Annotated in this window: 55 protein-coding genes (2 of these 55 only partly in view); 29 read left to right on the top strand and 26 right to left on the bottom strand. The window is 65.6% G+C overall.

Annotation, left to right across the window (positions count from 1 at the left end):
* From BLQ71_RS03365 to der, 3 genes are all read left to right on the top strand, one after another.
* A protein-coding gene (locus BLQ71_RS03365; RefSeq protein WP_043143260.1) for a tetratricopeptide repeat protein crosses the window boundary here: on the top strand, positions 1-209 show its end. 448 nt of this gene lie to the left of the window's left edge; 209 of the gene's 657 nt are visible here — the last part of the coding sequence; its start codon lies beyond the left edge, outside the window; the stop codon is at positions 207-209.
* Positions 210-274: 65 nt separating this feature from the next.
* Positions 275-1,609: a PQQ-like beta-propeller repeat protein gene (locus BLQ71_RS03370; protein WP_074620994.1), complete on the top strand. Its 1,335-nt coding sequence runs from the start codon at positions 275-277 to the stop codon at positions 1,607-1,609.
* 132 nt (positions 1,610-1,741) lie between these two features.
* Complete coding sequence (gene der / locus BLQ71_RS03375; protein ID WP_074620718.1) at positions 1,742-3,214, top strand: ribosome biogenesis GTPase Der; 1,473 nt, start codon at positions 1,742-1,744, stop codon at positions 3,212-3,214.
* A 316-nt stretch (positions 3,215-3,530) separates the two neighbouring features.
* On the opposite strand, the gene lfb1 is transcribed toward der, so the two are convergent.
* The 4 genes from lfb1 to BLQ71_RS03395 all read right to left on the bottom strand — a co-directional run bounded on the left by lfb1 (position 3,531) and on the right by BLQ71_RS03395 (position 6,740).
* Positions 3,531-3,902: an LIC10280 family protein gene (lfb1, locus tag BLQ71_RS25900; protein ID WP_229754814.1), complete on the bottom strand. Its 372-nt coding sequence runs from the start codon at positions 3,900-3,902 to the stop codon at positions 3,531-3,533.
* An 80-nt stretch (positions 3,903-3,982) separates the two neighbouring features.
* The gene (locus tag BLQ71_RS03385) at positions 3,983-4,684 is read right to left on the bottom strand and encodes a TspO-related membrane protein (protein ID WP_074620719.1); all 702 of its coding nucleotides are present in this window, start codon (positions 4,682-4,684) and stop codon (positions 3,983-3,985) included.
* A 31-nt stretch (positions 4,685-4,715) separates the two neighbouring features.
* Positions 4,716-6,008 carry a serine--tRNA ligase gene (gene serS, locus BLQ71_RS03390; RefSeq protein WP_074620720.1) on the bottom strand — a complete coding sequence of 431 codons (1,293 nt, stop codon included), beginning with the start codon at positions 6,006-6,008 and terminating at the stop codon, positions 4,716-4,718.
* A gap of 84 nt (positions 6,009-6,092) precedes the next feature.
* A complete protein-coding gene (locus tag BLQ71_RS03395; RefSeq protein WP_074620721.1) occupies positions 6,093-6,740 on the bottom strand; it encodes a trypsin-like serine peptidase in 648 nt (215 codons plus the stop codon).
* A 258-nt stretch (positions 6,741-6,998) separates the two neighbouring features.
* Here BLQ71_RS03395 and yajC point away from each other — a divergent pair, with 258 nt between their 5' ends.
* From yajC to BLQ71_RS03450, 11 genes are all read left to right on the top strand, one after another.
* Positions 6,999-7,286, top strand: coding sequence for a preprotein translocase subunit YajC (gene yajC / locus BLQ71_RS03400; protein ID WP_043143267.1), 288 nt, complete (start codon positions 6,999-7,001; stop codon positions 7,284-7,286).
* A gap of 6 nt (positions 7,287-7,292) precedes the next feature.
* The gene (gene secD, locus BLQ71_RS03405; protein WP_043143269.1) at positions 7,293-8,957 is read left to right on the top strand and encodes a protein translocase subunit SecD; all 1,665 of its coding nucleotides are present in this window, start codon (positions 7,293-7,295) and stop codon (positions 8,955-8,957) included.
* 1 nt (position 8,958) lies between these two features.
* Positions 8,959-9,927, top strand: a complete 969-nt coding sequence (secF, locus tag BLQ71_RS03410; protein WP_043143270.1) for a protein translocase subunit SecF — start codon at positions 8,959-8,961, stop codon at positions 9,925-9,927.
* Entirely contained in the window at positions 9,920-10,669 is a 750-nt protein-coding gene (locus BLQ71_RS03415) for a sulfite exporter TauE/SafE family protein (RefSeq protein WP_043143272.1), read from the top strand. The genes secF and BLQ71_RS03415 overlap by 8 nt, the downstream gene beginning before the upstream one ends.
* Positions 10,670-10,678: 9 nt before the next feature.
* Positions 10,679-11,032: an Mth938-like domain-containing protein gene (locus tag BLQ71_RS03420; RefSeq protein WP_043143273.1), complete on the top strand. Its 354-nt coding sequence runs from the start codon at positions 10,679-10,681 to the stop codon at positions 11,030-11,032.
* A 177-nt stretch (positions 11,033-11,209) separates the two neighbouring features.
* Positions 11,210-11,824 carry a heme ABC exporter ATP-binding protein CcmA gene (gene ccmA, locus BLQ71_RS03425; RefSeq protein ID WP_074620722.1) on the top strand — a complete coding sequence of 205 codons (615 nt, stop codon included), beginning with the start codon at positions 11,210-11,212 and terminating at the stop codon, positions 11,822-11,824.
* Positions 11,821-12,477: a heme exporter protein CcmB gene (gene ccmB / locus BLQ71_RS03430; protein WP_074620723.1), complete on the top strand. Its 657-nt coding sequence runs from the start codon at positions 11,821-11,823 to the stop codon at positions 12,475-12,477. The genes ccmA and ccmB overlap by 4 nt, the downstream gene beginning before the upstream one ends.
* A 71-nt stretch (positions 12,478-12,548) precedes the next feature.
* Complete coding sequence (ccmC, locus tag BLQ71_RS03435) at positions 12,549-13,298, top strand: heme ABC transporter permease CcmC (RefSeq protein WP_043143279.1); 750 nt, start codon at positions 12,549-12,551, stop codon at positions 13,296-13,298.
* On the top strand, positions 13,295-13,453 hold the full coding sequence (gene ccmD / locus BLQ71_RS03440) for a heme exporter protein CcmD (protein WP_172429616.1): 159 nt from the start codon (positions 13,295-13,297) through the stop codon (positions 13,451-13,453). Before ccmC ends, ccmD begins: the two co-directional genes overlap by 4 nt.
* Positions 13,446-13,985: a DsbE family thiol:disulfide interchange protein gene (locus BLQ71_RS03445; protein ID WP_043143280.1), complete on the top strand. Its 540-nt coding sequence runs from the start codon at positions 13,446-13,448 to the stop codon at positions 13,983-13,985. Before ccmD ends, BLQ71_RS03445 begins: the two co-directional genes overlap by 8 nt.
* 97 nt (positions 13,986-14,082) lie before the next feature.
* Positions 14,083-14,925, top strand: coding sequence for a cytochrome c (locus BLQ71_RS03450; protein WP_074620724.1), 843 nt, complete (start codon positions 14,083-14,085; stop codon positions 14,923-14,925).
* Between the two features lie 35 nt (positions 14,926-14,960).
* Here BLQ71_RS03450 and BLQ71_RS26275 read toward each other — a convergent pair whose 3' ends face one another.
* The 9 genes from BLQ71_RS26275 to acnA all read right to left on the bottom strand — a co-directional run bounded on the left by BLQ71_RS26275 (position 14,961) and on the right by acnA (position 25,862).
* Positions 14,961-15,101 carry a hypothetical protein gene (locus BLQ71_RS26275; protein ID WP_157923283.1) on the bottom strand — a complete coding sequence of 47 codons (141 nt, stop codon included), beginning with the start codon at positions 15,099-15,101 and terminating at the stop codon, positions 14,961-14,963.
* Between the two features lie 311 nt (positions 15,102-15,412).
* Entirely contained in the window at positions 15,413-16,357 is a 945-nt protein-coding gene (locus BLQ71_RS03455; protein WP_074620725.1) for a Hint domain-containing protein, read from the bottom strand.
* A gap of 726 nt (positions 16,358-17,083) precedes the next feature.
* Positions 17,084-18,034, bottom strand: coding sequence for a Hint domain-containing protein (locus BLQ71_RS03460; RefSeq protein WP_074620726.1), 951 nt, complete (start codon positions 18,032-18,034; stop codon positions 17,084-17,086).
* Between the two features lie 72 nt (positions 18,035-18,106).
* The gene (locus BLQ71_RS03465) at positions 18,107-19,081 is read right to left on the bottom strand and encodes a Hint domain-containing protein (RefSeq protein ID WP_074620727.1); all 975 of its coding nucleotides are present in this window, start codon (positions 19,079-19,081) and stop codon (positions 18,107-18,109) included.
* A 213-nt stretch (positions 19,082-19,294) separates the two neighbouring features.
* The gene (locus BLQ71_RS03470) at positions 19,295-20,176 is read right to left on the bottom strand and encodes a Hint domain-containing protein (RefSeq protein ID WP_074620728.1); all 882 of its coding nucleotides are present in this window, start codon (positions 20,174-20,176) and stop codon (positions 19,295-19,297) included.
* A gap of 125 nt (positions 20,177-20,301) precedes the next feature.
* Entirely contained in the window at positions 20,302-20,637 is a 336-nt protein-coding gene (locus tag BLQ71_RS03475; RefSeq protein WP_074620729.1) for a TM2 domain-containing protein, read from the bottom strand.
* Between the two features lie 130 nt (positions 20,638-20,767).
* Positions 20,768-21,673, bottom strand: coding sequence for a Hint domain-containing protein (locus BLQ71_RS03480; RefSeq protein WP_074620730.1), 906 nt, complete (start codon positions 21,671-21,673; stop codon positions 20,768-20,770).
* Positions 21,674-21,791: 118 nt separating this feature from the next.
* Positions 21,792-22,751: a Hint domain-containing protein gene (locus BLQ71_RS03485; RefSeq protein WP_074620731.1), complete on the bottom strand. Its 960-nt coding sequence runs from the start codon at positions 22,749-22,751 to the stop codon at positions 21,792-21,794.
* A gap of 351 nt (positions 22,752-23,102) precedes the next feature.
* A complete protein-coding gene (acnA, locus tag BLQ71_RS03490; RefSeq protein WP_074620732.1) occupies positions 23,103-25,862 on the bottom strand; it encodes an aconitate hydratase AcnA in 2,760 nt (919 codons plus the stop codon).
* Positions 25,863-26,181: 319 nt separating this feature from the next.
* Here acnA and BLQ71_RS03495 point away from each other — a divergent pair, with 319 nt between their 5' ends.
* Complete coding sequence (locus tag BLQ71_RS03495; RefSeq protein WP_043143285.1) at positions 26,182-26,877, top strand: DUF1223 domain-containing protein; 696 nt, start codon at positions 26,182-26,184, stop codon at positions 26,875-26,877.
* On the opposite strand, the gene BLQ71_RS03500 is transcribed toward BLQ71_RS03495, so the two are convergent.
* From BLQ71_RS03500 to purB, 5 genes are all read right to left on the bottom strand, one after another.
* Positions 26,847-27,815: a lysophospholipid acyltransferase family protein gene (locus BLQ71_RS03500; protein ID WP_083342137.1), complete on the bottom strand. Its 969-nt coding sequence runs from the start codon at positions 27,813-27,815 to the stop codon at positions 26,847-26,849. The two genes, BLQ71_RS03495 and BLQ71_RS03500, sit on opposite strands and share 31 nt — an antisense overlap.
* 68 nt (positions 27,816-27,883) lie before the next feature.
* Positions 27,884-28,936 carry a flagellar motor switch protein FliG gene (locus BLQ71_RS03505; protein WP_043143730.1) on the bottom strand — a complete coding sequence of 351 codons (1,053 nt, stop codon included), beginning with the start codon at positions 28,934-28,936 and terminating at the stop codon, positions 27,884-27,886.
* 241 nt (positions 28,937-29,177) lie between these two features.
* Positions 29,178-29,336, bottom strand: a complete 159-nt coding sequence (locus BLQ71_RS26280) for a hypothetical protein (protein ID WP_157903776.1) — start codon at positions 29,334-29,336, stop codon at positions 29,178-29,180.
* A 120-nt stretch (positions 29,337-29,456) separates the two neighbouring features.
* A complete protein-coding gene (locus BLQ71_RS03510) occupies positions 29,457-29,945 on the bottom strand; it encodes a DUF4396 domain-containing protein (protein ID WP_069208522.1) in 489 nt (162 codons plus the stop codon).
* A 5-nt stretch (positions 29,946-29,950) separates the two neighbouring features.
* A complete protein-coding gene (gene purB, locus BLQ71_RS03515) occupies positions 29,951-31,261 on the bottom strand; it encodes an adenylosuccinate lyase (protein WP_074620733.1) in 1,311 nt (436 codons plus the stop codon).
* 166 nt (positions 31,262-31,427) lie between these two features.
* Between purB and BLQ71_RS03520 the strand changes: the two genes are divergently transcribed.
* A complete protein-coding gene (locus BLQ71_RS03520) occupies positions 31,428-31,865 on the top strand; it encodes a DUF6314 family protein (RefSeq protein ID WP_074620734.1) in 438 nt (145 codons plus the stop codon).
* Positions 31,866-32,010: 145 nt separating this feature from the next.
* Positions 32,011-33,312, top strand: coding sequence for a DUF3422 family protein (locus BLQ71_RS03525; RefSeq protein WP_074620735.1), 1,302 nt, complete (start codon positions 32,011-32,013; stop codon positions 33,310-33,312).
* A gap of 197 nt (positions 33,313-33,509) precedes the next feature.
* Here the strand turns inward: BLQ71_RS03525 and BLQ71_RS03530 are convergent, their stop codons facing one another.
* The 5 genes from BLQ71_RS03530 to BLQ71_RS03550 form a co-directional block, all read right to left on the bottom strand.
* Positions 33,510-34,559 carry a YeeE/YedE family protein gene (locus BLQ71_RS03530; protein WP_043143291.1) on the bottom strand — a complete coding sequence of 350 codons (1,050 nt, stop codon included), beginning with the start codon at positions 34,557-34,559 and terminating at the stop codon, positions 33,510-33,512.
* A gap of 207 nt (positions 34,560-34,766) precedes the next feature.
* Positions 34,767-35,297 carry a DUF1697 domain-containing protein gene (locus tag BLQ71_RS03535; RefSeq protein WP_074620736.1) on the bottom strand — a complete coding sequence of 177 codons (531 nt, stop codon included), beginning with the start codon at positions 35,295-35,297 and terminating at the stop codon, positions 34,767-34,769.
* 58 nt (positions 35,298-35,355) lie between these two features.
* Positions 35,356-36,345, bottom strand: coding sequence for an ABC transporter permease (locus tag BLQ71_RS03540; RefSeq protein WP_069208518.1), 990 nt, complete (start codon positions 36,343-36,345; stop codon positions 35,356-35,358).
* A complete protein-coding gene (locus BLQ71_RS03545) occupies positions 36,338-37,345 on the bottom strand; it encodes an ABC transporter permease (RefSeq protein ID WP_043143296.1) in 1,008 nt (335 codons plus the stop codon). Before BLQ71_RS03545 ends, BLQ71_RS03540 begins: the two co-directional genes overlap by 8 nt.
* A gap of 104 nt (positions 37,346-37,449) precedes the next feature.
* Positions 37,450-39,147 carry a peptide ABC transporter substrate-binding protein gene (locus BLQ71_RS03550; protein ID WP_069208517.1) on the bottom strand — a complete coding sequence of 566 codons (1,698 nt, stop codon included), beginning with the start codon at positions 39,145-39,147 and terminating at the stop codon, positions 37,450-37,452.
* A gap of 252 nt (positions 39,148-39,399) precedes the next feature.
* On the opposite strand from BLQ71_RS03550, the gene BLQ71_RS03555 reads away from it, so the two are divergent.
* From BLQ71_RS03555 to BLQ71_RS03580, 6 genes are all read left to right on the top strand, one after another.
* On the top strand, positions 39,400-41,244 hold the full coding sequence (locus BLQ71_RS03555; RefSeq protein WP_069208516.1) for an ABC transporter ATP-binding protein: 1,845 nt from the start codon (positions 39,400-39,402) through the stop codon (positions 41,242-41,244).
* A 131-nt stretch (positions 41,245-41,375) separates the two neighbouring features.
* Positions 41,376-41,573, top strand: coding sequence for a hypothetical protein (locus tag BLQ71_RS03560; RefSeq protein ID WP_043143302.1), 198 nt, complete (start codon positions 41,376-41,378; stop codon positions 41,571-41,573).
* Positions 41,574-41,809: 236 nt separating this feature from the next.
* A complete protein-coding gene (argE, locus tag BLQ71_RS03565; RefSeq protein WP_074620737.1) occupies positions 41,810-42,970 on the top strand; it encodes an acetylornithine deacetylase in 1,161 nt (386 codons plus the stop codon).
* Positions 42,971-43,133: 163 nt separating this feature from the next.
* Positions 43,134-44,477, top strand: a complete 1,344-nt coding sequence (locus BLQ71_RS03570) for an NAD(P)/FAD-dependent oxidoreductase (protein ID WP_074620738.1) — start codon at positions 43,134-43,136, stop codon at positions 44,475-44,477.
* A 53-nt stretch (positions 44,478-44,530) separates the two neighbouring features.
* The gene (locus BLQ71_RS03575) at positions 44,531-45,697 is read left to right on the top strand and encodes a M20 aminoacylase family protein (RefSeq protein WP_074620739.1); all 1,167 of its coding nucleotides are present in this window, start codon (positions 44,531-44,533) and stop codon (positions 45,695-45,697) included.
* A gap of 142 nt (positions 45,698-45,839) precedes the next feature.
* Positions 45,840-47,006 (top strand): M20 aminoacylase family protein, encoded by a 1,167-nt coding sequence (locus tag BLQ71_RS03580; RefSeq protein WP_043143310.1) that lies wholly within the window; start codon positions 45,840-45,842, stop codon positions 47,004-47,006.
* A 191-nt stretch (positions 47,007-47,197) separates the two neighbouring features.
* Here BLQ71_RS03580 and BLQ71_RS03585 read toward each other — a convergent pair whose 3' ends face one another.
* Both BLQ71_RS03585 and rsgA read right to left on the bottom strand, forming a co-directional pair.
* Positions 47,198-48,193, bottom strand: a complete 996-nt coding sequence (locus BLQ71_RS03585; RefSeq protein WP_175459220.1) for a nuclear transport factor 2 family protein — start codon at positions 48,191-48,193, stop codon at positions 47,198-47,200.
* A 307-nt stretch (positions 48,194-48,500) separates the two neighbouring features.
* The gene (rsgA, locus tag BLQ71_RS03590; protein ID WP_074620740.1) at positions 48,501-49,538 is read right to left on the bottom strand and encodes a ribosome small subunit-dependent GTPase A; all 1,038 of its coding nucleotides are present in this window, start codon (positions 49,536-49,538) and stop codon (positions 48,501-48,503) included.
* Between the two features lie 259 nt (positions 49,539-49,797).
* Between rsgA and BLQ71_RS03595 the strand changes: the two genes are divergently transcribed.
* From BLQ71_RS03595 to mltG, 4 genes are all read left to right on the top strand, one after another.
* A complete protein-coding gene (locus tag BLQ71_RS03595; protein WP_074620998.1) occupies positions 49,798-50,577 on the top strand; it encodes a glycosyl transferase in 780 nt (259 codons plus the stop codon).
* 55 nt (positions 50,578-50,632) lie between these two features.
* The gene (gene map / locus BLQ71_RS03600) at positions 50,633-51,376 is read left to right on the top strand and encodes a type I methionyl aminopeptidase (RefSeq protein WP_074620741.1); all 744 of its coding nucleotides are present in this window, start codon (positions 50,633-50,635) and stop codon (positions 51,374-51,376) included.
* A 219-nt stretch (positions 51,377-51,595) separates the two neighbouring features.
* A complete protein-coding gene (gene fabF / locus BLQ71_RS03605) occupies positions 51,596-52,858 on the top strand; it encodes a beta-ketoacyl-ACP synthase II (RefSeq protein WP_069208509.1) in 1,263 nt (420 codons plus the stop codon).
* A gap of 6 nt (positions 52,859-52,864) precedes the next feature.
* Entirely contained in the window at positions 52,865-54,022 is a 1,158-nt protein-coding gene (gene mltG, locus BLQ71_RS03610) for an endolytic transglycosylase MltG (protein WP_074620742.1), read from the top strand.
* A 325-nt stretch (positions 54,023-54,347) separates the two neighbouring features.
* On the opposite strand, the gene BLQ71_RS03615 is transcribed toward mltG, so the two are convergent.
* A complete protein-coding gene (locus tag BLQ71_RS03615; RefSeq protein WP_074620999.1) occupies positions 54,348-54,692 on the bottom strand; it encodes an MmcQ/YjbR family DNA-binding protein in 345 nt (114 codons plus the stop codon).
* A 157-nt stretch (positions 54,693-54,849) separates the two neighbouring features.
* Between BLQ71_RS03615 and BLQ71_RS03620 the strand changes: the two genes are divergently transcribed.
* Both BLQ71_RS03620 and cysS read left to right on the top strand, forming a co-directional pair.
* Entirely contained in the window at positions 54,850-55,230 is a 381-nt protein-coding gene (locus tag BLQ71_RS03620; protein WP_043143320.1) for a VOC family protein, read from the top strand.
* A 279-nt stretch (positions 55,231-55,509) separates the two neighbouring features.
* A protein-coding gene (gene cysS / locus BLQ71_RS03625) for a cysteine--tRNA ligase (RefSeq protein WP_074620743.1) crosses the window boundary here: on the top strand, positions 55,510-56,546 show its 5' portion. 394 nt of this gene lie beyond the right edge of the window; only the first 1,037 of its 1,431 coding nucleotides appear in the window; the start codon lies at positions 55,510-55,512; its stop codon lies beyond the right edge, outside the window.

The raw sequence follows: 56,546 nt of genomic DNA on the forward strand, positions 1-56,546 counted from the left end.
CGGGCTTCGAGGCGCTGGCCGTGCCGGGGCAACCGCTGCGCCTGCTGGCCGAAGAGCAACTGGCCCTGATCGAGATCGAAACCGGCGAGCGTGACGCCGCGATTGCACGGCTGGAACGCCTGGCAGAAGATGCCGAGGCGACGCAGGGCTTGCAGCGCCGGGCCGGGCAACTGATTGTGGCACTGGGCGGCGACGCGCCCGGAAACTGAGCCCGCGCAGGCGGGGCGCACGGCGGGGGGCAGGGCCCCGGGTAGTGACGAAAAGGGGCATGGTGATGCTGCGCAAGACCTCTCTGCTGATTTCGCTGGCCGCGCTGGCGCTGACGGCCTGTGCCAAGAGCGAGCAGATCCTTCCGGGGGAACGTCTGAACGTCCGGGATGTGCTGACAGGCGGTTACGATGACGGCGCCGCCCCGGCATCGACCGGCCCGCAGGCCCGCGCCTTTTCCACACCTGCCAGCGTGACCAACACCGACTGGGCGCAAAGCCCCGTGTCGCCGATGGTCCGGGTCACCAACCCGGCCCTGGGACAGGTTCTGAAGCCGCTGTTTTCGGTCGGGATCGGCGCGGGCGACGGGCGCAAGACGCGGCTGAATGCCGATCCGATCGTCGCGGGCGGTCGCATCTTCACGATGGACGCCAACCACCAGGTCCGGGCGACCGCGACCTCGGGTCAGCAACTGTGGTCCGCGACCCTTGTCCCGCAGCGCGACAAGGCGCCCGAAGGACAGGGCGGCGGGCTGGCCTACGGCGAGGGCAAGCTGTTCGTCTCGTCCGGTTTCGGCATGCTGACCGCGCTGGACCCGGCCACGGGGCGCAAGCTCTGGGAGCAGGACCTCAAGAACACCGCCACCGGCGCGCCCAGCTATCGCGACGGGCTGGTCTACGTCGTCTCGGGTGACAGCACCGCATGGGCGATCGAAAGCGACGATGGCCGCGTCCGCTGGCAGTTCGACGGCACCAAGGATTTCAACAACATCGCCGGAGCGCCCGCCCCCGCGATTGACGACAAGTACGTTGTCTTTGCCTTCGGATCGGGTGCCGTGTCTGCGGCTTTCCGGCAGGGCGGGCTGCAGGTCTGGAACGCCGAGCTGCTGGGCCGCCGGACCGGCGTCACCATCGCCGGCATCAACGATATCACCGGGGATCCGGTGATCGCGGGCGACCGCGTCTTTGCCGGCAACCACTCGGGGCGCGCGGTGGCGTTGTCGGTCTACAACGGAGAGCGCATCTGGACTGCCAAGAACGGTGCTCTGGGTCCGATGTGGCCCGCCGGCGATTCGGTGTTCTTCGTCTCGGATCTCAACCAGCTTGTGCGGCTGGACGCGGGCACGGGCCAGGAAATCTGGAGCCGTGACCTGCCGGGCTATCGCCCGACGCGCAACCCGAACCGCCGCCGCGACGGCGCCTATGCCAACCACGGACCGGTGCTGGCGGGGGGGCGCCTGATCGTGGCCAGTTCGGATGGCAAGATCAGGGCCTTCAACCCGGTCGACGGCAAGTTGTTGCAGGAAATCGCGATCCCCGGTGGCGCCACGACGCGCCCCGTGGTGGCGGGCGGCACGCTGTACGTCGTGTCCCGCAAGGGCGTTCTGCACGCCTACCGCTAGGATCCCGCCGTCCGATCCCTACGCCAGCGGACCGGGCACAATGGCCCCCGGTGTGAACCGGGGCGCCGGGATGCCCCTTTCCCCCTGCTTTGAAATGCGTTAAGCGGCGCCCTTGATCCTTGGAGCCGGGCCATGAGTTTCTCTCTTGCCATCGTCGGCCGCCCAAACGTGGGCAAGTCGACCCTGTTCAACCGTCTCGTCGGGCGGCGCCTGGCGCTGGTCGACGACCAGCCGGGCGTGACCCGTGACCTGCGCGAAGGCGAGGCCAAACTGGGCGACCTGCGGTTTACTGTCGTCGACACTGCCGGGCTTGAGAACGAGACCGACGAGTCTCTGCCCGCCCGGATGCGGCGGCTGACCGAACGGGCCGTGGACGAGGCGGACATCTGCCTGTTCCTGATCGACGCGCGCGCCGGCATCCTGCCCGATGACGAGGTGTTTGCAGAGATCCTGCGCAAGCGGGCGAAACACGTCATCCTTGCAGCCAACAAGGCCGAGGGATCCGCGGCGGATGCGGGCGTGATCGAGGCCTATTCGCTGGGCCTGGACGAGCCGATCCGCCTGTCGGCCGAGCATGGCGAGGGCATGAACGAGCTTTATGCCGCCCTTCTGCCCCTGTCCGAAGGGTTCGAGGCGCGGGCCGCCGCAGAAGCGCCGGAAGTCGAGGTCACGCTGAGCGAGGAAGAGGCCGAGGCGGGCGAGGGCGACATGCGCCTGCCGACGCGGGACAAGCCCCTTCAGATCGCCGTGGTCGGGCGCCCGAACGCGGGCAAGTCGACGCTGGTGAACGCGATCCTGGGCGAGGAACGGTTGCTGACCGGGCCTGAGGCAGGGATCACGCGCGACGCGATCTCGGTCCAGATGGACTGGGGCGGCGTGCCGATGCGGATTTTTGACACGGCAGGGATGCGGCGCCGGGCCAAGGTCCAGGACAAGCTGGAAAAGCTGTCGGTCTCGGATGGCATCCGGGCGGTGAAATTCGCAGAGGTGGTCGTGGTGCTGCTGGATGCGGCCATCCCCTTCGAGACCCAGGACCTGAAGATTGCCGACCTTGCCGAGCGCGAGGGGCGGGCCGTGGTCGTGGCGGTCAACAAGTGGGACGTTGAGAACGAGAAACAGGACAAGCTGAAATGGCTGCGCGAGCAGTTCGAGCATGTCCTGCCGCAGCTGCGCGGCGCGCCGCTGGTGACAATTTCCGCCCGGACGGGCAAGGGGCTGGACCGGCTGCAGGCCGCGATCATGCAGGCCTATGATGTCTGGAACCGCCGCGTGCCCACGGCGCAGCTGAACCGCTGGCTGGAAGGCATGGTGAGCCGCCATCCGCCCCCCGCGCCGCAGGGCCGCCGCATCAAGCTGCGCTACATGACCCAGGCCAAGACCCGGCCGCCGGGGTTTGTCGTGATGTGTTCGCATCCCGACAAGCTGCCCGAGAGCTATTCGCGCTACCTTGTGAACGGGCTGCGCGAGGATTTCGACATGCCGGGCACGCCGATCCGCCTGACCATGCGCGGGCAGGGCGACCGCAACCCTTACAAGGGGCGCAAGAAGAAGAACGCGGGCGCGCTGAAGAAGCACCTGGGCAAGCTGCAGTCGAAGAAGGACTGAGGCGGGGGCGCCGGAACGGGACTGTTTGCGGCTTGCGCCGCAAAGGCGCCCGCCCGCCGACCCCTTGGACAGGCTGCGCCTGTTTTTTGCTTCATGAGTCACCAGGGAACACGCATCGCCTGCGCCCCTGAGCCCTCCCTCGCTTTTTGAGGGCCTGAGCCAGCCGTCCCCGAGTCGCAAGGGCAAGCCGCGCAAAGCGCGGGGCTGCGCCCCCTTGCGACTCGGCGTCGTCCGACTCTGATCGGCCTCAAGCGAGTGAGGGCTCCGGGGAACAGGCTGGGGCGAGGGACGATTCTGGTGGGGGCGGTGCCGGGGGCTAGCGGAGCGGTTCGAGGCGGTCGAGCGCGAGGCCGTCGGCCCAGGTGCCGTGCAGGGCGCCGTCGGGCATCAGGACATAGACCACCGGGTTGCTGTCGCCCTGCCAGTCAACCGTCAGGATACGGCCCTCCAGCCGTCCGGTGCCACGAAAGACCTGGCCGGCGATGGTCCAGGCCAGTTGGTACTGGGCGCCGTTGGCCGTCATCTCCAGTGTGCCGGTATAGGCGGAGCCATCCGGGTTGCGGCCCGCGACGCGGTAGGCGCCGGTGATGTCGGCCCCCGCTTCGAGGTGCAGGCTTTCCTGGGCGGTGAGCGGTCCGGGGAGAAACGGCAGCGAGAGAAGGCAGGCGGAGAGAAGCAGGGCACGCATTGTGGAAACCTCTTGAAACGAATGCGCGGAGCCTAGGCCCGGGGCGGCCCCCTGTCCAGAACGGAGAGGCCCGCCGCGGTCTACTCGGTGTCGGTGCCGCGCACGCCGAGGATGGCGATCATGCCCACCAGGGCCAGCCCGGTCACGGCGGCGTTGAAGGGTTGGCCATTGGCCACCACCACGCCGACCAGGGCCCAGATCACCGTCATGCCGTATTCCGGTGCCCGGTGCAGTCGGTACTGGATGGTCACCGAGAGCGCCATGCAGACCGAGAGCGACAGCAGCGCCGCCGGGGTGGGCGGCATCCAGCCGTAGCCGCCGATCACCACGCCGGTGCCGACGCAGGCCGCCGCCGAAAGCCAGCCGGCATAGACCGCCACCGGACCCTGTTGCAGCCAACGGTCCGTGTCGCCCGCCCGCCAGAGCGCAACCAGCGCGGTGCCCAGCATGACCCAGATCAGCAGGGTGGCCAGCACCGGGGACCATTGCGCCACCGGCAACCAGATCGCCCCCACCGCGAGGCTGGCGAAAAGCGGCGGGCGCATCGGCGCCCAATCCACGTCATCGCTGCGCCGCAACAGGCCAAAGCCCGTGCCGACCACCAGCCAGGCATAGATCAACCCCCAGATCGCAAAGGCATAGCCCGCCGGCTGAACCGGGGGATCTTCCAGGACGACGGGGAATTGCGACGGCTCATATCCGTTGAACCCGGGCACCAGCCAGGGCGCGGCCGCGAAACAGAGCGCGGCCAGGAAACAGAGAAGGGCCCAGAGGCGGGTCAAGAGACCGCCTCCGGACAGGGGGGCGTCCGGCTCATGCCAGCGTACCCTCGGCAGTCAGCCGGGTCTTGCCCCCCAGGTAGGGATGCAGCGCCTCGGGCAGGTCGACCGAGCCGTCCGCCTGTTGGCCGTTTTCCAGCACCGCGATCAGGCAGCGCCCCACCGCGAGGCCCGAGCCGTTCAGCGTGTGCAGGAACTCCGGCTTGCCGCCGGCAGAGGGGCGGAAACGGGCGTTCATGCGCCGGGCCTGGAAATCCCCGCAGGTCGAGACCGAGCTGATCTCGCGGTAGGTGTCCTGACCCGGCAGCCAGACCTCGATGTCATGGGTTTTCTGCGCGCCGAACCCCATGTCTCCGGTGCAGAGCACAACCGTGCGATAGGGCAGGCCCAGCTTTTCCAGGATGCCTTCGGCGCAGGCCGTCATGCGGTCGTGTTCCTCCAGCGACTTGTCCGGATGGGTGACCGAAACCATCTCGACCTTCTCGAACTGGTGCTGGCGCAACATGCCCGAGGTGTCCTTGCCCGCCGAGCCGGCCTCGGAGCGGAAGCACTGCGAATGCGCCGTGTAGCGGCGGGGCAGGTAATCCTCGTCCACGATCAGACCGTTGACGATATTGGTCAGCGTGACCTCGGAAGTGGGGATCAGCCACCAGCCATTCGTGGTCTTGTAGCTGTCCTCGCCGAACTTGGGCAGCTGGCCGGTGCCATACATCATCTCCTCGCGCACCAGCACGGGGGCCCAGGTCTCTGTCAGGCCGTTCTCGTCGACATGGGTGTTGATCATGAACTGCGCCAGCGCCCGGTGAATGCGCGCGACGGCGCCCGAGAGCACGACGAAGCGGCTGCCCGAAAGTTTCGCGGCCACCTCGAAATCCATGCCCGGTTTCACGCCGTCGAGGTCGAAATGCTCTTTCGGGGTGAAATCGAAGCTGCGGGGCGTGCCCCAGCGTTTGATCTCGACGTTGTCGTTCTCGTCGGCGCCTTCGGGGACGCTGTCGAGCGGCAGGTTAGGGATGCCGGCCAGCAGGGTGTCCAGCTCGGCGTCCAGGCCCTTGGCCTTTTCCTGCATCTCGCCGACCTCGGCTTTTTTGGCGGCGACAAGTGCACGCAACCGCTCGAACTCGGCCTCGTCGCCGCTGGCCTTTGCCTTGCCGACTTCCTTGGAGGCGCGGTTCTGTTCGGCCTGCGCCTCTTCGGCGGCGGTGATGGCGGCGCGGCGCGCGCGGTCCAGGTCGAGGACCTGCGACGACATCGCATCAACCCCGCGACGGGAAAGTGCCGCATCCCAGGCGGCGGGGTTTTCGCGGATGGCGCGGATGTCGTGCATCGTATCCTCCAGAAGGTAGTGTGAGTCGCGGGGGTTATGCCCCATCTTGGGTAAGGAAGGTAGAGGGGCTGCGGGGCTTGTGTGTCAATCCCGGCCCGCTGCCGCGAATTCCCGCCGCAGCCAGCCGTCGACGGGCACTGCCAGCGCCTCTTCGTCGCGGGTGACGGCGACGATCACCGCGACGATGCGCCGTGCCGCGCCTTCGCCCGCCATGACCGGCCCGCCGCTTTGTCCCGGCTCCACCCGACAGCCGATCCGCCAGATGCCGCGATAGGCGTCCCCGTAGCAGAGCGGTGTCACCGTCAGCCTGTGCGGCCGTGAGCGGCGATAGCCCATCAGCGTCAGGGGGCCGGGCAGGGCCACGTTGCCCAGGGCCAGCGGCGGCGGGGTCAGCCTGTCTTCCAGTTCGACCACGGCAATGTCATGACGCAGGTCGAACCGGCCTTCGGCAAAGGCCTCGGGGTGGACGCGGACCTCGCGGATGCGGGCGGCGCCGGTGTGTTCCTCGCCGTCCCAGCCAGCGACAAAGACCATGTCCGTGATCCGCTTGAGATAGCCGTCCTCTGGCCGGGTGACGCAATGGGCGGCAGTCAGGGCCAGGTCGGGGGCGATCAGCGTGGCGGTGCACATCTCGGTCATGCGGTAACCGGCGGTGTTCAACCGCCCGATCGAGGGCTCCCCGGCCGGAAGGGGCAGGGGGAGCAAAATCAGGGTCAGAGCCATGCGCAGCATGAGCGGGCCTTTCGCTTTGGCCCTGTTCGCAAGGCGCACGGTAGGCGTTGCGCAGCGCCTGGGCAAGGCAGGTTGCACCCGTCGGGCCCTGTACGGGCGGACCTCTGCGACCGGCGCCGCGGTGAAACGAAACAAATGGGGCAGATGAACAAATCAACGCAGGGTGCCCGGCCTTCTTGCATCTGGCCAGTACCGCGCATAGGTTCCGGCCAAATTTCGCGGGGGATGCCCCGCCGTATTCCAACAGGAGCATCCCCAATGGACGCAAGCGCAATCGGCCAGTTTCTTCCGCTCATCCTGATCTTCGCGATCATGTATTTCCTGCTGATCCGTCCGCAGCAGAAAAAGATGAAGGAACATCAGAAGATGGTGGGCGCCCTGCGCCGTGGCGACCAGGTTGTTACGCAGGGCGGCCTGATCGGCAAGGTTGCCAAGGTCAAGGACGACAAGGAAATCGAGGTCGAACTGGCAGAAGGCGTCAAGGTGCGCGTGGTCAAGCAGACCATCGCGCAGGTCCTGTCCAAGACCGAACCCGCCGAAAGCTGATCGGGCATGCTGCAGGTCGATCTCTGGAAGCGCGTGCTGATCTGGGCCACCGTCGTGGTCGGCCTGCTGCTCGCCATGCCCAACGCATTCTATTCGCGGGTCGAAACCCACAACGATGCCGTCAAGGCCATCGAGGCGGGGTTCGACACCTCTGAAAACCGTGACCTTGCCGCCGGTTGGCCCTCTTACCTGCCTTCGGGGCTGGTGAACCTGGGGTTGGACCTGCGCGGTGGCGCGCACCTGCTGGCAGAGGTCCAGGTACAGGACGTCTACGAGGCGCGGATGGAATCGCTCTGGCCCGAGGTCCGCGATCTGCTGCGCGATGCGCGGGACGAGGTCGGCACCATCCGCCTGCAGCCAAACGCCCCCCTGGGCGAACTGCGCATCAAGATTTCGGAACCCGCTGGCATGAACCGGGCCATCGAACTGGTGCGCACCCTGGCACAGCCGGTGGTCTCTCTCACCGGGGCCGGATCAACGGACCTGGAAGTGCGGGGCGAGGATGACGTGCTGGTCATCACCCTGTCCGAGGCCGAGCGCCAGGCGCTTGACGACCGCACCATGCAGCAGAGCCTCGAGATCATCCGGCGCCGCATCGACGAGGTCGGCACCCGCGAACCGACGATCCAGCGCCAGGGTTTTGACCGCATCCTTATCCAGGTGCCGGGCATCGGCTCTGCCGCCGAACTGAAAGAGATCATCGGCACCACCGCGCAGCTGACCTTTCAGCCCGTGGTCAGCCGGACCTCCGACAGCAGCGAACGCCCCGGCGTCGGCAACGAACTGGTGCCCGCGCTGGACCAGGAGGGTGTCTACTACATCCTCGAACAGGCGCCCGTCGTCACCGGCGAGGACCTGACCAACGCCCAGCCCGCCTTTGACCAGAACGGCCGCCCGGCGGTGAACTTCAGCTTCAACCCCTCGGGCGCGCGGCGTTTTGGCGATTATACCGCGCAGAACATCGGCTCTCCCTTTGCTATCGTGCTGGACGACGAGGTGATTTCCGCCCCCGTCATCCAGGCCCATATCGCGGGCGGCTCGGGCATCATCACCGGCAATTTCACGGTCGAGGAATCGACCCAGTTGGCGGTGCTCCTGCGCGCGGGCGCCCTGCCGGCGGAACTGGTCTTCCTCGAGGAACGGACCATCGGGCCGGAACTGGGGCAGGACAGCATCGACGCGGGCAAGATCGCCACGATGGTGGCCTTTGTCGCGGTGCTGGTCTTCATGGCGCTCAGCTATGGTCTCTTCGGTCTTTTCGCCAACGTCGCGCTGATCCTGAACATCGCGCTGATCTTTGGCCTCTTGTCGATGATCGGGGCCACGCTGACCCTGCCGGGTATCGCGGGCATCGTGCTGACCGTGGGTATGGCCGTGGACGCCAATGTGCTGGTGTTCGAACGGATCCGCGAGGAATTGCGCACTGCACGCGGGCCGGCGCGGGCGATCGAACTGGGCTATGAAAAGGCCCTGTCGGCGATCGTCGATGCGAACATCACCACCTTCATCACGGCGGTGATCCTCTATGTCATGGGCTCGGGCCCGGTGCGCGGCTTTGCCGTGACCCTGGGTTTCGGCATCCTGACCTCCGTCTTCACTGCGATCTTTGTCACGCGGCTGCTGATCGTCATCTGGTTCGAACGCCGCCGTCCGAAAACGATCGAGGTCTGACATGCGCCTGAGACTGGTACCCCAACAGACCAACTTCGATTTCTTTTCACGTCCGGTGCTCTGGCTGGGCATCTCGGCGGTCCTGATCCTGCTGGCGCTTGGCAGCTTCGGGCTGCGCGGGCTGAACTACGGCATCGACTTTCGCGGCGGCACCACGATCCGGACCGAAAGCGCGCAGCCGGTGGACGTGGGCGCCTACCGCGATGCGCTGGCGGCGCTGGAACTGGGCGACGTGGTGATCTCCGAGGTCTTCGACCCGAACTTTGGCCCCGAACAGAACGTCGCCATGATCCGTATCGGCGCGCAGGACGGCGAGGAGGCGGTCAGCACCGAGGTGATCGAAATCGCCGAGGCCGCGCTGCTGGAAATCTCACCGGACATCAAGTTCGTCTCGGTCGAATCCGTCGGGCCCAAGGTCTCGGGAGAGTTGATCCGGACCGCAGCCATTGCCGTGGCGCTGGCGATTGGTGCGGTGCTGATCTACATCTGGCTGCGCTTCGAATGGCAGTTCGCCCTCGGCGCCGTTGTGGCGCTGGTGCATGACGTGATCCTGACAATCGGCATCTTCTCTGAGCTTCAGATCCGGTTTGACCTGGCGATCATCGCGGCGCTGCTGACCATCGTCGGCTATTCGCTGAACGACACGGTCGTCGTCTTTGACCGCGTGCGCGAGAACCTGATCAAGTACAAGTCCAAGGACCTCAAGGAAGTCCTGAACCTCTCGATCAACGAGACGCTGAGCCGGACCTTCATGACCTCGGCCACCACCCTGCTTGCGCTGATCGCGCTGCTGGTGCTGGGCGGCGACGTGATCCGGGGCTTTGTCTTTGCGATGACCTGGGGCGTGATCGTCGGCACGTATTCCTCGATCTTCGTGGCCTCGGTCATGTTGCTGCGCCTTGGCGTGAAACGCGACTGGTCCAAGCCGACGGACACCACCGGCAACCAGTTCGGCGACATCGATGCCTGATGCCTGGTTCAGCCTGTCTCCGATGGAGACGGGCTGGATCGTCCTGGCGGCTTTTTTCGCCGGGTTGGTGCGTGGTTTTACGGGCTTTGGCTCTGGGCTGGTCTTTCTGCCGGTTGCGGCCCAGGTCCTGCCGCCCTTCGGTGCAATCCTCACGATGACGCTGATGGACCTGTTCGGTCCCTTGCCGATCCTGCGCCGCGCCTGGAGCGACGTTGATCGCGGCGACCTGGGGCGGTTGGTGCTTGGCTGCATCTTGTGTCTGCCGCTGGGACTTTGGGCGCTGACCCGCATCCCGCCCGAGGTGTTTCAGCTTGCCGTGGGTCTGCTGGCACTTGCGATGCTGGGCATCCTGTCGCTTGGGCTGCGGTATCGCGGCACGGTCAGTCGGCGTATGGTGACGGGGATCGGCGGTGCGGCCGGCGCATTGGGCGGCGTGGCCGGCCTGCCGGGGCCGCCGGTGATCCTGTTCTACATGTCGCGGCCGCTGCCGGTCCGGATCATCCGCGCGACGATCCTGCTGTTTCTCCTCTCCTATGACGTGCTGCTGGTGGGCTATATGGGGGCCTTCGGGCGGCTGGAGCCGGGCTTTGCCCTTCTGGGGCTGCTCATGGCGCTGCCGAACATGGCGGGCAACATGGTGGGGGGATGGCTGTTCCGACCGGAGCAGGAGCATTTCTACCGCGGCATCGCCTATGTCCTGATCGCACTGGCGGCCTTGTCCGGCCTGCCCATTTGGGAGTAGGTAGCAGCCATGCGACTGAACGAGATCACATTCACCGATGCGCTGCCGGTCGACGGCTATGGCCCCGGCTTTTTCCGTGTCGGCGGCGAGGTTCACGAGGGCGCGCTGCTGATCTGGGACCGGGGCCGCGCCGACTGGGGCGGGCTGGAGGATCACGAGACGCTGCTGAGCATGATCGGCTTTGTCGACGTGATCTTTGTCGGCACGGGGGCCGAAACCGCCCATCTGCCCAAGGACCTGCGTGACCGGCTGGAAGAGGCGGGACTTGGCGTCGAGGCGATGAACTCGCCCTCGGCCTGCCGCACCTATAATGTTCTGCTCAGCGAAGGCCGCCGCGTGGCGCTGGCCGCACTGCCGGTCTGAGCGGCGAATGCCGAAAGGGGGCGCTGCCCCCTCTGATCCCGGATCAAGTCCGGGACCATTCACCCCCGAGGTATTTTTCAAACCAAAGAAGCAGCGGTGCCGCACCGCCGGGGGCATCGCGTCGCGGCGGGCGCTTGGGGCTTTTGCGGGCGCGCGCGCTGGGGTAAGCCGCAAGGCATGGAACTGACGGCAAGCGATCTGACGGTGGCCCGGGGCGGCGTGCCGGTACTGGACGGGGTGAGCTTTGCGCTGGCGCCGGGCCGGGCGCTGGTGCTGCGCGGCCCCAATGGCGCGGGCAAGACCACGCTCTTGCGCACCGTGGCGGGATTGCAGCCCGCGATGGCCGGAGAGGTCAGTGGCGCCGGTGAACGCATCGCCTATGCCGGGCACGCGGACGGGTTGAAATCCATGCTCAGCGTGGCGGAGAACCTGCAGTTCTGGGCGCGGGTCTTTGGCACCGAGGGGATTGGATCGGCGCTGTCCGCCTTCAATCTCGACGCGCTGGAGGACCGGCTGGCAGGGACGCTGTCTGCCGGGCAGAAACGCCGGCTGGGACTGGCGCGGCTGATGGTGACGGGGCGCCCCGTCTGGGTGCTGGACGAACCGACCGTCTCGTTGGACACGGCCTCGGTTGCGCTCTTTGCCGAGGCGGTGCGCGCGCACCTGGGGCAGGGGGGATCGGCGCTGATGGCCACCCATATCGACCTTGGCATTCCGGAGGCGGATGATTTCGACGTGACGCCCTATCGCGCGACACCACGCGCGGCGCTTCGGGACGAGGCCTTTCTGTGATCGCGCTTTTGACACGGGATCTGCGGCTGGCGGTGCGCGCCGGGGGTGGGTTCGGCCTTGGCCTGGCCTTCTTCCTGATCGTGACGGTGCTGGTGCCCTTTGGGGTCGGCCCGCAGACCGGCCTTTTGACTCGGATCGCGCCGGGCATCCTCTGGATCGGCGCGCTTCTGGCCTGCCTGCTCTCGCTCGACCGGATCTTTGCGCTGGATTGGGAGGACGGCAGCCTCGACCTGCTGGCGACCGCGCCCCTGCCGATGGAGGGCATCGTCAGCGTCAAGGCGCTGGCGCATTGGATCACCACCGGGTTGCCGCTGGTGTTGGCGGCACCGGCGCTGGGGGTGCTGCTGAACCTGGCCGGGCCGGGATACCTGTGGCTGTTCGTCAGCCTTGCGCTGGGGACGCCCGCGCTGTCGGTGATCGGCACCTTTGGCGCGGCGCTGACCGTGGGGCTGAAACGCGGCGGCCTGCTGATGTCGTTGCTGGTGCTGCCGCTTTATGTCCCCACGCTGATCTTCGGCGCCGAGGTGGCGCGGCGGGGGGCCGAAGGGCTGGCGGTGCAGACGCCTCTCTTGATGTTGGCGGGGATCAGTTTCGGGGTGGCGGCGCTGCTGCCCTTTGCCAGCGCGGCGGTCCTGCGGATCAACCTCCGGTGAGCGCGCGCCCGTGACGTATTGCGCCCGCACGATATTTGCGCTGTAACCCTGCGAAAGGGAGGCCAAGGACCATGTCGATCTGGGAATATGCCAATCCGGTCAAGTTCATCCGCACCGCGGATGTGCTCTTGCCCTGGGTGACGGTGGCTGCGGTGATCTGTTTGGTCACCGGGCTGGTCTGGGGGTTCTTCTTCACGCCCGAGGATTTCCGGCAAGGCTCGACCGTCAAGATCATCTACCTGCATGTGCCGGCGGCGATGATGGCGATCAACGCCTGGCTGATGATGCTGATCGCCTCGCTGATCTGGATCGTGCGGCGCCACCATGTCAGTGCGCTGGCCGCCCGTGCCGCCGCGCCCATCGGCGCCACCATGACGGTGATCGGCCTTGTCACCGGCGCGATCTGGGGCCAGCCCATGTGGGGCACCTGGTGGGCCTGGGACCCGCGCCTGACGGTCTTTTTGATCCTCTTCCTCTTCTACCTGGGATACATGGCGCTCTGGGAGGCGATCGAGGATGATGACACCGCCGCCGACCTGACCTCGATCCTCTGCCTTGTCGGATCGGTCTTTGCGCTGCTCAGCCGCTATGCCGTGCAGTTCTGGAACCAGGGGTTGCACCAGGGATCGTCGGTGCTGCGCGCGGGGGCGGTGACCGGGGTGGACACCACCGAGAAGGTCTCGAACGTCTATTTCATGCCGCTGCTGGTCTCCGGGATCGGGTTCGTCCTGCTGTTCCTGGCGCTGGTCCTGCTGCGGACGCAGACGGAAATCCGGGCACGCCGGTCGCGCGCTCTGCTGGCACGGGAGCGCAGCGCATGATGCCGGAACTGGGCAAATACGCGGGCACGGTGCTGTCCTCTTACGCGGTCTCGCTGGTCCTGATTGTCCTATTGATCGTGGTCAGCGTCCTGCGGTCCCGCCGGATCAAGGCCGAGTTGCAGCGCATCGAGGAGCGTCAGAAGAAGAATGGCTAAGGTTTCTCCCCTCATGGTGGCGCCGCCGCTGATCTTTGCGGCACTTGGCGCGCTGTTCTACTTCGGCCTTGGGCGCGAGGACCCGGACAAGCTGGAATCCATGTTCGAGGGCAAACCCGCCCCGGAGATGACCGAGGCCGCACTGCCGGGCTATGCGGCCATCACGCCAGAGATGCTGGCCGGCGGAGAGGTGACGGTGGTCAACTTCTGGGCCAGCTGGTGCCCGCCTTGCCGCGCCGAACACCCCGTCCTGCTGCAAATGCGCGAGGAGGGCATCCGCCTTGTCGGCGTCAACATCAAGGACCAGGCGGGCAATGCCACCAAGTACCTGGCCGACGATGGCAATCCCTTCATGGCGGTGGCCTTCGATCCCGCCGGGCGCACGGCGATCGACTGGGGCGTGACCGGCCCACCGGAGACCTTTATCCTGGACGGCGAGGGCACCGTCCTGTTCAAGTTCGTCGGCCCCCTGGTGGGGTCGGATTACGAACAGCGGTTCCTGCCCGAACTGAACGAGGCCCTGGGCCGCTGAAAGATTTCCCTGAGGAACTTCTTTGGAAGGCGCTACACTCGCCCCTGCGTGCGAGTCGAATGTCTACAAAAAGAAGCGATTTTTCAGGGAGAGGGACATGTTTCCACGACTGACAGGGCTATGCCTGGGGCTGGCAATGGCCGGCGCCACGGCGTATGCGGAACCGAGCCTTGACCGCGGACGCTACCTGGTCGAAGGACCGGCGGGCTGCGGCAATTGCCATACACCGATGGGGCCGCAGGGTCCGGTAATGGACCAGAACCTGGCCGGACGGCTGGTGGACAAGAACCCTGCCTTTACCGCCATTGCCCCCAACATCACGCCCGCCGGGGCTGTTGCGGGCTGGTCCGATGCCGAACTGGCGCGAGCCATCCGCGAAGGACTGCGCCCCGACGGCACGATCATCGGTCCGCCGATGCCATTCCCCATGTACCGCGGTCTGTCGGATGACGACGTGATGAGCATTGTCATGTATTTGCGCACCTTGCCCGCGGTCGAGAACGACCCGGGCAAAAGCACTTACAACATCCCGCTGCCGCCAGCCTATGGCCCGCCCATCGACAGCGTGCCCCATCCCGAGCAGGCGGTGAGCGTCGAATACGGCGCCTACCTGGCCGGGCCGGTGGCGCATTGCATGGAATGCCATACCCCGATGGGAGAGAAGGGGCCGATGCTGGACAGCCGCCTGGGCGCCGGCGGGTTCGAGTTCCACGGCCCCTGGGGGACGTCTGTCGCCGCCAACCTGACCTCGCACGAGGATGGTCTGGCGGGATATACCGACGCCGAACTGGCTGACATGATCACGAAGGGGATGCGGCCCGACGGCAGCCCGATGATGCCGCCGATGCCCTACGGATACCTGTCGCAGATGACGGGGGATGACCTCTCGGCCATCATCCTCTACCTGCGCAGCCTGCCGCCGCTGCCCGACGCGGGCTGAACGGGGCCGTCAAACCGGTGAAAGGGGCCTGTCGGTCAGAGATCGCAGGCCTCTGCCGGTGCGGTGAGTTGCTGGGGGGCGGCACAGGGCTGTGCGGCGTCGTCCTGCCCGGCATAGGCGCCGATCACTGCCAGCATCAGCAAGGCCGCGGCCTGCAGAATGGTCAGGGTTTTCATGGGTCTGCCTCTTTTGTCTTTCTGTCCAAGACATGGGATCTCGAGGCTGATTTACAGGGGGAATTGGACGCCGCGCAGGTCAGGAAATCCGCCAGTGCGCGTGATTTGCGCGGAAACCTGCAACCATGTCCGGGAAATGAGCATCCTTTGGCCTATCTCCCGGGGGGGCGCACCTGCCGGAGCATCGGGCCAGCTGCAGGTTCTGGCATTCGGCTACGATGAAAGAGAAGCGGGCCCTGCGAAAATCGCAGGGCCCGTCCAGAGTGCCTGTTGTACGAAACGCGCCTCGGAAGACTAGGGCGTTCTGGGGATCAGGCGCTCTTGCGGAACTGGGGGACGGGGGTAGTCATGCCCAGTTGCGCGCGCAGGTGTGCAGGCAGCATGCGGCTTGACGAAACGCGCGGCTTCGTCATTTCCGGGATCAGGCGTTCCACACCATCGTAAAGCGCCACATAGTCGTCGTAGTTGTCGAAGTTCTTGCGCGCGGCGTAATCGACGAAGGTTTCCGCCGCCGCGCCGTTGGCGATGATCTCTTCATGGCTCTCGGTCTCGACATGGTAGACCTTGAAACGGCCACCCAGTTCCGTGGCCGACACGAAGTCGATGGTCGAACCGTTGACCAGGGCCGATGCATTCACGACCAGCCCGTCCAGGATCATGCCGTGATCCGCGGTGACAGTCAGGTCGCTGTGGGGCAGACCGTCGCCAAGCGCGCCCGCGCTGATGCGCACCATCTGCTTGCCGGTTTCGCTGAAGAGGCTGCTCAGGGTCTGGACGCCCAGCCATTTCACCGTGGTCTCGGATCCGTCTGCCGTCCGGATCGTGTCGCCGATGGCCAGTTCCTCGACCGGGCGCTCACCCTGTGCGGTGTCGATCAGGGTGCCTTCTGCAAAGCAGTAGGCGTAAGGTGCGTCGCTGGTCAGGTTGATGGTCGAGGTCAGAATCCCCGCGAGCGGCTCGCCTTCGGGGTACCAAAGGTATGTCGTCCCACCCTGCGAGAAGGCCACCACGGGTTTCGAGTCGAGCTCGATACCGCCAATGCCGATTGTCGCTGCGGTGCCTTGACCGATGTAGGAAAAGCCGCTGCCATTGAACGTGGCGGTATCGGCGGTTTCGAATGTGTCGTCATCGTCGACGAATGTGGCCGTGCCCAGTTCAGGACCGTAAGGCAGCAGACCGACGTCCAGGACGCCGCCGACGGAAAGAGCTACGGCGCCCGTATACTCGTGCACGTTGTTAAGGTCGATTGTGGACATGAAATTCTCCTATACGTCACACCAGAAAGCGCAGGGCTCCGAAGAGACCTGTCCCGCAGACACGCCGATACACATCCCGAAGATTGTGCTGGCACCTTCGGAGTGGCAAAGATTCGCTCCCGCATAAGAAGAATTACCCAGTGGTCTTCACGCGGTCAATCTTATAGGTGTATCTTAGTTTGATAGTTTATTGGTACTAAGGTCTGTGTTCACTAAAGAGGCAGTTGGGTCTATTGATGTTTAATGTTGCAAAATATTCATAATTTTTTTGCTTCAGTTGGAGTATGTGGAAATTTGACACGCCGTCTAAGGTGGCCACATCTCACGCCTTGTTGGCTGTGCCGGAGCGTGACCTTGACCGTTGAAAACCCAGTGGCAATCAGGGATTGTATTTGATTTTTTGAATCTTATCGGGTATACGTGGCTTCTTGTGAATGGGGTGAATGAAAAAAGGGCATAGTGTCCTGGCCGCATTCGCAGTGCGAACCCCGGGTTCGGGCGGGGAGAGGAGATTTCAGATGGATAGGTCGGTTTAGACACCGGCTCATGAGCCAACGCCTACAAGAACATCCCAGGGTGCCCCTTCGGACAGACGTCTCGACGAGGGACATCATCGACCGCGTCAAGATCGGGCGCCCGCCGCATCATCCGGCCAAGGGGACGATTACTTGCCATTCGAAGTGTGGGTCTTACGCTGAGCCAGTCGCCATGCCTGACTTGGGCTCATTAGCGACAACGTGCCGAGGCTGGCAGATCTCTTGCAAAGCGGGTCTGTCTCCGGAGGCCCAGGCGCGACGCGATGTCCGCTGGCAGGTGGCGTCCGCTAGAGATCCGAGGCGCCGGCATCTCGGGGATGATCCGTTCGCAGCCATAGAGCGCCAGGTATTCGTCGAAATTGTCGAACCGCCGCCGGTCACGGTAGTTGATGTAGCTCTCCGAGGGCGCGCCGTTGGCCAGGATCGCCTCATGGGCCTCCGTCTCGACATGGTAGACGGTCAGGCTGTCCGGCAGGTCCCGCAACGGCACCCAGTCGATCGTTCCCCCGTTCACCAGCGCCGAGGCATTGATGATCCGCCCGTCGATCATCATGCCGTGGTCGGCGGTCACGGTGAGGTCCGCCAAAGGCAGCCCGGCGCCAAGGGCGCCTGCACCAATGCGCACCAGCCACTGCCCCCTGTGAGGGGCGGCCAGCCTTTGCCGACCGATCCAGTGCACCCGCGCAATCCCGCCCGTGGCGGTCGGCAAACGGGCGCCGATCTGCAGGGTCTCGACCGCGACGGGGCCGTCTGTGGTAGTGATCATGGTGCCGGGCGCGAAACAGTCGGGGTAGTCGCTGGTATCCAGCGTGTCGAGGTTCAGCGGGCTGGGAAAGGTGTAGTCGGCGATATTGTCGGTCAGCGGAATCGGAATGAAACTGAACCCGTTGCTCAGCGCAAAGACCGGCAGGTTCACCGTGCCGCCCCCGGCCTTGGCCACGTCGACATTGCCAAGATAGGTGCAATTGCTGTTGTTGACGCCATTGACCCGGTAGATCAGCGTATCCCCGGTCTCAAAGCTGTCATCGACCTCCAGCTCGACCACTTCCAGCAGGCTGGGTTCCGTGCCCGATCCGCCCAAGGTGACGGTCCCGGAGGTGCCCGCGTAAAACCCCGAGCTTTGAAACTGGAAGGTTCCCATGACCTTTACGTCCTCTCGTTACCCAAGGTTCGGGGGACATTGGCAGGCCCTACCGCCAATCGCACAGTTCTGTCAGGCGCGCCGTGTTTCTCTGTCATCCCTTTGCGCCGCGATGCCCTGGTCAAGCCGTTCGCGGATCGCGGCGGGCAACTGACGGCGGGACGAGATCCGTGGGCGAGGCATCTCGGGGATGATCCGCTCACAGCCGTAGAGGTCGAGGTATTCGTCGTAGTTGTCGAAGGACTGGCGGTCACGATAGTCGATAAAGGTCTCCGAGGGCGCGCCATTGGCCAGGATCACGTCATGGGCCTCTGTCTCGACATGGTAAAAGGTCAGTTGTTCCGGCAGCTCCGAGGCAGGGAGCCAGTCGATCGTCGACCCGTTTACCAGCGCCGAGGCGTTGACGACCAGCCCGTCGATCACCATGCCGTGGTCGGCAGTGACGGTCAGGTCTTGTTCCGGCAGCCCGCCTCCCAGGCACCCTGCGCGCAGGCGGACAGGTTGCATCCGTGCGCCAGCGGTTGCCACCGAAACGGCCTGTCTCCCGATCCACCGGACCGGCACAGGGCGACCGTCCTGCGTCAGGATGGTGTCACCGATCCCCAAGGTCTCGACCGCGCGACTGCCGTCCGGCGTCGCGATCATGCTGCCGGGTGCAAAGCACAGGAAGGCGCTGGCACTGTCCTGCTGGGCGTTCGAACTGCCGGAGGTGGGGATTGTGGTCTGCGTCGTGCCGTCTTCGTCGAGGGGGACATAGTAATTCGTCCCATCGGTGAAGACGCCATATTCCGTTCCGCCCGAGGAGATCGTGTATCCCGAGTAGATGAGGCCAAGGGCGAAGTTGCCGAAGTAATCCGGGGTAAACGAGTTGGACGGCATCCCGACATTGACCGAACCGTTGTCATCCTGGTCGGTGATCGACAGGTTGATGTCGCTCTGGCCGGTCAGCCCGGTCCAGTTCAACGTCGACCCCGGTGCGCCTTCGGTTCCCGTGAAGGAAACCCCGCTGAGAATGACATAGCCTTCGGTTCCATAGGCTGTTGGCATTGATCCCTCCAAGCTCCGGTGTCAGCGGGGCTGACAAAAGTTGATGTGAAATTGCATCTTAATTGAACCGGAGTTTGCCCGGAAAAGGCGATCCGGGCAAGATTGCTCTCGGCAGGCCGGTGTCCGCGTCTGAGGGAACAAGGGACAGGCCGCCATTGGTGCAGCGGCAAACCCCCACTGGAAAACGGTTTTCCGGCCGGGCCGCGATCCTTGTCAGGCGCTCAGACGGTGGTCCATGACCCGCAGGCCCAACTGCCGCTGCAGCTCTGCGGGGATCATCCGGGCCGAGGAGATCCGCGGGTGGGGCATCTCGGGGACGATCCGCTCGACCCCGTAGAGGTCCAGGTATTCGTCGAAGTTGTCAAAGCCCCGCCGGTCACGATAGTCGATGAAGGTCTCCGAGGGGGCGCCATTGGCCAGGATCACGTCATGGGCCTCGGTCTCGACATGGTAAACGGTCAGGCGTGCGGACAGGTCTGCGACGGGCAGACGCTGGATCGTGTCCCCGTTCACCAGGACCCCGGCATTGATGACCCGGCCATTCAGCACCATGCCATGATCGGCGGTCACCGTCAGGTCACTGTGGGGCAGGCCGGGCCCCAGGGCGCCGGCACGAATGCAGACCAGGCGCGCCGCCGTGGCGCGCAGGCTTTGCCGACCGATCCAACGGATCGGGACAGCCGCACCCGCCGCCGTCAGCACGGGGGCGCCGATGGCCAGCGTTTCGACCGCGACCTCTCCTTCCGGGGTGGCGATGCGGGTGCCGGCTGCAAAGCAATAGGTATAGGTCGTGTCCGAAGAGGCCGTCACCACGCCCGGCCCCAGGCTGGGGTTGTTCGAGGCGACATAGGCCGCGGAACCGTCGAACAGGACCGGGTCGCCGTCGGCGGTCAATCCGACCAGCTCATAGGCGCCGCTGGTCAACACGCTGGACACGGTCCATGTGACGTCGTCGCCAACGGCGGTGCTGCTGTCATTGTTGCCATCGGCGCCGTCGCTCACCACCGAGGAGATCGCGTTCGGCCCCTGCAACAGGTAATCGCCGTTTCCATCGGTCCCGCCGACGGAATAGATATGGGTAAAGCTCTGCGACACGGGGGATAATCCTCTGGAACCAAAAGTAACATGCGGGCGATTGGCCGCAGGTTAGGCATTGTTCCCGGTCGCAATCAAGGGGGGCGCGCCGCGAAAGGCCGGCGGCGCCCCGGTCACGGGTGGGGTCAGTCGGCCCGAGTCGTCAGGGCGACCTCGCTTGCGATCCGCGCACGTTTGGCTGCGGCGTCCTGCGCGATGATCGGGCCGATGCGGAAGGCGTCGACGATCCACCAGATCACGAAGGCCAGCAGCATCGGGATACCGATGATGAAATAGGCCAGCAGAATACCGCCCCAGAGCAGGATCAACTGGGTGATGGCGGTGCCGACGCGGCCCAGGTAAAACCTGTGGGCCGAAAACCCGCTGAGGAAGAACCACAGCAGATAGGCCGTGGTCGAGGACTTCTTTTCGTTGGTCAACTTCTGTTCGACCAGCATTTGCTGTTGCGTGGAAAGTTCCAATCCGGGTCTCCTGGGAATCACAAACTCATATGCACGTCAGGGTGAAAGCGGAATACGGCACAAATATGGGGACAATCGGGAAGGGCCCCCTATAGGGGCCCCGGATTTCGCGCTTCGATCCGGCTGCAACTCAGGCGCAAATCGCGCCCTTGCAGGGGGACAGCTCGAGCGCAAGACGCGCGCGGAGCTCCGCCGGCAGTTGCCGCGCGCTGGAAATGCGGGGTTGGGCCATCTCGGGGATGATCCGTTCGCAGCCGTAGAGGTCGAGGTATTCGCCGAAATTGTCGAAGGCGCGGCGGTCGCGGTAGTCGATGAAGGTCTCCGTGGGCGCGCCATTGGCCAGGATCACGTCGTGGTCTTCGGTTTCGACGTGGTAGACGGTGAATGTCTCCGGGAGTTCGGAAGAAGGCACCCAGTCGATGCTGACATGGTTCACCAGCGCCGAGGCGTTGATGACAAGCCCGTCCAGCACCATGCCGTGATCGCCAGTGACCGTGAGGTCGGCATGGGGCAGGCCATCGCCCAGGGCGCCCGCACGGATACGGACCAATTGATTCACTGTGCTGGCAATCAGGCTGTGCTTCGTTTGATTGCCAATCCATTTGACCGGGACCGCCGCGCCTTCGGCCGTCAGGACCAGGTCGCCGATTGACAGTGCCTCAACCGGGACCTCGCCGCCGGGCACGGCAATCCCGGTTCCGGCCGCGAAACACATCGTGTAGGTGCCGGCGGTAAAGCCCATCGGCGTGCCGCCAGGCGGAAAAGGGGAATTGCTGAGAACAAAGTAAGACCCGGCACCAACGGCGAGGACCACCGGGTCACCGCTGGCGGTGGTACCGACAACCTGCACATCGCCGCCCGAGGCCGACCAGTCAATCAATTGCCCCGGCGCGATATCGCCATCGTCGGTTCCATCCTCGGTATCGGACAAGGTGGACGAGGTGACGGTCGGGGCATCGTTTGTATAGGTGGTCGACGCATTCGGGGCAGAAGCGCCGATATATAGGTATTGGGAATAGGTTGCGGTAAACGGCATCGCGTTTGCTTTCCTTCATCAACGGGGCGCACCATCATCGCGACGCGCCTTCAACACTGATCACATAACGACGGTTATCAAAGAACGGGCTTGCATACCAGTGAACAGTCCGACCCGGTCAGGCACTGCGTGCAGTAGCCGAAAGCCCGGCCGCGTGGTCGATCCCGAGTCGGCGCCGGATGTCCTCCGGGAGCAACCGCGCGCAGGAAATGCGCGGACGGTGCATCTCGGGGATGATCCGCTCACAACCATAGAGGTCCATGTATTCGTCGAAATTGTCGAAGGCGCGGCGGTCACGGTAGTCGATGAAGGTCTCGGACGGCGCGCCATTGGCGAGGATCACATCGTGGTCTTCGGTTTCAACGTGGTAGACGGTGAATGTCTCCGGTAGCTCGGCCATCGGGACAAAATCGATGCTTGATCCATTTACCAGCGCTGAGGCGTTGATCACCAGACGATCAAGGATCATGCCATGGTCTGCCGTCACGGTCAGGTCGTGGTGCGGCAGTCCGTTGCCCAAAGCGCCGGCTTTGATGCGCACAGGTGCGGCGGCGGCACCCGAGAAGAACGGCAAACGGGTCTGTCGTCCGATCCACTTGACCGGCACCGCGCGGCCCTCTGCCGTGGTCACAAGGTCGCCGGCGCGCAGCGCTTCTACCGCGGTTTCTCCGTCAGGGGTGGCGATCAGCGTGCCCTCGGCAAAGCAGGTGGGAAAATCGTCCGTGGAGCGCGAGGCGTAGACGATCGGTTGCGGGAAATTGAAGTCCGAGACAGAGAGGTAGTCCGGAACAACGATCAGCACCTGAATGATGTTCGGATCCGTGAAACTGGCCGCACCTTGTACCAGGGCCAGTTCCATCGTGCCGCCTCCGACCATGTCCACGTTTATGGTGCCCAAATAGGGCAGTTGCTCGCCCACGACCGTGGCGACGATTTCGTTCTCCGAAAAGACCATGTCGCCCGCACCATTCCCGTCGTCGAAGGTGAAGTTTTGCACCGTGGTCCCCTCGAAGAACGTGACGGTGTTCGTGGTATTCACCTGGTAAGACGCGTAGCCTGAAATCTCATAAGTTGCCATGTGGCACCTTTTTCTTGCCTGGGGTCATCGCAATAGTTTCGCGGAGACCGGTTGAAATGGAATGCTTGCAAAGCTGATCGGCCAATGTCGACCGGCTAGCCAAATATCTGTGGAGAGGTGTGACTTATGCAACTGACGATGCTGAGTCATGGGCAAAGCCAGGTGGTCCATTCGCCCGAAAAGACACGTCCAAGTGGGGCATCCCAACGGTGTCCCGCCAAGCTTGGAGCGGTGGCGGGACCCCTTGCTGCAGAGGTGGCCGTGGCATGATCGTCTGCGCATAGAAAAAGGCCCCCGTATCAAACTTCGGGGGCCTTTTATGAGGTGGTTAGATGTGGACCGGAGGGGGCGTTACTCCGCCGCCACCGGCGCCTGTGCGAGGTTGCGCAGCACGTAGTGCAGCACGCCGCCGTGTTCGATGTATTCCACCTCGATGGCGGTATCGATCCGGCATTTCAGCGTGATCTCCTTGGTCGAGCCATCCGCGTAGGTGATGGTGCAGGGCACTTCCTGCAGCGGCTGCACGGTGTCGAGGCCCGAGATCGAAACGCTCTCGTCGCCCTTCAGGCCCAGCGATTTGCGGGTGTCGCCGCCGGTGAACTCGAAGGGGATGACGCCCATGCCGACCAGGTTCGAGCGGTGGATGCGCTCGAAGCTCTCGGCGATCACCGCCTTCACGCCCAGGAGCGCCGTACCCTTGGCCGCCCAGTCCCGCGACGAGCCGGCGCCGTACTGTTCGCCGCCGAAGATCACCAGCGGGGTGCCGGCGTCCTTGTAGGCCATCGCGGCATCGTAGATCGAGGTCTGGTTGCCGTCGGGGCCCTTGGTATAGCCGCCCTCGACGCCGTCCAGCATCTCGTTCTTGATGCGGATGTTGGCAAAGGTGCCGCGCATCATCACCTCGTGGTTGCCGCGGCGCGACCCGTACGAGTTGAACTCGCGCACCGGCACCTGGCGTTCGACCAGGTACTGACCGGCGGGGGTGGTGTCCTTGAAGGACCCGGCCGGAGAGATGTGGTCGGTGGTGATCATGTCACCCAGAAGGGCCAGAACGCGCGCGTCTTCGATATTGGTGATCGCGCCCTTCTCCTTGCCCATTCCCTGGAAGTAGGGCGGGTTCTGGATGTAGGTCGAGGTCGCCGGCCAGTCATAGGTTTCCTGCTGCGGAACCTCGACGCCCTGCCACTTCTCGTCCCCCTTGAACACGTCGGCGTACTTGGACTGGAACGCCTCGCGGGTCACAGTCTGCTCGACCAGGTCCGCGATTTCCTTTTGCGACGGCCAGATGTCCTTGAGGTAGACGTCCTTGCCGTCCGGCGTCTGGCCGATCGGTTCGCTGGTGATGTCGATGTTCATGTCACCGGCCAGCGCGTAGACGACGACCAGCGGCGGCGAAGCCAGGTAGTTGGCCCGCACGTCGGGGCTGATCCGGCCCTCGAAGTTGCGGTTGCCCGAGAGGACCGAGGTCGCGATCAGGTCATTCTCGTTGATCGCCTTCGAGATCTCGGACTGCAGCGGACCGGAGTTGCCGATGCAGGTGGTGCAGCCGTACCCGACGAGGTTGAAGCCGACCTTGTCCAGGTCTTCCTGCAGGCCGGCGGCCTCCAGGTAGGCGGAGACGACCTGCGAACCCGGCGCCAGAGAGGTTTTGACCCAGGGCTTGCTGGTCAGGCCAAGGGCCGCGGCCTTGCGGGCCACCAGGCCCGCGCCGATCATGACATAGGGGTTCGAGGTGTTGGTGCAGGAGGTGATCGAGGCGATCACGACCGAACCGTCGCGCAGCTCATAGTCCTCACCCTCGACCTTGGCGGTCTTGTGGATGTTGACCGGCTTGGTCGCGGCGGGGCCTTCGGCGGCCATGTCCTTGGCGTCGCCCGAGATGTCGATGCCGCGGAAATCCGCCACGACCTTTTCAAAGGCCGGCGCGGCAGCTGTCAGGGCAACATAGTCCTGCGGGCGCTTGGGGCCGGAGATGGCCGGCACGATGGTGCCCATGTCCAGTTCCAGCGTGTCGGTGTAGACCGGCGCGTAATCCGCGTCGCGCCACATGCCGTTCGCCTTGGCATAGGCCTCGACCAGCGCGATGCGGTCTTCGTCGCGGCCGGTGTTGCGCAGGTAGCGCAGGGTTTCGCCGTCGATCGGGAAGAAGCCGCAGGTGGCGCCGTATTCGGGCGCCATGTTGGCGATGGTGGCACGGTCCGCCAGCGGCAGCTTGTCCAGGCCTTCGCCGTAGAATTCCACGAACTTGCCGACCACACCCTTGGCGCGCAGCATTTCCACGACCTTCAGGACGAGGTCGGTGCCGGTGGTGCCTTCCATCATCGCGCCGGTCAACTTGAAGCCGACGACCTCGGGGATCAGCATGGAAATCGGCTGACCCAGCATCGCGGCCTCGGCCTCGATGCCGCCCACGCCCCAGCCCAGAACGGCGGCGCCGTTGACCATGGTGGTGTGGCTGTCGGTGCCGACCAGCGTGTCGGGGTAGGCCACGGTTTCGCCGTTCTGGTCCTCGTCGGTCCAGACGGTCTGGCTGAGGTATTCCAGGTTCACCTGGTGGCAGATGCCGGTGCCCGGGGGAACGACGCGGAAGTTGTTGAACGCGGTCTGGCCCCATTTCAGGAACGTGTAGCGTTCCATGTTGCGCTCATACTCGCGGTCCACGTTCATCTGAAAGGCGCGGGGGGTGCCGAATTCGTCGATCATGACCGAGTGGTCGATGACCAGGTCGACGGGGTTCAGCGGGTTGATCTTCTGCGCGTCGCCGCCGAGGGCCTTGATGCCGTCACGCATGGCGGCCAGGTCGACCACGGCGGGAACGCCGGTAAAGTCCTGCATCAGAACGCGCGCCGGGCGGTAGGCCAGTTCACGGTCGCCCTTGCCGCCGTTCGCGGCCCAGTCGCTGAACGCCTTGATGTCGTCCTGGGTGACGGTCTTGCCGTCCTCGAACCGCAGCATGTTCTCCAGCACAACCTTCAGCGCGGCGGGCAGTTTCGAGAAATCGCCAAGGCCCGCGGCCTCGGCCGCCGGGATCGAGTAATAGGCGACGGTCTTGCCGCCGGCTTCGAGCGTCTTGCGCGTGCCCGCGCTGTCATGGCCTACGGTGATGGTCATGGGCAATGCCTCCGATGGGGTGACGAGAATGTTCCTTGCGCCCCTCTTGCCGAAAGCGGGGGACTCAATCAAGGGGGGTGCGTCGTTTTTGTATACCGTTGCACACAATTTTGCCCGGCAGGGTGGCGGAACCGGTGCCGCTCGCTCTTGCCGCCGTGCAAACCGGCACACTGCCTGCCTGCTCATCGCCCCGGGTTCGCGGACGCGCTGTGCGCGATTGGGGCAAAACCTGTCACGCAATCTCCCAAAACCTTGATTGGCGTTCGAGAACGCGCTTGGGTAGACCCGGACGGGGGAACGAGACAAGGGCAAGGCATTCATGCACAGGTTTGCAGGTATGGTGGCGGCGGGCTGGATCGCGCTGGCAGGGGCGGTCAGCGCCCAGGACAATCCGGTCGTGGTCGAGCTTTTCACCTCGCAGGGCTGTTCCTCCTGTCCCCCGGCGGACGCCATCCTGGCAGAGCTGAGCGACCGCGACGACGTGATCCCGCTGGCGCTGCATGTCGACTACTGGGACTACATCGGCTGGAAGGATGCCTTTGCGCAGCACGCCTTTACCCAGCGTCAAAAGGCCTATGCCCGGACCGGCGGCTGGAAGATGATCTATACCCCGCAGATGGTCGTCAACGGCCAGGACGATGTCGTCGGCTCACGCCCGATGAAACTGTCCAAGCTGATCCGCAAACATGCCGAACAGCCGGCCCATGCGCGCCTCACGGTCACCCGTGACGGCGATGCCATCGTCATTCACGCCGAGGCGCTGCAAGCGATGCGGCCCTGTGACGTGCACGTCGTGCGTTATGATCCGGCCAAGGAAATCACCATCACCCGGGGCGAGAACGCGGGCCATACGCTGACCTATACCAACATCGCCCGCCGTTGGGACGTGGTGGGCCGTTGGGACGGGCAGGGGCCCTACGAAGGGCGCGTGACCGTCGGCGCTGATACGCCCGTAGTCGTGCTGGTGCAGGACCCGAAGGACGGTCACATCGTGGCGGCGGCCCGCTTGCGCTGACGTTTCATCTGGCGCTTGGGTTTCCAGCGCCGGTGCGTCCACATCCATTGTCCCGGATCGTCCTTGATCCGCGCCTCCAGCCGCCGTGTCGCCTCGCGCATCATCTCGACCGGATCGCCATGTTCGATCGGCTCTTCGAGGATGGTGTCAAAGCCGTAGCGATCGGCGCGGCGGATGCCGAAATAGGGGATCAGCAGCGCCCCGGTCTTGAGCGCGATATCCGCCGGGGATGTCACGGTGGGCGCCGGTTGGCCAAGAAAGTCGATGGGCACGCCGGAGCCGTCGAAGACGTCAAAGACCATCGCCAACACGCCGCCGCCGCGCACATGGCGCAACAATGCCTTCAACCCGCCGGGTCCCTGCACGAAAACCGGCTCTGCCACGTCGCGATAATTCTGGATGTAGCGTGCGTTGGAATAGGGGTTCGACATGGCTCGCAACAGCCCGCCCACCTCGTAGCCGCGCGCCACCAGCGCGCAGCGGGCACAGATCGGGTTGCCGTAGTGCCCCGAGAGCAGCAGCACCGGTCGCCCCTCGGCCCTCGCCTGTTCGAAGGCGGCCAGGCCGGGGCCGCCCACCGGGTAGGCGGCGCCCCGTTGCAGCATCTCGGCCGGGTCGTAATTCTCGATGAAGGCGCGGGCGAGGTTGTCGATCGCCGCATCGGCGATGCGGCGCTTTTCCGCGGGCGGCGTTCTGGGCCATACGTGGTCGATATTGGCCTCGACCCGGTCGTAATATCCCAGCGCCGGGGCCACGGCGCGGCGCACGATCCAGCTGGCCAGGTTCAGCCGCTGCCGCACCGGCAAGAGGCGCAGCGCGCCGACAAAGAGGTTCAACCCGATGTCGGACAGGCGGTCCTGCCAGGTGCCGCGCGCGACCTCTGGTTTCGCCTCGGGTTTGCCCGCCTTCCGCGTGTTTGCCGTGTCCTTGCCGCTCACCGGGGCCCCCTCGTACAGATCGCCCTCGTTCTATGCAGGGCGATGCCGGGCGGCAAGGGGCGGGGTCATCACTCTTCGTCGGGGGTCACAAGCTCGATCTCGCCCACCGAGACCAGGTCGCGGATCGCGCTGACCACTGCCGCCATCGCCTTTTCGCCGACCTTGGCCTTGACCTCGCCCAGGCCAGAGGCCTCTTCGCGCAGGTTCTCGCCCAGGCGCTTGGACATGTTGGCATAGAGGAATTCGACCGCCTTCATCTCTTCGGGGGTGCCCTGGTTCGCGGCCGCCAGCGCCAGCGCCATCGTGTCCGGCGGCACGTCGCGGGTGATCTTGGGCACGTCCATCGGGTTCAGCCGCTCCGGGATGTTGGCAAAGGTAAAGATCGCCTTGCGCACCGCCTCGGCAAAGGCCGCGTCCTCCTGTTCGAGGTTCTGCAGCAGTTCCTCGCGCACGGCGGTGTTGGAATAGTTCAGGATGGCGCCCAGCCGTTCGTCGGGCCGGGCCTTGAAGGCCTTGGGCGGTTCAGCGTCGATCTGCGCCGCCAGGCTGAGGCCGATCCGGTCCACCGCGTCGGGTGTCACGCCCGTGGTCATCGACACCGCGTAGGAGATCCGCCGCGCCTTGTCGCCCGGCAGTTTCGCCAGCACCTGCGCCGCCTTGCCGACGGCGATCTTGGACATCATGACGGCGGCGATTTCGATGCTTTCAGACATTACCAGAGTCTTGATCTGGTCCACGTCCAGCGCGTTGATCCGTGCCCAGGGATCGCCGGTCTGGCGGACCCCTGCTTCCTTGCGCAGACGCATGGCGGTATGCGGGTTGATCTTGCCATCCAGCGCGTTCAGCGCACCGGCCATGTCACCCGGAAAGGCGAGACCGACCGATTCGAGTTCGTTCGAGAACTCCTCGACCACGGCATTCAGAGTTTCGCGGTCGACGTAGCGCATATTGCCCAGGAGCATGGTCAATTCCGCCTGGTATTCGTCCGGCAGCGCGGCCAGCGGCACATCGGCGCCTTCGTTCAGCAGGAATTGCACGATGATGGCGGCCTTGGCCTTGCGGCTGAGACGGGGCTTGCCACCGGGGGCGGATGGGGCAGGCAGGGCAGCGAGTGCGGACATCCGGTTCTTTCCGACCATGTTGTTGGGCTTTGGCCAAGGGGTAACGCCACAAGGTTTCCGGCCCGTTAAGCCCGATGCCGGAAATCGCCTCGGGAAACGCCTGCAATTGTTGGTAAATTTCCGGGCCAGTTTAGCGATCATAAAGACGCGGCAGGGCAGAACCGAGGGGGCGAAACGAAACGGGCAGCCCAATGGGCCGCCCGCGAAAGTCCTGTCCGGCACCCTGTGGCGCCTCTGGCCGTCAGCTGGCGATCACCACGCAGCTGTGGCTTTCCTGGTCGTAGGTCATGCCGTCGGCACAGCTCATGGCCTGCTTGGTATGGGCCGGACAAGCCATCGAAAGCGCCGGTGCCACAATAAGGGCCGTCGCGGCGAAGATCATCTTCAGCTTCATCTTCATGGTCCTCCTGTATGCGTGTATCCGAAAGGGTAGCACGCAAGGGGCGGCTGACAAAAACAAACTTGCCCTGCGGGGCCATGCCCGCGCAACATCCCGAAAACCTGCCCGGTTTCGGGGCGCTCAGTGATCGTGTTTCGCGATCCCGCGGCCGATCATGACATAGTTGACCGGCAGCGTGGCCACAAAGCCGACCGGGATGGCAATGCCCATCGACAGCCAGAAGGCCGTGCTCCAGACCGTGCCGGAGGTCATGCCGCCCATGAGATAGTCGACGGCGTTCATCACCGCTTCCATCGTCAGGATCGACACCGTCTCGCCCAGCCAGACCATGCCAAGCGCAGCGCCCACTCCGACCCCCAGCCGCCGCGCCAGCGGAACAGAGGCCAGTGTCAGGCCAAAGAGCAGCGCCAGGGAGGTGGTCAGGGCGATGATCGGCCAGGGACCCAGCCCCAGCGACACACCGATCATCAGCCCCAGAACTTCGCCGCTGACGCAGCCGGTGGCACAATGGACCGTCGCCCAGAAGGCGGCGGGCCATGTGGCGTGGGTGTCATGCGTGTCGTCCTGCGCATCCCCGTGATGCGCAGGGGTATGCTCTTGATGTTCCATACCCCTCAGGTAGGGTCGCCGAACACCCTTTCAAAGATCGTGTCGACATGCTTGGTGTGATAGCCAAGGTCGAATTTCTCGTTGATCTCTTCTTCGGAGAGCGCCGCGCGCACCTCTTCGTCGGCCAGCAACTCCTCGCGGAAGTCGGTCCGGTGATCCCAGACCTTCATCGCGTTGCGCTGCACAAGGCGATAGGCGTCCTCGCGGCTGACACCGGCCTGGGTCAGCGCCAGCAGCACGCGCTGCGACATGACAAGGCCGGGGAACTTGTTCATGTTGTCCAGCATGTTCTGCGGGTAGACCAGCAGCTTGTCGATGACGCCGGTCAGGCGGTGCAGGGCGAAATCCAGCGTGATCGTGGTATCGGGGCCGATGTTCCGCTCAACCGACGAATGCGAGATGTCGCGCTCGTGCCAGAGCGCCACGTTCTCCATCGCAGGGATCACCGCCATGCGCACCAGCCGGGCAAGGCCGGTCAGGTTCTCGGTCAGCACCGGGTTCTTCTTGTGCGGCATCGCGGACGAACCCTTTTGCCCCATCGAGAAGAATTCTGCCGCTTCCAGCACCTCGGTCCGCTGCATGTGGCGGATCTCGATGGCGACGTTCTCGATGCTGCTGGCGATCACGCCCAGCGTGGCGAAAAAGGCCGCGTGGCGGTCGCGCGGAATGACTTGGGTGCTGATCGGCTCGGGGACGAGGCCCATCTGGTCGCAGACATGTTCTTCGACCGCCGGGTCGATGTTGGCAAAGGTGCCGACGGCGCCGGAGATGGCGCCGGTTGCGATCTCGGCCCGCGCGTCGCGCATCCGGCTCTGGTTGCGGTCCATCTCGGCGTAGAAGCGGGCAAAGGTCAGGCCCATCGTTGTCGGTTCGGCGTGGATGCCGTGCGACCGCCCGATGCGCACCGTGTCCTTGTGCTCGTAGGCGCGTTTCTTCAGCGCCGCCAGCAGGCCTTCGAGATCCTTGATCAGGATGTCGCTGGCGCGCACCAGCTGTACGTTGAAACAGGTGTCCAGCACGTCCGACGAGGTCATGCCCTGGTGGACGAAGCGCGCCTCGTCGCTGCCCACGTGCTCGGCCAGGTGGGTCAGGAAAGCGATGACGTCATGCTTGGTCTCGCGCTCGATCTCGTCGATGCGGTCGATGTCGAACGTGACATCCTTGGCCTTCCAGACGGCCTCGGCGTTTTCTTTCGGGATCACGCCAAGGTTGGCCTGTGCGTCGCAGGCATGGGCCTCGATCTCGTACCAGATGCGGAACTTGGTTTCGGGGCTCCAGATGGCGACCATCTCGGGACGGGAATAGCGGGGGATCATGGCGGACCTCTCGGCTGGGACTGCGACGTTGGGGTGCCATACGCCGCCGGGGATGTATCGGCAATAGGGGGGCGGGTGCGCCGCGACGATAGGGAACAGGGCGGCTGTGGCTTTCCCCGGGGCGGTGCCGCGTGTTAGCACTCTGGAATCCGGCGGGGACGGCAAGATGACAGGGCAATCAGGCACGGTGGTGGCGCGGGACCTCGGGGCATTCCTCGGCGTCTGGCAGGTCAGCCGGCAGATCCGGCAGGACGATGGCGCCCGGGGCCGGTTCGAGGGCACGGCCCGCTGGCAGGCCGATGGCACCGGTGCGATCTATTGTGAACGCGGGCAGTTCTGGCTGGGCGGGCAGGGGCCTTATCCGGCAGAGCGCAGCTATCGCTGGGACGCCGACCTGACCGTCTACTTCGAGGATGGCCGCCTGTTCCACCAGGTGCCGGCCCAGGGTGGCGCGGTCGCGCATTGGTGTCCGCCGGATCAATACGATGGGGTCTATGATTTCTCGGAGTGGCCGCGCTGGTCGCTGCGCTGGCGTGTCTCCGGCCCGCGCAAGGCCTACCAGAGCCTGACCCGCTACACGCCGCCAGGGGGATCGGGGTCATGAGAGGCCGTGTCTATGGCACGACCCGCTTGCCGCAACGGCAATGTATACGGTCGCATTCATATAAGGCACTGAAAAGGCGCCGTTTATCATCTTTACTTTGCACCTGCAGCAATTCATGTTGCGCCCGATAACCGGAGTCCACCCCATGCCGCCCATCCAGGACCATCCGCTGCGCTTCAAGCTGGCCAACGAGTTGCACGCGCGCCCTTTTCCCTCGCTCACGGCGCCGTGCCGGGCGATCTACCTGGCGATCAAGCAGCCCAAGGACGCCGCCGCCCGGGACCGGGGCGCGGACCTGGCGCATCTGATCGACCTGCTCGACCGGCACGAGACCCCGCATCCCCAGCCCGGCGCCACGCATTACCAGGGCCGGATCGGGCAATTCATGCTGAAATGGGAACAGCATACGGAATTCGTGACCTACACGGTCTTCATGCCGGGGCTGGGCGATCGCGCCTTCGATCCGGCGGATTTCGATGTCTTCCCGCCGGACTGGCTGGCCCGCGCGCCGGGCGTGCGTGTGACATCTGCCATGCTGCGCATCGACGAACGCCCCGCCGACGACACCGCCATCAGCCGCCAGTTGCACGACTGGCTGGTGCCCGAAAGCGTGGCGGTCAGCGAGGTGATCGACGGCGACGCGGTGATTGCGGGTGATTTCCGAATCGATCCGGCGGGGCACCAGCGCTTTGCCATCTTCGTGCGCGAGGGCATCGGCCAGCGCCGGGTGGGGCGCATCGTGCAACGGCTCTGCGAGATCGAGACCTACAAGGCCATGTCGATGCTGGGCTTTACCCGCGTCCGCGAGATCTCGCCACGGCTGGGCGAGATCGACACCGAGCTGACCCGGCTGATGCAGATCATGACCGACGAGGACGGCCAGGAGGAAGGCACGCTCAAGGCGCTGCTCAAGGTTTCGGCCCAGCTGGAAAGCCTGTCGGCGCGCATGTCCTTCCGGCTGGGCGCGACCGGCGCCTACGAGGCCATCGTGGGCCAGAGGATCGAGGTGCTGCGCGAGGAACGGTTCCAGGGCCGGCAGACCTTTTCCGAGTTCATGATGCGCCGCTATGACCCGGCCATGCGCACGGTGAAAAGCGCCGAGCGCCGGTTGGAAAGCATGACCAATCGGGCCACCCGCGCCGCCGACCTGCTGCGCACCCGGGTCGAGGTGGGACGTTCGGCGCAGAACCAGCAACTGCTGGAAAGCATGGACAAGCGCGCCGAGCTGCAGCTGCAATTGCAGAAGACGGTCGAGGGGCTGTCGGTGGTGGCGATCAGTTACTACGCGGTCTCTTTGGCGGGATACCTGATGTACCCGGTGGCGGACTTGCTGGGGATCAGCAAGGGCATGATGACCGCGATACTGACGCTGCCGGTGGTGGCGGTGGTCTGGCTGATGATCCGCCGTATCCGGCACCACATGGAAGGCGGCGGGCCGGACCTTTAGGCGGGCCGCCGGGACGGGACTGTTTGCGGCCTTGGCGCAAAGGCGCCCGCCCACCGACCCTTGGGACAGGCTGCGCCTGTTGGTTCGCTTCCGGAGTCACCAGGGAACAGGCTGAGCCCCTGTCCATGTGGCTGCTGGCACAAACCAGAACGGCCCCGGAAGTCTCCGGGGCCGTTCTGGTTTGGGTCAAGGAAGGGTTATTCCGCCGGTTGCAGCGCGCCGCGCGGGGCGGCGGAGAGCAGGGCATTGGTCACCAGCCCGCCCACTGTGATTGCGCCCAGGGCAGCCAATGCGGCGACCGAGAGGGTCGGCACGCCCGAGAGGCCCGCGCCCACGGTGCAGCCGCCGGCCAGGACACCACCCACGCCCATCAGCGCGGCACCGGCCAGGTAGCGGCCGGTCTCTGCCGGGGAGGAAAAGCTCTGCCACTGGAAGCGGCGCGCCGCCAGGGCCGAGACGAAGGCGCCCAGGAAGACGCCGCCGATCAGGCCCACGCCGAAGCCCGCCGGGATCGAGGTCGAGGCGACAGTCCAGAACAGCGTGTCCGACCAGGTGGAGGTGAAGGCGAGGCTCTGCATCGCGATCGGGTCGAAATCGTCATAGAGGATGAAACCCGTACCGACCCAGCCCAGAGGCACCAGCAGGCCGATGAGCGCACCGCCCACGAGCGCCTGCCAGCGGTTGCCCGAGCGCAGCCCATAGGCCAGTGCTGCGGCGGCCAGCAGCGCGGTCCAGAGCGCGGCACCACCAGGCAGGGCGGCAAGGCTGGTGGTCTCGCCCAGGGGCAGGGTGGTCTGCGCCAGGGTCGTGCGCACCGGGGCCAGCACGCCCTTGAGCGTCGCATGGGCGACCACGGCGAAAACCGCCAGCACGGTCAGCGCGCGCAGGTTGCCCGAGGCGGTCAGGACCGTCAGCCGCGAAACGCAGCCGCGCGTCAGCACCATGCCCGCGCCGAAGAGCAGACCACCGACGAGGATGGCCGCCACCGGCAGGTCGCTCGCCATGAAGCGGTGGTCGCCGAAGCTGATCCAGTCCATCGCCACGGCGGCCTGGGTGCCCACCAGCGCAAAGGCCAGCGCGGTCAGCCAGACGCCAAGCGCGGCGCGCCGGTCCTCGCCGACAAGGCCACGGCGAAAGCAGAACCGCGTCCGCTCGGCCAGGAGGCCAAAGGCGGCGCCGAGGATCAGCGCGAACCAGACCGCGGCCTGCGGTGCGGTGAGTGTGTCGAAACCCAGCGATTCATACATGGCAGCCTCCGGGGTGCGGGTAGTCGGGAAACAGGAATTTTGTCCCAAATGAGGGGGCGAGCGCCACAAGGCAAGCACATGATCCTTATGGGCCACCTGCGGAACCGGGACAGTTTCCCGGTTCCGCCTGCCAGGTGGGAAATCGTCATCCGGGCGCCCGCGCCGGGGCGGGCGCCTGTTCGGGGCATCGGGCCGCGCGCCGTGGGGTTATTCTTTTTTCGCCCCCGGGTGTTCTGCCAGCATCGTGCGCAGTTTTTGCACCGTGTTGAGGTTGCGCATCGTTCCCGTCCGCATCGCCGGATGGTCCAGTTTCGACCGGCCCATGCCCTGCGGATAATGGATATAGAGCACGCCGGGACCGGGGATGATCTTTTCGGTTGTCAGCCCCTTTGCCTTGGCGGCGGCGTCCTGCGGCACCGGATCGTCGCTCAGCAGAAGGCCCAACTGTTTCGGCTCGGCACCGGGAAAGGGCAGGGCAGAGAGGACCGCGTCAAGCTGGGTCAGGTCGCGGATCATGACGCCGACCGGCTTGCCGGCGTAGGTCTCCAGCACCGCCGCCAGACGCGCCTTGACCTCTGCCGCCGGGGCGTCATGGGCAAAGACCGCGTTGCCGCTGGCGAGCCAGGTTTGCGGATCGGTGCCGCCGATCCCTTCGATCATGGCGCGCAGGTCCGCCATCGGCAGCTTGCCGGTGCCGCCGACATTCACCGCGCGCAGGAAGGCGGCATAGACCGGCATCACGAAAAAGACCGGCGGTTTGCGCCGCCGGTCCCTGTGGGTGTCATCGCGCCAGGGCTCACCGGCCCCGGATGCGCGGGTCCAGCGCGTCGCGCAGCCCGTCGCCCAGGTAGTTGACCGAGAGCACGGTCAGCGAGATGGCGATGCCGGGCAGCAGCACGCGTTCCGGGAATTCCTCCATCCGGACAACGGCGTCGGCCAGCATCTTGCCCCAGGTCGGGAAGTCCGAGGGGAAGCCAACGCCGAGGAAGGACAGGGCCGATTCCGTGATGATCGCCGTGGCCAGACCCAGCGCCGCCGAGACCATGATCGGTGACAGGACGTTGGGCAGCAGGTGGCGCCTGATGATCTTGAACTGGGTTGTCCCGATCGAGCGTGCGGCCAGCACGAACTCGCGTTCCTTGATGGCCAGGATGTCGCCCCGCACGATCCGCGCCGTCGGCATCCACGAGGTGATGGCAATCATCGTGACGATCAGGATGAACATGCCCCCCTCCGGCCCGAAGTTGGCCCTCAGTGGTTGTCGGAACAGCGTCACCGCCAACAGGAGCAGGGGCAGGATCGGCAGCGAGAGGAACAGGTCCGTCATGCGCATCAGGAACCCGTCCAGCCGTTTGAAGAAGCCCGCCGCCACGCCGACGGCGGTGCCGATCACCAGGCTCAGGATCATCGCCGCCCAGCCCACCGCCATCGAGGCGCGGCCTCCGGCGATCATCTGCGCCAGCTGGTCACGGCCCAGCTGGTCGGACCCGAAGGGCTTGTTCCATCCGGTCCGCGCATCGGAATCCCACAGCGCGACATAGATCGGACGGAAGTCCTTGTTGCGGATGTCGATCTTTTGCGGATCGACCTGGTACAGCCAGGGGCCGATCAGCACCGCCAGGGTGATGAAGATCAGGAAGCCCAGGCCGAACATGGCGCCCTTGTGCTTGCGGAACTGGTCCCAGACGTCCTTGGCGCGGGACCGTGGCGGTTTCGACGGTTCCTTGTCCTGCAGGGCCTGGATGGCCTGCAATGGCTCGTCCGCGGGGGTGGTGTTGTCAGTCATAGCGGATCCTCGGGTCGAGCAGGCCGTAGAGGATGTCGGCAACAAGGTTGAAGAGCACGATCAGCACGGCAAAGATGAAGGTCAGGGTCATGACCATCGGCAGGTCGTTGGCGAAAAGCGCGGTGATCAGCAGCTGGCCGATCCCGTTCACCTTGAACACCTGTTCGGTGATGATGGCGCCGCCGAAGATGGCCGGCACCCCCAGCGCGATCACGGTCACGACCGGGATCAGTGAGTTGCGCACGACATGGACATTGACCACGATCGCCTCTGACAGGCCCTTGGCGCGGGCGGTGCGGACGTAATCCTGGTTGAGGTTGTCCAGCATCGAGGCGCGCATGTAGCGGCTCAGCTGGGCGGTGATCTGCAGCGCCAGCACCATGACCGGCATGATCATCTGGCTGAGCTGGACCTTGAAGCTGGCCCAGTCGTTCACGACATGGGTGGTGTCGTAGATCGAGGGGAACCAGCCAAGCTGGACGGAAAAGATCACGATCAGCAGCGGGCCGGTGAAGAAGGGCGGGATCGAGAAACCGATCATGGTCACGAAGGTGCCCGCCTGGTCAAAGACCGAATACTGCCTGTAGGCCGAGTAGACGCCCACCGGGATGGCGATCAGGATGGCGACGACATAGGCCGTGCCGACCACCCAGAGTGTCTGCGGAATGCGCTGGATGATGATGTCCATGACCGGCGACCGTGTCTGCCACGAGATCACGCGTTGCGCGCCCTCTGTCATGTTGGTTCCGAAGGCCCAGTCGATAAAGACCTTGGGTTCGGTCCAGAAGACCTGCACCAGCCATTTCCAATATTGCACGAGCGGGGGTTCCCCCAGCCCGAGCGCCTGTCGCATCTTTTCCTTGACCTCGGCGGGTACGGTGAGCGGCACCTGCGCCATCGGGTCGCCCGGGGCAAGCTGGAGCAGCATGAAGATGACAAAGCTGATGAAGAGAAGCGTCGGGATCGAAAGGACCAGACGTCGCGTCGCGTAGGAGAGCATCAAACGCCTCTGATTTTTGCGGCTTTGGAGCCGGGGGCAGGCCGGGCCGGAGTGGGTCCGGCCTGCGGAAGGAGCGCGCCGGGCGCGCCCCGGTTTTCAGCCGATCAGTCGATCCGGTACCAGTCGGCCACGTTCCACAGCTCACTGTCCCAGACGTTCAGCTTGACGCCGCCGAGGCTGTTGGAATGTGCCGAGAGGCGGCCACGGTGGACCAGCGGGATCATCGCGCCACGCTCGAAGGCCATGCGGCTCAGCTCGCGGCCGATGCGCTGGCGCTCTGCCATGTCGGCGGTCTCGGACAGCTGCTTGTGCAGCGCGTCGTATTCCTCGTCGCAGAAGCGGCTGATGTTCTCGCCCTGCCACTGGGTTTCCGGACGCGGTGCCTTGTCGCACAGACCGTTGCCCAGGTAGGCCTGCGGGTCGGTGCCGTTGAAGGTGTTGGCGTACATTTCGACGTCGGCATAGAACTTCTGGAAGGTGTCGGGCGAACCCGGGTCGCCACCGAAGAAGACCGATGCATCGACCGAGCGCAGTTCGACTTCCATGCCGATCTGTTCCCACCAGTCCTTGATCAGCGCCTGGAAGTCCTGGCGGACAGCGTTGACGGAGGTCTGGTAGACGATCGACAGCGGCACGCCGTCCTTCTCGCGGATGCCGTCACCGTCGGTGTCGACGATGCCCGCATCGTCCAGCATCTTCTTGGCGCCCTCGATGTCCTGCACGTCGCAGCCTTCGATGTCGGCGGCAAAGGCGGCAGGGGCGGGGACCCAGGAACAGGACACGCGGCCGGCCTGGCCATAGCCGATTTCCACCAGCAGGTTGCGGTCGATGGCCATCGACATCGCCTTGTAGACCGCCGGATCACCCAGGAAGGGGTGCGGACGGATCACCGACCGTTCGTCCGGGCCAAGCGCCGGATCGGGGTTGGTGTTGTTCAGCATGATGCGTTCCAGCAGCGGGCCGAAGCCGGCCACCGGCACACCCATGCCGCCCGCTTCCATCTTGGCGATGACATCGGGGGCCAGCTGCAGGTTCCAGGCATAGTCGAACTCGCCGGTTTCCATCACGGCGGTGCCCGCCGCGGCCGCCGAACCGCCGCCCTTGAAGGTCACGGTGGCGAAGGCCGGCTTGGCCGGGTCGCGGTAGTTGTCGTTGGCCTTCATGGTGATCACGTCGTTCGGCTTGAACTCGGTGACGACGAAGGGGCCGGTGCCGATCGGGTTGAAGTTCTGCTCGGTGCAGGTCGAGGCCGCGGCGCCGACACAGTTCTCGAACTGGGCCTTCTGCAGGATCGGGCTTTCACCGCCGACGAAGGGGCCGTAGGGGTTCGGGGTCGGACCTTCGAAGGTGACCACGATGGTCGACTCGTCCGGCGTCTCGACCGAGGTCACGCCCTCGAACTTGGTGACCTGCGCGCAGCCGCCCTCGGGGTGGGTGCAGTATTCATAGGTGAACTTGACGTCTGCGGAGGTCAGCGGCGAGCCGTCCGACCACAGGATGCCCGGGCTCAGTTTCCAGGTGATCTGGGTCAGGTCCTCGGAGACACCGCCATTGGCAACGGTGGGGATCTCGTCGACCAGCCAGGGCACCAGTTCACCCATCTCGTTGTAGCGTGCCAGCGGTTCGATGATCATCGACGAGGATTCGACGTCCTTGGTGCCACCCGAAAGGAACGGGTTCAGGATCGACGGAGCCTGCCAGTAGATGATCTTGACGTCGCCGTCAGACGCACGCTCGGCAAAGGCTGCGGGAGCCAGTGCAACGGCGGCGGCTGCCCCGAGCATCAGGGTCTTGAGTCTCATGATATCACTCCATGTTGGTCGGGACCGGATGTCTTGCCCGGCCCCTTCGTTGTGATGGGATGGTCGGTCAGATGCGCCGGCGATTGCAACCGCCATTTGCACATCGATGAACCGGAAACCCCACCCGTTCCCCATCGAAAGCAGAACATGCGCAAAATGCAAGCATTGCCTAACGTAAAAGCACTGCGGGTCTTTACAGCGGACCTGCGCAGCCCATAGCCTTTGCCTTCAGGACATGGGGAGCACGCAACAATGCTGGACAGCGCACCGAACTCGCAGACCGCAGGACCGATCGCGCGGATCGACAAGCTGCGGGTGGAGTTCCAGACCAAGGACGGGCCGGTCGTCGGTGTCGAGGACGTCAGTTTCGACATCGGTCCGGGGGAAACGGTCTGCGTGGTGGGCGAATCCGGCTCCGGCAAATCGGTGTCCTCGCTTTCGCTGATGCGGCTGGTGGAATACGGCGGCGGCGACATCGCCGGCGGCCGGCTGCTGTTCGACCGCAAGGATGGCGGCGAGGTCGACCTGCGCACTCTCGACCAGAAGCACATGCGCGACATCCGCGGCAACGAGATCGGCATGATCTTCCAGGAGCCGATGACCGCGCTGAACCCCGTGTTCACGGTCAAGAAGCAGCTGACAGAGGGGCTGCGCGTCCACCGCGGGATGAGCGCGAAACAGGCCGAGGAACGGGCGGTCGAGCTCTTGCGCGAGGTGCGCATCCCGGAACCGGAACGGCGCCTGAACCAGTACCCGCACGAACTGTCGGGCGGGATGCGGCAGCGCGTGGTGATCGCGATGGCGATGGCCTGCAAGCCGCGCCTGCTGATCGCGGACGAACCGACCACCGCGCTCGACGTGACGATCCAGGCCGAGATCCTCGCCCTGATGGACCGGCTCAAGCGCGAGACCGGGACCGCCGTGATGTTCATCACCCATGACATGGCCGTGGTCGCCCAGATGGCGGACAAGGTCGTGGTCATGTTCCGCGGCAACAAGGTCGAGGAAGGCACCGTCGAGGAGATCTTCGAGAACCCGAAACATCCCTACACCAGGGCCCTGCTGGCCGCTGTCCCCAAGCTGGGCGAGATGACGGGCAAGGACCTGCCCGAACCGATGAAGCTGGTGGGCCGTACCGACCAGGACCTGAAACCGATCCCCGGCACCAATGAACCGCTGCTGACGGTCGAGGGGCTGACCACGCGCTTTGCGGTCAAGGGCGGTTTCTTCCGCCGCACCGTGGCCAATGTGCACGCGGTCGAGGACCTGTCCTTTACCCTGAACAAGGGCCAGACGCTCAGCCTCGTGGGGGAATCCGGCTGCGGCAAGTCCACTGCCGGACGGTCCATCCTGAGGCTGGTCGAACCGCTGGCGGGCAAGGTCGACCTTGATGGCACCGACGTCATGGCCCTGGGCACCAGCGGGCTGCGCGAGGCGCGGCGCGACATGCAGATGATCTTTCAGGATCCCTTTGCCTCTCTGAACCCGCAGTTGCAGCTGGCCGACCAGGTGGCAGAGCCGATACACAATTACGGCATCGAGACCGGCAGCGCGGTCTCCGATCACGTCGCGCAGCTCTTTGACCGGGTCGAACTGCCGCGCAGCTTCATGCGCCGCTATCCGCACGAACTGTCGGGCGGTCAGCGCCAGCGCATCGCCATCGCCCGCGCCCTGGCCCTGCGGCCCCGCCTGATCGTCGCGGACGAGGCGGTGAGCGCGCTGGACGTCTCGGTGCAGGCGCAGGTCATCAACCTGATGATGGAACTGCAGGCGGACATGGGGCTGGGCTATCTCTTCATCAGCCACGACATGGCCGTGGTCGAACGTGTCAGCCATTATGTCGGCGTCATGTACCTGGGCCGGATCGTCGAGCTGGGGCCGCGCCGCGCCGTCTTCGAAGACCCGCGTCACCCCTATACACAGGCCCTGATGAAGGCGGTCCCAATCGCCGACCCGCGCCGCCGCAAGACGGAAAAGGACCTCAACTTCAAGCCGATCCCCTCGCCGATCCACCCGGTCGACTACGAGCCCGCGCCCTCGGAATACGAGGAGGTCAGCCCGGGCCACAAGGTGTTGATCACGGACAGCGGGTATTGACGGACATGAAGATGTGATAAGGATGCATCTTCCACACGCTTAAGGTGCATTTCTGATCAATTCTTGTTGCTTAGGATTGTTCGACCTGCCAGTGTCGATGTCCTCTGGTACAGGTTGAGGAGTAAAAAACGATGAACCGTATCGCTGCCGTCGCAGTTGCCGCCACCATTGCAGCTTCGGGCGCCGTTTCGGCGCAACAGGCCCCCGAGGCGCAGGACCCGTTCGTGAGCACGCAGGCGATGAGCGACGATGACATCTCGCCCCTGATCGTGTTGTTCGGCCTGGGCGCCATCGTCATGGGTGTGGCCGCCGCGTCCGGCACCAACTGACCGCAGGTCTCCCTGCAGGAAAACGCCGGTCCCGTTCTGCGCGGGGCCGGCTTTTTTCGTTTCGATTCCACCCAGTCCGGTCCTGCGAGGGGGCGGATCGCTGACCGCGGCGGGCTGGATTTTGCCCTCGGCAGAAACGCGGCCTCGGTTTCCGGGACGAGGCTGCCTCGATGCTTGCGGATGTCGCCCCGCCGTGACAGGCATGTGCCATCCGACACATCAAGAACGAGGTGAGAATGGCCGAGGTGCTGTCCCCCCGCGCGCTGCTGGACAAGCTGGTGAGCTTTCCCACCGTCAGCCGCGACACCAACCTGCCGCTGATCGACTGGGTGCAGGAGTACCTTGCCTCGCACGGCATCGAGGCCGGGCGCCATGTCAAGCCGGACGAGCCGGAAAAAGCGGCGCTTTTTGCCCATGTGGGGCCCGAGGAAGAGGGCGGTGTGGTGCTTTCGGGCCATACGGACGTGGTGCCGGTCGACGGGCAGGACTGGTCCACCGATCCTTTCACCGTGATCGAGAAGGACGGCCGCCTCTACGGGCGCGGCACCACCGACATGAAGGGGTTCGACGCGCTGGCGATCTGGTCCCTTGTCGAGGCGAAACGGCGCGGTGTCACGCGCCCGCTGCAGATCGCCCTGTCCTACGACGAGGAAATCGGCTGCGCCGGTGCGCCCCCCCTGATCGAGGCCATGTCCGGCCTGCCGCGCGCCCGCGACGTGATCGTCGGTGAACCCACGATGATGAAGGCGGTGACCGGCCACAAGGGAGGGGTCACCTACTGGGTGCACGTCCACGGCTTCGAGGTGCACAGCTCGCTGCTGCACACCGGCGTCAGCGCGATCATGTGGGGCGCCGAGATGATCACATGGGCCAACCAGCTGAACGCCGCGCTGCAGGCGGCAGAGCCGCGGGACATGGCGGGACTTTTCGACCCGCCCTACACCAATGTCCATGTCGGCCAGGTCCGGGGCGGCACGGCGCATAACATCTCGGCCAAGGACTGCGAGTTCTGCTTCGGCTATCGCGTGGTGCCGGGCGAGACGCTGGACCAATGGCGCCGCCTGACCGAGGACAAGGCTGCCGAGCTCACCGCGCAGATGCAGAAGATCCGCCCCGAGACCGGGATCGAGCTGGAAGAGAAATTCAGCCTGCCGCCCTTTGCCCCGGAAACGGACAACACCGCCGAGGCGCTGGTTCGCCAGATCACCGGCGACAACTCGGAGACCTTCGTCAGCTACGGCACCGAGGCGAGCCATTTCCAGGTCGCGGGCTACAAGGCCGTGGTCTGCGGTCCCGGCAGCATCAACGTCGCGCATCAACCGGACGAGTACATCACCCTGGCGCAGTTCCAGGAAGGCCAGCGGTTCATGGAACGCCTGCTGGAGCACCTGGCATGACCGACGCGCCGGCAGGGGGCGCTGCCCCCTCGGCCTTCGGCCTCACCCCCGGTGGTATTTTCGCCAAGAAGAAACAGGGGCGCGCGCCTTTTGCTTCTTCTTGGTCCAAATACCCCAATACGACGGCGGGTGCAGGCGCCACATCCGGGCATGGGAGGTGCCGATGACGTTCCCCTTTCACGAGATGGGACAGGTCGAATTCTCCGATCCATTGCCCGAGGCCGTCGACCTTGCGGTGATCGGCGGCGGGGTGATCGGGGTGTCCACCGCGCTGTTCGCGGCACGTCGCGGGCTGAAGGTTGTGCTGTTGGAAAAGGGCCGGGTGGCAGGAGAGCAATCCTCGCGCAACTGGGGCTGGATCCGGGTGCAAGGCCGCGACATGGCCGAGATTCCCATCGCGCAAGAGGCGCAGGATCTGTGGCAGGCGCTGGATGCCGACTGTGGCGGGCGCCTGGGCACGCGCACCCTGGGGGTCAGCTATCTTGCCCGTGACGAGGCCGAGATGGTGGCTTTCGAAGGCTGGCTGGACGAGGCTCGGGGGCTTGGGGTCAGTTCGGAATTGCTGGGGCGGACGCAGATGCTGCGGCTGCTGGATTATCCGCGCGGACCCTGGATCGGCGCCCTGCACACGCCCACCGACATGAAGGGCGAACCCTGGGTGGCGGTGCCGGAGCTCGCGCGGCTGGCACGGGCCGAGGGCGCGGCGATTTCCGAGCGCTGCGCGGTGCGTGGGCTGGACCGGCAGGCGGGGCGCGTGGCCGGGGTCATCACGGAACGGGGCCGCATCCGCACGCAGGCGGTGGTGCTGGCCGGGGGCGCCTGGTCCTCGCTGTTCCTGCGCCGGCACGGGGTGGACATTCCGCAGCTTTCGGTGCGTTCGACCGCGCTTGCCACGCAGCCCTTGCCGCCGGTCGTTGGGACGGCGGCGGTGGACGACCGGCTGGCCTTTCGTCCGCGCGCCGATGGCGGGTTCACGCTGGCGCCTGCCGCCTTTGGCGAGTTGTACCTTGGTCCGGATGTTCTGCGGCACCTGCACCATTACCTGCCGCTGGCCATGACCGGCGAATTCGACATCCACCCGCGCGGCCCGCAACCGCGCCATTGGCCCGATGCCTTTTCCACCCCGCGCCACTGGAGCGGGGCCGAGGAAAGCCCGTTCGAGTGGATGCGCATCCTCGATCCCGCACCTAACGGCGGCAAGGTTTCGGAGATCACCCGGCGGTTTGGCCAGCTTTATCCCGATGCGGCGCCGGTCCGGGCAAAGGACACCTGGGCGGGTATGATCGACGTGCTGCCGGACGTGGTGCCGGTGGTGGACACCGTCGCGCAAATTCCCGGGTTGACGGTGGTGACGGGCATGTGCGGGCATGGGTTCGGCATCGGGCCGGGCTTTGGCCGGGTGGCGGTGGACCTCGCCACCGGGCGCGATCCGGGCCATGATCTGGGGCGGTTCCGCATGTCGCGCTTCTTTGACGGGTCGCGGTTGCAACCCGGCCCCAATCTCTGAGGCTTGCAGAGGGGGCCGCATGGGCGCAGGATCACGGGCAAAGGAGAAACCCGATGCCCATGAAAAACCGTATCGCCGACTGGCAGGAGGACCTGACCGAATGGCGCCGCCACCTGCATGCCCATCCCGAACTGCGCTTCGAGGAACATGAGACCGCGCGTTTCGTGGCCGAAAAACTGCGGGGGTTCGGCTGTGACGAGGTGATCCAGGGCGTGGGCCAGACCGGCGTCGTGGCGGTGATCCGTGGCCGGCAGGACGGGTCGGGGCGCACCATCGCCTTTCGGGCCGACATGGACGCGCTGCCGATCCTCGAGCAGACCGGGGCGGATCATGCCTCGACCATACCGGGTAAGATGCATGCCTGCGGCCATGACGGCCACACGACCATGCTGCTGGGCGCTTGCCGCTATCTCGCCGAGACGCGCAATTTCGATGGCACAGTCGTGGCGCTGTTCCAGCCTGCCGAGGAAGGCAGCGGCGGGGCCAAGGCGATGATCGGGGACGGGGTGTTCGACCGCTACGAGGTCGACGAGGTCTATGCCATGCACAACTGGCCGGGGTTGACGCCGGGCCATTTTGCCACGCGGCCCGGACCCTTCCTGGCCTCCGCCGACAAGTTCGAGATCCGCGTGACGGGCAAGGGCGGGCACGGCGCCATGCCGCACCTGGCGGTGGACACCAATCTTGCCGCCGCCCAGATCGTGACCGCGCTGCACTCGATCCCCTCGCGAGACATCAACGCGCAGAACGCGGTGGTGATTTCCGTCTGCGGAATGAAGTCGGAGACCTTCACCTACAATGTGCTGCCCGATGCGGTGACGCTGATCGGCACTGTGCGGCAGTACGATGTCACCGACCGCGAGATGATCCGCACCCGTATCCGCCAGATCGCCGAGGCCACCGCCCTGGCCCACGGGGCGCAGGTGGAGATGGAATACATCGAGGGGGTCGATCCGCTGGTGAATGCCGAGGCGCAGGCGGATTTGGCTGCCGATGCGGGCGAGGCGGTGTCCGGCCATGTGAACCGCGAGGCGCCGCGCGTCATGGGCAGCGAGGATTTCGGCGACATGCTGCGGGTGCGTCCCGGCGCCTTTGTCTTTATCGGCAATGGCGACAGCGCCGACCTGCACAACCCGGGGTATGACTTTGACGACAGCATCGCGCCGGTGGGGGCCAGCTGGTTTGCCACCCTGGCCGAGACGCGGATGCCCTTGGCGTAAGCAGCGCGGGGCCCCGGGGGCGGGGCGACGCGCGGTCGTGGTTGCGCCCCGGACGCCGGTGCATATGTTGGCATCCATAACCGCAGCGGGTCCGAGGGGCCCCCGCGGCTCGACGAACACTCACGACAACAAGGAGGCCAAGATGCCCGTCAAGAACCGCTTTGCCGAACTGCAGGACGAGATCACCGCCTGGCGCCGCGACCTGCACGAACACCCCGAGATCCTGTTCGAAACGCACCGGACCTCGGCCCTGGTTGAGGAAAAGCTGAAGGAATTCGGCTGTGACGAGGTGGTGACCGGCATTGGCCGCACCGGCGTCGTCGGTGTCATCAAGGGGCGCGGCAATGGGTCGGGCAAGGTCATCGGGCTGCGCGCCGACATGGACGCGCTGCCGATCCATGAACAGACCGGCGTCGAATACGCCTCGAAGACCGATGGCGCCATGCATGCCTGCGGCCATGACGGGCACACCGCCATGTTGCTGGGCGCGGCAAAGTACCTGAGCGAGACGCGGAATTTCGACGGGACGGTCGTCGTGATCTTCCAACCTGCCGAAGAAGGCGGCGGCGGCGGCAAGGAAATGTGCGACGACGGCATGATGGAGCGTTGGGGCATCCAGGAGGTCTATGGCATGCACAACTGGCCGGGCCAGCCGGTGGGCAGCTTTGCCATCCGCGAAGGCGCCTTCTTTGCCGCCACCGACCAGTTCGAGATCAACCTCGAGGGCCGTGGCGGTCACGCGGCCAAGCCGCATGAGACCGTGGACACGACGGTGATGGCGTCCCAGCTGGTGCTGGCGATGCAGACCATTGCGGCGCGCAACGCCGACCCGGTCGACCAGGTGGTGGTCTCGGTCACGTCGTTCGAGACATCCTCCAAGGCCTTCAACGTGATCCCGCAGAAGGTCTTTCTGCGCGGCACGGTGCGCACCCAGTCCACCGCGATGCGCGACCTGGCGGAACAGCGGATCAAGGAGATTGCGGCGGGTGTTGCGGCCACCTATGGTGGCACGGCCGAGGTCATCTATCACCGCGGCTACCCGGTCATGGTCAACCACTCCGAGCAGACCGAGTTTGCCCGCGACGTGGCCCGGGCCGTGTCCGGGGGTGTCGACGAGGCGCCCATCGTCATGGGCGGCGAGGATTTCGCCTACATGCTGGAGGAGCGCCCCGGTGCCTATATCCTAGTGGGCAACGGCGACACGGCGATGGTTCACCATCCGGAGTACAACTTCAACGACGAGGCGATCCCGGCGGGTTGTTCCTGGTGGGCGGAGATCGTCGAACGCCGGATGCCGCTGGCGTCGTAAAGGACGGCAGGGCGCCGCTTGTGCCCCCGTTCGGGGGCACGTCGCCCCGCCCGCCGTCCCACTGTTTCAAGTGGGGCGTAAGGGGCCAGCTCGTCACACTGGCGGTGTGCACCGAAGGATGCGAGGGGCCAGCCTCTCGCGCTCGCCGGAGTATTTTGAGAGAGAAGAAGCGGGGGCGCGCGCCCTGGGTGTCACCCGACGCTCAGCAGCAGGCGCACCAGCGCCGTCTGGGCGTTGACCCCGGTCTTTTCATAGAGCCGGGACAGGTGCGTGCGGGCGGTGTTGACACTGATCCCCAGCGCCTCGGCGGCCTCTTTCGGTCCCTTGCCATCGGCGATCTGGCGGGCCAGCCGCACCTGGCCGTCCGACAGCCCGTAGACCGCCTGGGCCACCGTCAGGCGGCGGTCGATCTGGGCGTCGCCGTCGATCCGGACGTAGGTCGTGCCGTTGCGCACCGAGAGATGCACGATCGCCAGCCCGCCGGTGTCAGTCTCTCCCAGGATCGCCGGGTAACCGAAGGGGCCGCCGGTCTCCTGGGTGAAGCGGTGCAATTCGAAATAGCCGTGGTACTGCCCGGCGCGCCTCAGCGCCTCTTGCAGGGCCCTGTCCCAATCGCGCCGGTGGGCGCGCAACCGGCCCGCCGACAAGGTCAGCAGCGGGTGATCCTGCAGCCGGGCCAGCGTCACGGGGCTGGCCCAGAGCAACTGGCCCGTGGCATCGACCGAGATCGCCTCGGCGCCGCCGGGGTCGCCGTGCCGCATCACGAAGGCGGCGTAGACGATCCGCCAATCGCCCGAAATCCGTTCCAGGATCCGCGTTTCGAAGCTCTCGATCCGGGCCGACCCCGGCGGCGCAGCCCATTCGTCGTAGACCACCCAGGCCGTGTCGCCCGAGAGGGTGATGCGGAGGTTTTCCTGTCCGAAGGGCACGTTCGGGCAGCCGATGCCGCTGTCCATAACGTGTTTCATGTAGCGCGAGATCTGGGCCCAGCCGCTGTGCACGGTCAACCCGGTGGCGGGCGAGACATAAACGTCCCGCGTGCGCGGCTCCTGCACCCAGCAGCGGGCCCAGGCCGCGTAGTCGCGCTGTTGAAAGGCCGTGGTCTCGGCGCGGATCACCGCCGCGACGGCGGCGCGGTCGGGATCCTGCGCAAGGGGGACGGGCTGTGGCGGGCGGGTCATGTGCATTGGTCTATCCCTTGTGGCCTTCGGTGCCAAATCCGCCGCAGGGCGCGGGCGAGGGGAGGCAGCAGGGCGGAAAGGCCGGGACGCCAGCCCTGGCCGTGTTCCGCATAGAAGGCCTCGATGACCCGGGGGCTGTCGCTTGGTCCGCGGGGCAGGGGGCGGGTGGCAATGAAAAGGGTCGGGTCCATGATCTGTCTCCGCTGTCGGTGCTGTAAGCATCCTGACCCATGCGGAGCGGCAAGCATGTCATGCGGAACGACCACGGGAGCGCAAAAAAAAGCGCGGGCAGGGGGCCTGCCCGCGCCTGGTGTCATGGGGCGCCGGGATCGTGGCGGCGCTTCTTGCTGGTCGAAATCTCGCGCACCATCTTGCCGAAGGCCTTGCCGCGCGCCCGTGCCTCGGCCACGGTTTCGCTGTTGTAGCGGTCCTCGCGCCGCAGCTTGTCCCAACGCGCCAACCGGTCGGGATCAAGCGCGCCCGTCTCGATGGCGGCCTGTACCGCGCAGCCCGGTTCCCCGGCATGAGCACAGTCGCGGAAGCGGCATTGGCGGGCGAGATCCTCGATGTCCTCGAAGACCGCGCCGATGCCCTCGTCGGCATCCGCCAGTTGCAGCTCTCGCATCCCCGGCGTGTCGATCAGCCAGCCGCCCGCCTGGGTGGGCACCAGGCTGCGCGCGGTGGTGGTGTGGCGGCCCTTGGCGTCATCCTCGCGGATACCCTGGGTCAGCTCGTGTTCGCCGGTGAGCGTGTTGCGCAGCGTGGTCTTGCCCACGCCCGAAGAGCCGACCAGCGCCAGCGTCTGCCCGTCCTTGCACCAGGGCGCAAGGCGGGCGACTTCCTCCGGGTCGGTGGCGTCCAGCGCGATGGCGGTCACCAGCGGCGAGAGCCGCTGTGCCCGGCGCAGGTAGTCGTCCGCGTCCCGGGCCATGTCGGCCTTGGTCAGCACCACCAGCGGCAGGCAGCCCGCGGTATGGGCCAGTGCCAGGTAGCGTTCCAGCCGCGCGATGTTGAAATCGGCGTTGCAGCTGGTGACGATGCCCAGCGTGTCGACATTCGCCGCGATCCGCTGAAGCTTTGCCTCGCGCCCGGCGGCGCGGCGGGTGAGGTCGCTGGTGGGGTCCAGCCGCCGGACGGCACGGCTGCCGTCACTCAGCACCCAGTCGCCCACGGCATAGGCGCCGGTGGACTCGACGGGCAGAAGGGAGAGGGCACCCCCGGGCGCCAGCGCGCGCAGGCGGTCGCGGTGCACCTCGGAGAGGCGGGCAGGGGCCAGGCCCCGGTCATCGTCGCCCAGCTGGCGCGCGAAATGGGCCGACCATCCCAGGCCGGTCAGATCAAACTCTGTCAATGTTGTAGGTCCCGTTCAGACATGCAGGTAAAGGCCGCGGCAGGCGGCCTGAAATGCGTGCACGGGCGGCGGGCTGAAAGTTAGCGCGCGGCCCGGAGGGTCGATGCAATCTCCATCATGGCCTCCGTCCTGGGTTCGGGTTCACGGCCAATCTAGGCGCGGCACCGGCCCGCCGCAAGCGCTGGTGTTCCGGCGCGGGCGTTGCTATGCCGCGCGGGCAACACCAAGGCGGGGGCGCAGCGTGACGGCCATCAACATCATGTGCATCAAGTGGGGCACGCTGTTCGGCCCCGAGTATGTCAACCGGCTGTATTCCGGCGTGCGGCGCAACCTGTCGCGGCCCGTCCGTTTCATGGTGATGACGGAACACGCCGAGGGGCTGCACCCGGATATCGAGGTGCTGGACCTGCCGGTCGAACCCTATGCCGAACCAATGAACGCGGCGCTGGCGGTGGCCAACCGGCAGGGCGCGATGCGCAAGACTTCGCTGTTTCGTCCCGGGTTGGTGCCGGACCTCGAAGGGCCGGTGCTGGGCTTTGACCTGGACGTGGTGATCACCGGCGGGCTGGACGAGATCCACGACCTGGCGCCCGGCACCGTGGCGATGCGCCATGACTGGACGGAAAAGCGCAAGGGGCGGCCCACGGGGCACGGGTCGGTCTTTCGCTTCGATCCGGCGCAACACGGGTTCCTCTACGAGGACCTGGCCGCCAACCCCTATGAAGAGGTGGAAAAGGCGCGCGGATCGGAGCAGCGCTATACCTCGCACAAGGCGATGGACCGGGGCCTGTTCACCTATATTCCGGAGCCTTGGGTGGTGTCGTTCAAGTACGACTGCAACCCCTTTCCCGGCAACTACCTGCATGCGCCGCGCCTGCCTGCGGAGGCCCGCGTGGTCTGTTTTCACGGGCGCCCCAAGATGACGGATGCCCTGTCGGGGTATACCGGCTCTTTCATCCGCTATTCCAAGCCCTGCGACTGGTTGCAGGACCACTGGATCGACCGGGCCCGCGAAGACCTGGGCGCGGACTGGGCCTGAGGCGCAAGACATCGCCCGCCCGACAGTCCGGATCACGGGGAGCGAAAGACACACCATGACGATCACCCGGCAAGACGAACTCGACGGGATGCAGGCCATCGGCCGCATCGTGGCCAACACCCTGCAGGCGATGATCCGCGCGGCAGAGCCGGGCATGTCCACCCGCGAGTTGGACGACCTCGGGCGCCGCTTGCTGGATCGGTCGGGGGCGGCCTCGGCGCCGGAGACGACCTATGACTTTCCCGGCGCCACCTGCATCAGCGTCAACGAAGAGATCGCCCACGGCATTCCCGGCGACCGCCTGCTGCGCGCCGGGGATCTCGTGAACATCGACGTCTCGGCCAGCAAGGATGGCTTTTTCGCCGACACAGGTGCCAGCTTTCGATTTGCGATGGCGCAGCCTGACCGGCTGTGCAAGGACGGCCACCGCGCGATGCAGATCGGCATCGCGCAGGTCGCCGCGGGCAAGCCGCTTGCGGGTATCGGCGCCTCCATCGGGCGCTTTGCCGAAAAGCGCGGCTACACGCTCATTCGCAACCTCGCAAGCCACGGCGTCGGGCGGAGCCTGCACGAGTATCCGGAGGAAATCGCCACATGGCCCACCCGGGCCGAGCGCCGCCGGATCACCAAAGGCCTTGTCCTGACCGTCGAACCCTTCCTGTCGCGCGGGGGGCGGATGGCGGACGAGGCAGGCGACGGCTGGACCCTGCACAGCGTACCGCCCGCCGAGACCGTGCAATTCGAACATACGGTCGTCGCCACGCCGCGCGGCGCCAGGATCCTGACCCTGCCGGGCTGACATCGGCGGTCCGCCGGCATCCTGGCCAAGGTTCTTTGGTGTGTGGTGCAGCCCGTGGGGCGGCGCGGTGACCCGAGCCTTGGCCAGATCGCAGCCACCGCACGCCGCGCGGGCCTTGTGCGGCGGTCGGTTGTCTGCCGACGGGGGCGGCATCCCCTTGCCCCTGCGGGGCTTCGCGCGGTATGAGCGGAAAAAGAATGTGAGAGAGAGGGCAGGCGCATGGCACGTCGCGTAGTTGTCACCGGGCTGGGGCTGGTCACGCCGCTGGCTTGCGGAGTCGAAGAGACCTGGAGCCGGATCCTGGACGGCCAGTCCGGGGCGGGCACCATCAGCAAGTTCGATGCCAGCCACCTGGCGACCACCTATGCCTGCGAAGTGCCCTATGGCGACGGCAGCGACGGCACCTTCAATCCCGACGACTGGATGGACAAGAAGGAACAGCGCAAGGTCGACGAATTCATCCGCTTCGGCATCGCCGCCGCGGAACAGGCCGTCACAGACGCGGGCTGGAAGCCCGAGGGCGAGGAAGACCGCCTGCGCACCGGCGTCATGATCGGGTCGGGGATCGGCGGGCTGAACGCCATCGCGGAAACCGCGCTCCTGATCCGTGACAAGGGGCCGCGCCGGGTGTCGCCCTTCTTCATCCCCGGCGCGCTGATCAACCTGATCTCGGGCAACGTCTCGATCAAATACGGGTTCAAGGGGCCGAACCACGCGGTCGTGACCGCCTGTTCCACCGGCGCCCATGCCATCGGCGACGCGGCCCGCCTGATCAAGTACGGCGACGCGGACGTGATGATCGCGGGCGGCGCCGAGGCGGCCATCAGCGAAATCGGCATCGCGGGCTTCAACGCCTGCAAGGCGCTCAGCACGAAACGCGGCGACGATCCCAAGGCGGCCAGCCGTCCCTATGACGCCGACCGTGACGGCTTTGTCATGGGCGAAGGCGCCGGTGTCGTCGTGCTGGAAGAATACGAGCACGCCAAGGCGCGCGGCGCAAAGATCTACGCCGAAGTGGCAGGCTACGGCCTGTCGGGCGACGCCTATCACATCACCGCCCCCTCCGAGGACGGCGAAGGCGGCGAACGCTCGATGCGTGCCGCACTGCGGGACGCCGGGATCGAGGCCACGGCGCTGGACTACATCAACGCGCATGGCACCTCGACGATGGCCGACACCATCGAACTGGGCGCGGTGGAACGCCTGCTGGGCGATCACGCCACCAGCGTCACCATGTCCTCGACCAAATCCGCCACCGGGCACCTGCTGGGCGCCGCCGGCGCGATCGAGGCGATCTTCTCGATCCTTGCCATCCGCGACCAGGTGGCCCCGCCGACAATCAACCTCGACAACCCGGCGGTGGACACCCCCATCGACCTGGCCCCCAACGCCAAACGCCCGCGCAAGGTGACCTACGCCCTGTCCAACTCCTTTGGTTTTGGCGGCACCAATGCCAGCGTGGTCTTCGGCAAGGTGGAGTAATCCCGCATGTGGCGCAGCATCGCCTCGAACGCGCTGACCTTCCTGGTCGTCGCGCTGTTTCTCTTCGGCGGCGTCCTGATCTGGGCGCAGCGCGAATACCATGCCCAGGGTCCGCTGACCGCACCGATCTGCCTGGAGGTGCCGCGCGGCACCAACATGCGTGCCGTCTCCGAGGATCTGTCGGACCAGGGCGCGGTCAAGAGCGCGATGATGTTCCGCGTCGGTGCCGATTACGGTGACAAGACCCAGGCGCTGAAGGCGGGCAGCTACCTTGTCCCCGAGGGCGCCTCGATGTCCGAGATCACCGACATCGTCACCCGCGGCGGCGCCTCGACCTGCGGCACCGAGGTGGTCTACCGCATCGGCATCACCCGCGCGACAGTACAGGTCCGTGCCGTGGACCCGGCCACGGGCCGCTACGAGGAACAGGCGAGCTTCGACCCCGGCGAAGGCGACGCACCCGAGATCTATGCGCAGGTCAAGGACACCACCGGCACCCGGTTCCGCGTGGCCCTGGCCGAGGGCGTTACCAGCTGGCAGGTGGTCGAAGAGTTGAAACAGATCGACGTACTGGACGGAGAGGTCGACGTGCCCGAGGAGGGCAGCCTGGCCCCCGACAGCTACGAGATCCTGCCCGGCGACAGCCGCGCCGATGTCATCGCGCGGATGAAGGAACGCCAGGAGGTGATCCTGGCCCAGGCCTGGGCCAACCGCGCCTCGGGCCTGCCGCTGGCAAGCCCCGAAGAGGCGCTGATCCTGGCCTCGATCATCGAAAAGGAAACCGGCGGCCCGCAGGAACGCGGCGAGGTGGCCAGCGTCTTCGTCAACCGCCTCGACAAGGGCATGCGCCTGCAGACGGACCCGACGGTGATCTACGGCATCACCAAGGGCGAGGGGCCGCTGGGCCGGGGTCTGCGCCGGTCGGAACTGGATGCAGAGACCCCCTGGAACACCTACCGGATCGACGGGCTGCCGCCGACCCCCATCGCCAACCCGGGCCGCGCCAGCATCGAGGCGGCGCTGAACCCGGCGGATACGGACTATATCTACTTCGTGGCCAAGACGCTTGACCCGCGCGACGGGCACAATTTTGCCGTCACGCTGGACGAGCACAACCGCAACGTCGCCGCCTACCGCGCGCTGGAGGCGCAGCGCGACCAGTAGCGTACGCTGCCCTCACGGTTTCTAAACCGTGGGGGCGCATCTTCCCTCCCGCTAGCACTGAAAACCGGATCATGACCCCGCTCGGGGGCCTTTCGATCTGCGCGGAACGAAGGGGCGACGCCCCGAAAAGGGCCGGGAGTGACACCCCGGCAAGTCCGATCCGTCCGGCGGCCGCCGTTTTCAGATTTCCATGAGTGACATGTGACGACCCGCCCGGCCATTGCGCCGCCGGCGGGCTTTGCCGCTGGAAAAGCGGTTTGGAACCCGCTTGCAACGCTTTTCGCAAAGCGTTTCCAAGGCGCTTGGAAGCGCCTTGCGCCCGGCCTCAGCCGCCCGCGATGTCCCGCTGTTTCTTCTTCGTCAACCCGCCGAAGACGATACGGTAAGAGGTTTCGATCCGGGCCCGAAGCTCCTCCTCGGGCACCGCCTCCCAGTCCACCCGCACCCAGGAGCGGTGGAAATAGGGGGCCTTGACCGCGCGCGCCATCTCGATCAGCAGGGCCGCATCCTCGACCGAGGGCGTCTTGACCGACACCCCGTCGTTGGCCACGCCGATGCAGGCGAACATCTTGCCGCCCACCTTCCAGGCATCATGCCCGCCACCCCAGGGATCGGATCTTTCCGCCCCGGGCAGCGCCTGGCAGATCTCGTTGACCGTATCGCGTCCCATGCCCGCAGGATGCCCCGGGCGCCGCGCCGGTGCAAGCCGCACAAGGATCTCGAAGAATTCCTCTACAGATATGAAATGAAGCGATATTTTCCTCTTGATCTAAATCTAACTTGAGGAATTACGCTTTGCCCCATATTGCAATGGAAAGGACAGAGCCATGAACGCCCGCCTCGAACACGTCAACATCACCGTTCCCGACGCCCGCGCCACCGCAGATTTCCTGTCCCGCCTCCTGGGCTGGCACATCCGGTGGGAGGGCGCCTCGCTCAACAACGGCTATTCCGTCCATGTCGGCAACGCGGACAGCTACCTTGCCCTCTACACCCCCAAGGCGCCAGTCGCCGAGGCACATCCCCGCTACGGCAACGCCGCAGGGTTGAACCATGTCGGCATCGTGGTCGAGGATCTCGACGCGATCGAGACCCGTGTCCGCGCGCTTGGCATCGAGACTTTCAACCACGCCGATTACGAACCCGGCCGCCGCTTCTATTTCGATGGGCCGGACGCGGTGGAATATGAAATGGTGAGCTACGGCTGACCCCGACCGTTGCAGGGGTATTTGGACCAAGAAGAAGCCCCGAGGCGCGCGCTTGCGGTTTCTTCTTGGCAAAAATACCCCCGCCGCGCTGGAAAGACGCGGCTTGGCAGGGCAGGGGCGCCGTGCTAAGCCACGCCCATGACGACCGCTGCACATACCCTCTGCTGCATTACCTGCTGACACCGGTCGGGACATCCCGGCCATTGGCGGGACGGTCCTCTATTCCATTCGCATCATAGAGTTGCTAGGCCCGCCGCAAGATTTGCGAAGGACGAGGCCATGAACATCCGCTTCACCAACTCCCGGACCCGGAAGAAGGACGACTTCCGCCCCATAGACCCCGACAACGTGCGGATGTATGTCTGCGGACCCACGGTCTATGACCGCGCGCACCTGGGCAATGCGCGCCCGGTCCTCGTGTTCGACGTGCTCTTTCGTCTGCTGCGCCATGTCTATGGCCCGGACCACGTCACCTACGTGCGCAATTTCACCGACGTGGACGACAAGATCAACGCCACCGCGCTCAAGCGCAAGGAGGCGGGGGCATCGGGCACGCTCGAGGAGCTGGTGCGCGAGCGGTCGGACGAGACCATCGGCTGGTATCACGCGGACATGGACGCGCTGGGCGCCCTGCGGCCCACGCAAGAGCCGCGCGCGACCGAGTACATCGACGAGATGATCACCATGATCGAAGGGCTGATCGCCTCCGATCACGCCTACGAGGCCGAGGGGCATGTGCTGTTCGCGGTCGAGAGCTATGCCCAGTATGGCGCCTTGTCTGGCCGGTCGGTCGAAGACATGATCGCGGGCGCCCGGGTCGAGGTGGCGCCCTACAAGAAGAACCCGATGGATTTCGTACTGTGGAAGCCGTCTTCGGACGATCTGCCGGGGTGGGAAAGCCCCTGGGGCCGGGGGCGACCGGGCTGGCACATCGAATGCTCGGCCATGAGCTTCGCGCTCCTGGGAGAGAGTTTTGACATCCACGGCGGTGGCAATGACCTGACCTTCCCGCATCATGAAAACGAGATCGCCCAGTCGAAATGCGCCCATCCCGAGGGGGATTTCGCGCGGGTCTGGCTGCACAACGAGATGCTGCAGGTCGAGGGCAAGAAGATGTCCAAGAGCCTGGGCAACTTCTTTACCGTCCGCGACCTGCTGGATCAGGGGGTGCCGGGCGAGGTGATCCGCTTTGTCATGCTTGGCACGCACTACCGCAGACCAATGGACTGGACGGCGGAAAAGGCGCGAATTGCAGAAAGCAAGTTGCGTAGGTGGCGGAGCATCGTGGAGGGCGTAGAGCCCGGGAAGCCGCTGGA

It is taken from the genome of Antarctobacter albus (assembly GCF_900101505.1).
GTDB lineage: Bacteria > Pseudomonadota > Alphaproteobacteria > Rhodobacterales > Rhodobacteraceae > Antarctobacter > Antarctobacter albus.

Bases quoted from the DNA above. Each gene is read 5' to 3' on its own strand.
- BLQ71_RS03370 (WP_074620994.1), top strand. From the start codon at position 275: ATGCTGCGCAAGACCTCTCTGCTGATTTCGCTGGCCGCGCTGGCGCTG.
- der (WP_074620718.1), top strand. From the start codon at position 1,742: ATGAGTTTCTCTCTTGCCATCGTCGGCCGCCCAAACGTGGGCAAGTCG.
- lfb1 (WP_229754814.1), bottom strand. From the start codon at position 3,902: ATGCGTGCCCTGCTTCTCTCCGCCTGCCTTCTCTCGCTGCCGTTTCTC.
- serS (WP_074620720.1), bottom strand. From the start codon at position 6,008: ATGCACGACATCCGCGCCATCCGCGAAAACCCCGCCGCCTGGGATGCG.
- BLQ71_RS03395 (WP_074620721.1), bottom strand. From the start codon at position 6,740: ATGCTGCGCATGGCTCTGACCCTGATTTTGCTCCCCCTGCCCCTTCCG.
- yajC (WP_043143267.1), top strand. From the start codon at position 6,999: ATGGACGCAAGCGCAATCGGCCAGTTTCTTCCGCTCATCCTGATCTTC.
- secD (WP_043143269.1), top strand. From the start codon at position 7,293: ATGCTGCAGGTCGATCTCTGGAAGCGCGTGCTGATCTGGGCCACCGTC.
- secF (WP_043143270.1), top strand. From the start codon at position 8,959: ATGCGCCTGAGACTGGTACCCCAACAGACCAACTTCGATTTCTTTTCA.
- BLQ71_RS03415 (WP_043143272.1), top strand. From the start codon at position 9,920: ATGCCTGATGCCTGGTTCAGCCTGTCTCCGATGGAGACGGGCTGGATC.
- BLQ71_RS03420 (WP_043143273.1), top strand. From the start codon at position 10,679: ATGCGACTGAACGAGATCACATTCACCGATGCGCTGCCGGTCGACGGC.
- ccmA (WP_074620722.1), top strand. From the start codon at position 11,210: ATGGAACTGACGGCAAGCGATCTGACGGTGGCCCGGGGCGGCGTGCCG.
- ccmC (WP_043143279.1), top strand. From the start codon at position 12,549: ATGTCGATCTGGGAATATGCCAATCCGGTCAAGTTCATCCGCACCGCG.
- ccmD (WP_172429616.1), top strand. From the start codon at position 13,295: ATGATGCCGGAACTGGGCAAATACGCGGGCACGGTGCTGTCCTCTTAC.
- BLQ71_RS03445 (WP_043143280.1), top strand. From the start codon at position 13,446: ATGGCTAAGGTTTCTCCCCTCATGGTGGCGCCGCCGCTGATCTTTGCG.
- BLQ71_RS03450 (WP_074620724.1), top strand. From the start codon at position 14,083: ATGTTTCCACGACTGACAGGGCTATGCCTGGGGCTGGCAATGGCCGGC.
- BLQ71_RS26275 (WP_157923283.1), bottom strand. From the start codon at position 15,101: ATGAAAACCCTGACCATTCTGCAGGCCGCGGCCTTGCTGATGCTGGCA.
- BLQ71_RS03455 (WP_074620725.1), bottom strand. From the start codon at position 16,357: ATGTCCACAATCGACCTTAACAACGTGCACGAGTATACGGGCGCCGTA.
- BLQ71_RS03460 (WP_074620726.1), bottom strand. From the start codon at position 18,034: ATGGGAACCTTCCAGTTTCAAAGCTCGGGGTTTTACGCGGGCACCTCC.
- BLQ71_RS03465 (WP_074620727.1), bottom strand. From the start codon at position 19,081: ATGCCAACAGCCTATGGAACCGAAGGCTATGTCATTCTCAGCGGGGTT.
- BLQ71_RS03480 (WP_074620730.1), bottom strand. From the start codon at position 21,673: ATGCCGTTTACCGCAACCTATTCCCAATACCTATATATCGGCGCTTCT.
- BLQ71_RS03485 (WP_074620731.1), bottom strand. From the start codon at position 22,751: ATGGCAACTTATGAGATTTCAGGCTACGCGTCTTACCAGGTGAATACC.
- acnA (WP_074620732.1), bottom strand. From the start codon at position 25,862: ATGACCATCACCGTAGGCCATGACAGCGCGGGCACGCGCAAGACGCTC.
- BLQ71_RS03495 (WP_043143285.1), top strand. From the start codon at position 26,182: ATGCACAGGTTTGCAGGTATGGTGGCGGCGGGCTGGATCGCGCTGGCA.
- BLQ71_RS03505 (WP_043143730.1), bottom strand. From the start codon at position 28,936: ATGTCCGCACTCGCTGCCCTGCCTGCCCCATCCGCCCCCGGTGGCAAG.
- BLQ71_RS26280 (WP_157903776.1), bottom strand. From the start codon at position 29,336: ATGAAGATGAAGCTGAAGATGATCTTCGCCGCGACGGCCCTTATTGTG.
- BLQ71_RS03510 (WP_069208522.1), bottom strand. From the start codon at position 29,945: ATGGAACATCAAGAGCATACCCCTGCGCATCACGGGGATGCGCAGGAC.
- purB (WP_074620733.1), bottom strand. From the start codon at position 31,261: ATGATCCCCCGCTATTCCCGTCCCGAGATGGTCGCCATCTGGAGCCCC.
- BLQ71_RS03520 (WP_074620734.1), top strand. From the start codon at position 31,428: ATGACAGGGCAATCAGGCACGGTGGTGGCGCGGGACCTCGGGGCATTC.
- BLQ71_RS03525 (WP_074620735.1), top strand. From the start codon at position 32,011: ATGCCGCCCATCCAGGACCATCCGCTGCGCTTCAAGCTGGCCAACGAG.
- BLQ71_RS03530 (WP_043143291.1), bottom strand. From the start codon at position 34,559: ATGTATGAATCGCTGGGTTTCGACACACTCACCGCACCGCAGGCCGCG.
- BLQ71_RS03535 (WP_074620736.1), bottom strand. From the start codon at position 35,297: ATGCCGGTCTATGCCGCCTTCCTGCGCGCGGTGAATGTCGGCGGCACC.
- BLQ71_RS03540 (WP_069208518.1), bottom strand. From the start codon at position 36,345: ATGACTGACAACACCACCCCCGCGGACGAGCCATTGCAGGCCATCCAG.
- BLQ71_RS03545 (WP_043143296.1), bottom strand. From the start codon at position 37,345: ATGCTCTCCTACGCGACGCGACGTCTGGTCCTTTCGATCCCGACGCTT.
- BLQ71_RS03550 (WP_069208517.1), bottom strand. From the start codon at position 39,147: ATGAGACTCAAGACCCTGATGCTCGGGGCAGCCGCCGCCGTTGCACTG.
- BLQ71_RS03555 (WP_069208516.1), top strand. From the start codon at position 39,400: ATGCTGGACAGCGCACCGAACTCGCAGACCGCAGGACCGATCGCGCGG.
- BLQ71_RS03560 (WP_043143302.1), top strand. From the start codon at position 41,376: ATGAACCGTATCGCTGCCGTCGCAGTTGCCGCCACCATTGCAGCTTCG.
- argE (WP_074620737.1), top strand. From the start codon at position 41,810: ATGGCCGAGGTGCTGTCCCCCCGCGCGCTGCTGGACAAGCTGGTGAGC.
- BLQ71_RS03570 (WP_074620738.1), top strand. From the start codon at position 43,134: ATGACGTTCCCCTTTCACGAGATGGGACAGGTCGAATTCTCCGATCCA.
- BLQ71_RS03575 (WP_074620739.1), top strand. From the start codon at position 44,531: ATGCCCATGAAAAACCGTATCGCCGACTGGCAGGAGGACCTGACCGAA.
- BLQ71_RS03580 (WP_043143310.1), top strand. From the start codon at position 45,840: ATGCCCGTCAAGAACCGCTTTGCCGAACTGCAGGACGAGATCACCGCC.
- BLQ71_RS03585 (WP_175459220.1), bottom strand. From the start codon at position 48,193: ATGCACATGACCCGCCCGCCACAGCCCGTCCCCCTTGCGCAGGATCCC.
- BLQ71_RS03595 (WP_074620998.1), top strand. From the start codon at position 49,798: ATGTGCATCAAGTGGGGCACGCTGTTCGGCCCCGAGTATGTCAACCGG.
- map (WP_074620741.1), top strand. From the start codon at position 50,633: ATGACGATCACCCGGCAAGACGAACTCGACGGGATGCAGGCCATCGGC.
- fabF (WP_069208509.1), top strand. From the start codon at position 51,596: ATGGCACGTCGCGTAGTTGTCACCGGGCTGGGGCTGGTCACGCCGCTG.
- mltG (WP_074620742.1), top strand. From the start codon at position 52,865: ATGTGGCGCAGCATCGCCTCGAACGCGCTGACCTTCCTGGTCGTCGCG.
- BLQ71_RS03615 (WP_074620999.1), bottom strand. From the start codon at position 54,692: ATGGGACGCGATACGGTCAACGAGATCTGCCAGGCGCTGCCCGGGGCG.
- BLQ71_RS03620 (WP_043143320.1), top strand. From the start codon at position 54,850: ATGAACGCCCGCCTCGAACACGTCAACATCACCGTTCCCGACGCCCGC.